This is a genomic window from Sphingomonas parapaucimobilis NBRC 15100, assembly GCF_000787715.1.
Classification (GTDB): Bacteria; Pseudomonadota; Alphaproteobacteria; order Sphingomonadales; family Sphingomonadaceae; genus Sphingomonas; species Sphingomonas parapaucimobilis.
This window is the reverse complement of record NZ_BBPI01000010.1, coordinates 1-57,671: the sequence shown is the minus strand read 5'-3', so window position 1 is coordinate 57,671 and position 57,671 is coordinate 1. Positions and strand designations below refer to the sequence as shown.

49 protein-coding genes (1 of these 49 running past the window's edge) are annotated in these 57,671 nt (G+C 66.1%); 31 read left to right on the top strand and 18 right to left on the bottom strand.

What is annotated here, in order from left to right; all coding sequences use genetic code 11:
• From SP5_RS02290 to SP5_RS02255, 8 genes are all read right to left on the bottom strand, one after another.
• Positions 1-254 carry the 5' end (the start) of a peptidylprolyl isomerase gene (locus tag SP5_RS02290; protein ID WP_042483503.1) on the bottom strand. It extends 388 nt beyond the left edge of the window, so 254 of the gene's 642 nt are visible here — the first part of the coding sequence; it begins with the start codon at positions 252-254; its stop codon lies off the left edge, out of view.
• A 31-nt stretch (positions 255-285) separates the two neighbouring features.
• Complete coding sequence (locus tag SP5_RS02285) at positions 286-558, bottom strand: hypothetical protein (protein WP_042483500.1); 273 nt, start codon at positions 556-558, stop codon at positions 286-288.
• Positions 555-806 carry a hypothetical protein gene (locus SP5_RS02280; RefSeq protein WP_042483496.1) on the bottom strand — a complete coding sequence of 84 codons (252 nt, stop codon included), beginning with the start codon at positions 804-806 and terminating at the stop codon, positions 555-557. The genes SP5_RS02285 and SP5_RS02280 overlap by 4 nt, the downstream gene beginning before the upstream one ends.
• Positions 796-1,413: a hypothetical protein gene (locus SP5_RS02275; protein ID WP_042483493.1), complete on the bottom strand. Its 618-nt coding sequence runs from the start codon at positions 1,411-1,413 to the stop codon at positions 796-798. Before SP5_RS02275 ends, SP5_RS02280 begins: the two co-directional genes overlap by 11 nt.
• A 137-nt stretch (positions 1,414-1,550) precedes the next feature.
• Positions 1,551-3,578, bottom strand: a complete 2,028-nt coding sequence (gene rpoD, locus SP5_RS02270) for an RNA polymerase sigma factor RpoD (protein ID WP_042483490.1) — start codon at positions 3,576-3,578, stop codon at positions 1,551-1,553.
• Positions 3,579-3,720: 142 nt separating this feature from the next.
• On the bottom strand, positions 3,721-5,568 hold the full coding sequence (gene dnaG / locus SP5_RS02265; protein WP_042483488.1) for a DNA primase: 1,848 nt from the start codon (positions 5,566-5,568) through the stop codon (positions 3,721-3,723).
• Positions 5,569-5,716: 148 nt separating this feature from the next.
• Positions 5,717-6,031, bottom strand: coding sequence for an endonuclease domain-containing protein (locus SP5_RS18655; RefSeq protein WP_245613371.1), 315 nt, complete (start codon positions 6,029-6,031; stop codon positions 5,717-5,719).
• Positions 6,032-6,274: 243 nt separating this feature from the next.
• Complete coding sequence (locus SP5_RS02255) at positions 6,275-6,727, bottom strand: GatB/YqeY domain-containing protein (protein ID WP_042483483.1); 453 nt, start codon at positions 6,725-6,727, stop codon at positions 6,275-6,277.
• Positions 6,728-6,867: 140 nt separating this feature from the next.
• On the opposite strand from SP5_RS02255, the gene carA reads away from it, so the two are divergent.
• The 5 genes from carA to SP5_RS02235 all read left to right on the top strand — a co-directional run bounded on the left by carA (position 6,868) and on the right by SP5_RS02235 (position 12,949).
• On the top strand, positions 6,868-8,052 hold the full coding sequence (gene carA / locus SP5_RS02250; protein WP_042483480.1) for a glutamine-hydrolyzing carbamoyl-phosphate synthase small subunit: 1,185 nt from the start codon (positions 6,868-6,870) through the stop codon (positions 8,050-8,052).
• A gap of 71 nt (positions 8,053-8,123) precedes the next feature.
• On the top strand, positions 8,124-8,351 hold the full coding sequence (locus SP5_RS19410) for a hypothetical protein (RefSeq protein ID WP_167334666.1): 228 nt from the start codon (positions 8,124-8,126) through the stop codon (positions 8,349-8,351).
• 51 nt (positions 8,352-8,402) lie between these two features.
• Positions 8,403-11,735, top strand: coding sequence for a carbamoyl-phosphate synthase large subunit (gene carB, locus SP5_RS02245; protein WP_042483477.1), 3,333 nt, complete (start codon positions 8,403-8,405; stop codon positions 11,733-11,735).
• A gap of 94 nt (positions 11,736-11,829) precedes the next feature.
• The gene (greA, locus tag SP5_RS02240) at positions 11,830-12,306 is read left to right on the top strand and encodes a transcription elongation factor GreA (protein ID WP_042483476.1); all 477 of its coding nucleotides are present in this window, start codon (positions 11,830-11,832) and stop codon (positions 12,304-12,306) included.
• Positions 12,307-12,310: 4 nt separating this feature from the next.
• A complete protein-coding gene (locus SP5_RS02235; protein ID WP_042483473.1) occupies positions 12,311-12,949 on the top strand; it encodes a rhomboid family intramembrane serine protease in 639 nt (212 codons plus the stop codon).
• 204 nt (positions 12,950-13,153) lie between these two features.
• Here the strand turns inward: SP5_RS02235 and SP5_RS02230 are convergent, their stop codons facing one another.
• A complete protein-coding gene (locus SP5_RS02230; RefSeq protein WP_042483471.1) occupies positions 13,154-13,369 on the bottom strand; it encodes a DUF4170 domain-containing protein in 216 nt (71 codons plus the stop codon).
• Between the two features lie 141 nt (positions 13,370-13,510).
• Between SP5_RS02230 and SP5_RS02225 the strand changes: the two genes are divergently transcribed.
• The 4 genes from SP5_RS02225 to SP5_RS02210 all read left to right on the top strand — a co-directional run bounded on the left by SP5_RS02225 (position 13,511) and on the right by SP5_RS02210 (position 19,285).
• Positions 13,511-14,761: an NAD(P)/FAD-dependent oxidoreductase gene (locus SP5_RS02225; protein ID WP_052811371.1), complete on the top strand. Its 1,251-nt coding sequence runs from the start codon at positions 13,511-13,513 to the stop codon at positions 14,759-14,761.
• A gap of 75 nt (positions 14,762-14,836) precedes the next feature.
• Positions 14,837-17,077 carry an alpha-galactosidase gene (locus SP5_RS02220; protein ID WP_084220530.1) on the top strand — a complete coding sequence of 747 codons (2,241 nt, stop codon included), beginning with the start codon at positions 14,837-14,839 and terminating at the stop codon, positions 17,075-17,077.
• Between the two features lie 94 nt (positions 17,078-17,171).
• Positions 17,172-17,411 carry a hypothetical protein gene (locus SP5_RS02215; RefSeq protein WP_139330240.1) on the top strand — a complete coding sequence of 80 codons (240 nt, stop codon included), beginning with the start codon at positions 17,172-17,174 and terminating at the stop codon, positions 17,409-17,411.
• 41 nt (positions 17,412-17,452) lie between these two features.
• Complete coding sequence (locus tag SP5_RS02210) at positions 17,453-19,285, top strand: FUSC family protein (protein WP_167334665.1); 1,833 nt, start codon at positions 17,453-17,455, stop codon at positions 19,283-19,285.
• A 13-nt stretch (positions 19,286-19,298) separates the two neighbouring features.
• Here SP5_RS02210 and SP5_RS02205 read toward each other — a convergent pair whose 3' ends face one another.
• A complete protein-coding gene (locus SP5_RS02205) occupies positions 19,299-20,006 on the bottom strand; it encodes a FadR/GntR family transcriptional regulator (protein ID WP_042483465.1) in 708 nt (235 codons plus the stop codon).
• Positions 20,007-20,216: 210 nt separating this feature from the next.
• Between SP5_RS02205 and SP5_RS02200 the strand changes: the two genes are divergently transcribed.
• From SP5_RS02200 to SP5_RS02190, 3 genes are all read left to right on the top strand, one after another.
• The gene (locus tag SP5_RS02200) at positions 20,217-22,184 is read left to right on the top strand and encodes a CocE/NonD family hydrolase (protein WP_042483462.1); all 1,968 of its coding nucleotides are present in this window, start codon (positions 20,217-20,219) and stop codon (positions 22,182-22,184) included.
• Positions 22,185-22,274: 90 nt separating this feature from the next.
• Positions 22,275-23,441, top strand: a complete 1,167-nt coding sequence (locus SP5_RS02195; RefSeq protein WP_167334664.1) for a GAF domain-containing protein — start codon at positions 22,275-22,277, stop codon at positions 23,439-23,441.
• Positions 23,404-23,883: a response regulator gene (locus tag SP5_RS02190; protein WP_052811370.1), complete on the top strand. Its 480-nt coding sequence runs from the start codon at positions 23,404-23,406 to the stop codon at positions 23,881-23,883. Before SP5_RS02195 ends, SP5_RS02190 begins: the two co-directional genes overlap by 38 nt.
• Here the strand turns inward: SP5_RS02190 and SP5_RS02185 are convergent, their stop codons facing one another.
• Positions 23,884-24,327: a MarR family winged helix-turn-helix transcriptional regulator gene (locus tag SP5_RS02185; protein ID WP_042483458.1), complete on the bottom strand. Its 444-nt coding sequence runs from the start codon at positions 24,325-24,327 to the stop codon at positions 23,884-23,886. It abuts the gene before it with no gap.
• A gap of 96 nt (positions 24,328-24,423) precedes the next feature.
• Between SP5_RS02185 and SP5_RS02180 the strand changes: the two genes are divergently transcribed.
• The 3 genes from SP5_RS02180 to SP5_RS02170 are packed head-to-tail and all read left to right on the top strand — an operon-like array spanning position 24,424 to position 28,720.
• Entirely contained in the window at positions 24,424-25,620 is a 1,197-nt protein-coding gene (locus SP5_RS02180) for an HlyD family secretion protein (protein WP_084220529.1), read from the top strand.
• A complete protein-coding gene (locus SP5_RS02175; protein WP_439645594.1) occupies positions 25,617-27,233 on the top strand; it encodes an MDR family MFS transporter in 1,617 nt (538 codons plus the stop codon). The genes SP5_RS02180 and SP5_RS02175 overlap by 4 nt, the downstream gene beginning before the upstream one ends.
• Before the next feature lie 8 nt (positions 27,234-27,241).
• Positions 27,242-28,720, top strand: coding sequence for an efflux transporter outer membrane subunit (locus tag SP5_RS02170; RefSeq protein WP_042483545.1), 1,479 nt, complete (start codon positions 27,242-27,244; stop codon positions 28,718-28,720).
• 136 nt (positions 28,721-28,856) lie between these two features.
• Here SP5_RS02170 and SP5_RS02165 read toward each other — a convergent pair whose 3' ends face one another.
• Both SP5_RS02165 and SP5_RS02160 read right to left on the bottom strand, forming a co-directional pair.
• Complete coding sequence (locus SP5_RS02165; RefSeq protein ID WP_042483452.1) at positions 28,857-29,246, bottom strand: MerR family transcriptional regulator; 390 nt, start codon at positions 29,244-29,246, stop codon at positions 28,857-28,859.
• 3 nt (positions 29,247-29,249) lie between these two features.
• Positions 29,250-30,965 (bottom strand): long-chain-fatty-acid--CoA ligase, encoded by a 1,716-nt coding sequence (locus SP5_RS02160; RefSeq protein WP_042483449.1) that lies wholly within the window; start codon positions 30,963-30,965, stop codon positions 29,250-29,252.
• Positions 30,966-31,096: 131 nt separating this feature from the next.
• Here SP5_RS02160 and SP5_RS02155 point away from each other — a divergent pair, with 131 nt between their 5' ends.
• The 10 genes from SP5_RS02155 (at position 31,097) to SP5_RS02110 (ending at position 43,021) form a co-directional block, all read left to right on the top strand.
• Positions 31,097-32,233, top strand: coding sequence for a thiolase family protein (locus SP5_RS02155; protein ID WP_042483447.1), 1,137 nt, complete (start codon positions 31,097-31,099; stop codon positions 32,231-32,233).
• Positions 32,233-34,560, top strand: a complete 2,328-nt coding sequence (locus tag SP5_RS02150; RefSeq protein ID WP_042483542.1) for a 3-hydroxyacyl-CoA dehydrogenase/enoyl-CoA hydratase family protein — start codon at positions 32,233-32,235, stop codon at positions 34,558-34,560. The genes SP5_RS02155 and SP5_RS02150 overlap by 1 nt, the downstream gene beginning before the upstream one ends.
• Positions 34,561-34,578: 18 nt before the next feature.
• Positions 34,579-36,375, top strand: a complete 1,797-nt coding sequence (locus tag SP5_RS02145) for an acyl-CoA dehydrogenase C-terminal domain-containing protein (protein ID WP_042483444.1) — start codon at positions 34,579-34,581, stop codon at positions 36,373-36,375.
• Positions 36,376-36,537: 162 nt separating this feature from the next.
• Positions 36,538-36,945 carry a DUF2147 domain-containing protein gene (locus tag SP5_RS02140; RefSeq protein WP_042483441.1) on the top strand — a complete coding sequence of 136 codons (408 nt, stop codon included), beginning with the start codon at positions 36,538-36,540 and terminating at the stop codon, positions 36,943-36,945.
• 34 nt (positions 36,946-36,979) lie between these two features.
• A complete protein-coding gene (locus SP5_RS02135; protein WP_174435497.1) occupies positions 36,980-38,308 on the top strand; it encodes an OmpP1/FadL family transporter in 1,329 nt (442 codons plus the stop codon).
• A gap of 14 nt (positions 38,309-38,322) precedes the next feature.
• The gene (locus SP5_RS02130) at positions 38,323-39,072 is read left to right on the top strand and encodes an electron transfer flavoprotein subunit beta/FixA family protein (RefSeq protein WP_042483440.1); all 750 of its coding nucleotides are present in this window, start codon (positions 38,323-38,325) and stop codon (positions 39,070-39,072) included.
• Complete coding sequence (locus SP5_RS02125) at positions 39,069-39,998, top strand: electron transfer flavoprotein subunit alpha/FixB family protein (protein WP_042483437.1); 930 nt, start codon at positions 39,069-39,071, stop codon at positions 39,996-39,998. The genes SP5_RS02130 and SP5_RS02125 overlap by 4 nt, the downstream gene beginning before the upstream one ends.
• Before the next feature lie 291 nt (positions 39,999-40,289).
• Positions 40,290-41,216 carry an IS110 family RNA-guided transposase gene (locus SP5_RS02120; protein WP_084220528.1) on the top strand — a complete coding sequence of 309 codons (927 nt, stop codon included), beginning with the start codon at positions 40,290-40,292 and terminating at the stop codon, positions 41,214-41,216.
• 226 nt (positions 41,217-41,442) lie between these two features.
• Positions 41,443-41,898 carry a hypothetical protein gene (locus SP5_RS02115; protein ID WP_042483435.1) on the top strand — a complete coding sequence of 152 codons (456 nt, stop codon included), beginning with the start codon at positions 41,443-41,445 and terminating at the stop codon, positions 41,896-41,898.
• 73 nt (positions 41,899-41,971) lie between these two features.
• Complete coding sequence (locus SP5_RS02110) at positions 41,972-43,021, top strand: LacI family DNA-binding transcriptional regulator (RefSeq protein WP_042483432.1); 1,050 nt, start codon at positions 41,972-41,974, stop codon at positions 43,019-43,021.
• A gap of 110 nt (positions 43,022-43,131) precedes the next feature.
• On the opposite strand, the gene SP5_RS02105 is transcribed toward SP5_RS02110, so the two are convergent.
• Positions 43,132-44,259 (bottom strand): glycoside hydrolase family 68 protein, encoded by a 1,128-nt coding sequence (locus SP5_RS02105; RefSeq protein WP_042483431.1) that lies wholly within the window; start codon positions 44,257-44,259, stop codon positions 43,132-43,134.
• 31 nt (positions 44,260-44,290) lie between these two features.
• Positions 44,291-45,655, bottom strand: a complete 1,365-nt coding sequence (locus SP5_RS02100) for an MFS transporter (protein WP_245613370.1) — start codon at positions 45,653-45,655, stop codon at positions 44,291-44,293.
• A 177-nt stretch (positions 45,656-45,832) separates the two neighbouring features.
• Here SP5_RS02100 and SP5_RS02095 point away from each other — a divergent pair, with 177 nt between their 5' ends.
• Positions 45,833-46,273 (top strand): hypothetical protein, encoded by a 441-nt coding sequence (locus SP5_RS02095; RefSeq protein WP_042483426.1) that lies wholly within the window; start codon positions 45,833-45,835, stop codon positions 46,271-46,273.
• 8 nt (positions 46,274-46,281) lie between these two features.
• Here SP5_RS02095 and SP5_RS02090 read toward each other — a convergent pair whose 3' ends face one another.
• Entirely contained in the window at positions 46,282-48,552 is a 2,271-nt protein-coding gene (locus SP5_RS02090; protein WP_245613369.1) for a S9 family peptidase, read from the bottom strand.
• Positions 48,553-48,729: 177 nt separating this feature from the next.
• Between SP5_RS02090 and SP5_RS02085 the strand changes: the two genes are divergently transcribed.
• Entirely contained in the window at positions 48,730-50,091 is a 1,362-nt protein-coding gene (locus SP5_RS02085; protein WP_042483423.1) for an FAD/NAD(P)-binding protein, read from the top strand.
• Between the two features lie 131 nt (positions 50,092-50,222).
• On the opposite strand, the gene SP5_RS02080 is transcribed toward SP5_RS02085, so the two are convergent.
• Entirely contained in the window at positions 50,223-51,740 is a 1,518-nt protein-coding gene (locus SP5_RS02080) for a tryptophan halogenase family protein (RefSeq protein ID WP_042483420.1), read from the bottom strand.
• Between the two features lie 229 nt (positions 51,741-51,969).
• On the opposite strand from SP5_RS02080, the gene SP5_RS02075 reads away from it, so the two are divergent.
• Complete coding sequence (locus SP5_RS02075; protein ID WP_042483532.1) at positions 51,970-54,495, top strand: TonB-dependent receptor domain-containing protein; 2,526 nt, start codon at positions 51,970-51,972, stop codon at positions 54,493-54,495.
• A gap of 63 nt (positions 54,496-54,558) precedes the next feature.
• Complete coding sequence (locus SP5_RS02070) at positions 54,559-55,581, top strand: LacI family DNA-binding transcriptional regulator (RefSeq protein ID WP_042483418.1); 1,023 nt, start codon at positions 54,559-54,561, stop codon at positions 55,579-55,581.
• Positions 55,582-55,822: 241 nt separating this feature from the next.
• Here SP5_RS02070 and SP5_RS02065 read toward each other — a convergent pair whose 3' ends face one another.
• The gene (locus tag SP5_RS02065; protein ID WP_042483415.1) at positions 55,823-56,248 is read right to left on the bottom strand and encodes an organic hydroperoxide resistance protein; all 426 of its coding nucleotides are present in this window, start codon (positions 56,246-56,248) and stop codon (positions 55,823-55,825) included.
• A 110-nt stretch (positions 56,249-56,358) separates the two neighbouring features.
• On the opposite strand from SP5_RS02065, the gene SP5_RS02060 reads away from it, so the two are divergent.
• Entirely contained in the window at positions 56,359-56,805 is a 447-nt protein-coding gene (locus SP5_RS02060; RefSeq protein WP_042483414.1) for a MarR family winged helix-turn-helix transcriptional regulator, read from the top strand.
• Entirely contained in the window at positions 56,802-57,584 is a 783-nt protein-coding gene (locus SP5_RS02055; protein ID WP_042483412.1) for a glutathione S-transferase family protein, read from the top strand. The genes SP5_RS02060 and SP5_RS02055 overlap by 4 nt, the downstream gene beginning before the upstream one ends.
• Positions 57,585-57,671: the final 87 nt, after the last annotated feature.

Genomic DNA, 57,671 nt, shown 5'->3' with positions numbered 1-57,671 from the left:
CCCTGTACGAAGCCCTTTCTCGGATCGCGCTTGTCCCGCGCCGCGCGGTAGAAGCTGGTGCCGTCGAACCGGCCGTCATCGACATAGGCAAGGAAGTTCTTCGTGGTGGCAGGCGCCCGGCGTGTGTCGAGCGCCACGACGATCGGCCCCTCCGACGTGTTGAGCTGCACCCGGATGGTGCCGGGGCGGGGGACATTCTGGGTGGCGGGAGCAGCTGCGATCAGCAGGGCGAGAAACGGCAACGCATACTTCATGGCCGTATTCTAGCGGCTGCCACGACCGATGTCATTTACCCGAAGCCATCGCACCCCAGCCGTTCAGTGCAGGCACCAGATCGTCCGCCAAAGCCCTCAGCCGTTCGGCGAGGACGGGAGCGAGCGGCGGATGGTGGCGAACCTCGTCCATGAAGCGTGCGTCATACCCCCGGCCTCGAAATGCGGGTTGCAGCTCCACCAGTGCTTCCCCGCCATAAGGATCGTCACGGAGCATCTCGGTAGAGCTTTGTGCCATGAGGGCGGCGTCGCGCGTGCAAAGCCCCAACTGCTTGCGCAACTTCACGGTCGGATCGATCCTGAAAGGCCGTCCTGCGGCTCGGCGATCGGGTAGAGCGGGGCGGCTGCGGCCTTGGCCTCTGCCGTCCGGCCCAGTTGTTGTTGAAGCGCACAGGCGCGAATCCAGGCGAACTGGCGATCGCTGCCCTTGACCCGAACGTCCCCCGCGAAAAGACCGCCGGGTGCCTGGAAGCGCGCTTCGACCGCATCGATCGCGGCCAGCGCCTTGGCTGGACGGTGCAGGTCAAGCAGCACCGAGATCGAGCTTTGCAAGGTCCTTCCCCAGTGGCGGGATAGCGGCTTCCAGAACGTCCAGCCCCCCTTGGCGGTCGCCACGAACGTTGCTGGCCTTGGCCAACCATTGCGACATCGCCGCCCAATGGATCGACCAAAACGAGTTGCCCAATTGTGGCTCGGCGAGGCGGGCGTCCTCCATCAACCGGGTCGCCTCTGCGACCTGTCCCGCGGCCAACAGCGCATCGGCCAGTTGGAAATTCGGACGAAGACGCGGGCGGACGATCGAGGTGATCGCGCTTTCCGCCTGCTTGGTGCGCCCCTTCGCAAAGACGGCCCTTGCATCCGCGACCCGGGCATCGCGCCGGCCTACCAGCGAGGGACCTGTCCATCTCAGCAGTTGTGGCCAGATGGCGGCGAGGCGACGGTCCGCCAGCACGGCAAGGGCGTCATCGACATGGGCGATATCGACGACGCGTTCGCCTTCGGACGCACGGATCGTCAACGTCGCGTGGGTCGGCGACAGCGGGCGCAATATCACCTCACCGACCACGCCCTGTATGGTTGGCGCTATCGGGGCAGGGCTCTGCACGATCTCCGCCGTCGACAGGAAAACCGCGATGATCATGGCCCATATCCCCCGGTTCAGAGGATGGCCCGATCACTGTTCGCAGCGCAATCCTGCCCGAGGCGTAGCCCTTCAAAAGCAAAGGGGCCACCGATCCTGCGACCGGCGGCCCCTTGGATGATACTTGCGACCCGACCTTACTGGTCGAGGAAGCTGCGCATCTTGCGGCTGCGGCTGGGGTGCTTCAGCTTGCGGAGCGCCTTGGCTTCGATCTGACGGATGCGTTCGCGGGTCACGCTGAACTGCTGGCCGACCTCTTCCAGCGTGTGGTCGGTGTTCATGCCGATGCCGAAGCGCATGCGCAGCACGCGCTCCTCGCGCGGCGTCAGCGAGGCGAGGACGCGGGTGACCGTTTCCTTCAAATTCGCCTGGATCGCCGCATCTACCGGGATGACCGCGTTCTTGTCCTCGATGAAGTCGCCCAGATGGCTGTCTTCCTCGTCGCCGATCGGCGTTTCGAGGGAGATCGGCTCCTTGGCGATCTTCATCACCTTGCGCACCTTCTCCAGCGGCATGGAGAGGCGCTCGGCCATCTCCTCCGGGGTCGGCTCGCGGCCCTGCTCGTGCAGGAACTGGCGGCTGGTGCGGACCAGCTTGTTGATCGTCTCGATCATATGGACCGGGATACGGATGGTCCGCGCCTGGTCGGCGATCGAGCGGGTGATCGCCTGACGAATCCACCAGGTGGCGTAGGTGCTGAACTTGTAGCCGCGGCGATATTCGAACTTATCGACCGCCTTCATCAGGCCGATATTGCCCTCCTGGATGAGGTCCAGGAACTGCAGGCCGCGATTGGTGTATTTCTTGGCGATGGAGATGACGAGGCGCAGATTGGCCTCGACCATTTCCTTCTTGGCGATACGCGCCTCGCGCTCGCCCTTCTGCACCATGTTCACGATGCGGCGGAATTCGGTCAGCGCCATGCCGGTCTGCTGCGAGATGTCGGCGATCTCGCTGCGAATGCGGTCGACGGTCGCGGCTTCGTTGGTGGCGAAGTTGCCCCACTTCTTGTCCACGCCGCGCACCGTGTCGAGCCAGTTCTCGTCCAGCTCGTGACCCAGATAGCGGTCGAGGAAGTCCTTGCGATTGACCTTGTGTCGCTCGGCCAGGCGCAGCATCTGGCCGCCCAGCGCGGTCAGGCGACGGTTATAGGCATAGAGCTGGTCGACCAGGAATTCGATCTTGGCGTTGTGGAACTGGACGCTCTCGACCTCGGCGGTCAGCTCTTCGCGCAGCTTGTGGTACTTGCGCTCCTCGGCCGCCGACAGCTCGCCGCCCAGCGCCATGGATTCCAGGCGCTGCTGCTGGATCTTCGAGAATTTCTTGTAGATCGCGGTGATGTTGGCGAACTTCTCAAGCGCCTGCGGCTTGAGCGTCTCCTCCATCTGGGCGAGGGACAGGGTATTGTCCTCTTCCTCGTCCTCGGCGCGCGGGCCACGGCGCTCGCCGCCCTCGCCATCCTCGTCATCGACCGAGGGCTCCTCGGGCTCTTCCTCTTCCTTGAACTGGGGGCCGGCGTTCTTGGCGCTGATCTCGCCATTGTCGTCCTCGTCCTCCTCGCCCAGATTTTCCGGGCCGGCGTCCTTGGACAGCATGGCGTCGAGATCGAGGATCTCGCGCAACTGCATCGTGCCTTCGTTCAGCGCGGTCGACCAGTCGATGATCGCGTTGAAGGTGATCGGGCTTTCGCACAGCCCCAGGATCATCGTGTCGCGACCCGCCTCGATCCGCTTGGCGATGGCGATTTCGCCCTCGCGCGACAGCAGCTCGACCGCGCCCATCTCGCGCAGGTACATGCGGACCGGATCGTCGGTGCGATCGACGGTTTCCTTCTTCTTGGCCTCGGGCTGCGGACCGCCATCGGCGTCGGCATCCGTGGTTTCGGCGTCGTCGGCCTCTTCCTCGGACTCGCCGTCCTCGCCCTGCTCCTCATTCTCGACGATATTGACGCCCATCTCGTTCAGGGCGGCCATGATATCCTCGAGCTGGTCGGAGGACATCTGGTCCTGCGGCAGCGCTTCGTTCAACTGGTCGTATGTGATGTAGCCGCGCTTCTTGGCGCGCGCGATCAGCTTCTTGATCGACGCCTCGTTCAGGTCGATCAGCGGCGCATCGCCCGTTTCCGTGGTATCGGCCGTGTCCGCCGCCATATTCGCCTTCGCCATCAAATGCCCTCAGGGTTCCGTGCCCGGCCTCTGTCACACCGCTCGCAGGTGATGCAAGCGGGTGAGGGGGCCATGCGTAATTTTCCAGTGTGGACGTGGGTCGCCCAATATGCCCCGGATATGGGGCGGGAGAGGTGCTGTATCAAGCGGCCTCCCCGGCTTGCTTGTCGGCCAACTCATGGGCCGCTTCCAGCCAGCGATAGAGTTCGTCGCGCGATTGCGCGTGCGCGGCATGGCACCGCGTCTGCTCGGCGAAGCGATCCTCGGTCATGTCGGTCTGGAATGCCTGCACCGCGCGTTCGCGGTTCGCGCGCGTCTCGCTTTCCTCCAGCATGACCTCGATGATCTTTTCGAGATCGCGCACGGCGATCGCTGGATCGCTCGCCTTGCTGAAGAAGCTGAACGCCAGGTCGCGGGTATAGTCGCGCGCGTCGATCGGGTGGACGTCGGTGGTCGCCATGATCTGTTCGATCAGGCTTTCAGCCTCGGCCGCGTCTTTCCGCGACAGATGCGGATCGTTGACCGCCGCGTCGAGCAGGTGATGCCGCCAGTCGTTGAGATAGCGGTCGCCCATGTCCAACCGGCTGATCTCGTCCATATAGCGGCACAGGACATGCGGATAGCGCATGAGACCCAGCAGCACCGCGCGCTTCAGGCTGTATTCGACCCCGCGCCCGACATGGCGATTGGCCTCCGCCACCGCCTGATGCACCGCCGCCGCATTGACCCGGCGGATGCCGAAAATGTCGAAATAGCGCGACATCATCGCGCGCTTATATTCGTAGGCCAGATCCTTGTGCGGGATCTGCTGCGCCAGTTCCTCCAGCCGCTGTTTCAGCGCGGCGCGGCCCTCAGGCGTGTCGGTCTGGGCCTGCGCTATCTCCGATTGCCAGAGCAGGTCGCTGAGCGGCGTCGCGCGGGTGAGTACGTCCTCAAAGCCCGCCGCGCCCTTTTCCTGGATCAGGTCGTCGGGGTCCTGGCCCTGCGGCAGGGTGACGAAGGACAGGCTCTTGCCCGGCTGGAGCAGTGGCAGCGCGCGGTGCGCGGCGCGGATCGCGGCCTTCTGCCCCGCCGCATCGCCGTCGAAGCAGAGCGTCGGCACATCGACCATCCGCCAAAGCCGTTCCAGCTGATGCTCGGTCAACGCGGTGCCGAGCGGCGCGACCGCCTCGGCGATCCCGGCCTGGGCGAGGGCGATCACGTCCATATAACCCTCGACCACCAGCACGCGGCCGGACTTGCGCACGGCGGGAGCGGCGCGGTCGAGATTGTAGAGCGTGCGGCCCTTGTCGAAGAGCGGGGTGTCGGGGGAGTTCAGATATTTCGGCTCGCCATCGCCGATGATCCGGCCGCCGAACGCGATCACCCGGCCGCGCGCATCGCGGATCGGGATCATCAACCGGCCGCGGAACCGGTCATACGGGTCCTTGCCATCGACCTTGATGAGCAAGCCGCACTCGATCAGCGCCGGGTCGCCATAGTCCTTGAGCGCCGCCTTCAGCTTGCCGCGACTGTCGGGCGCGAAACCCAGGCCGAAGGCGCGGGCCGTATCGGGCGTCACCCGGCGGCGGGTCAGCAACTCGCGCGCGTCACCGCCCGACAGGCCGCCCAGCTGTTCGGAGAACCATGCGGCGGCATCGGCCATCGCGTCGTGCAGGCCCTTGGCACGCTCCGCTTTCTGCGCGGCACGGCGGTCCTGCTCGGGCATGTCCAGCCCGGCAACCTGCGCCAGTTCCTTGACCGCATCGATGAAGGGCAGGCCACGCTGGTCGGTCATCCAGCGAATGGCATCGCCATGCGCCGAACAGCCGAAGCAGTGGTAAAAACCCTTGTCGTCGTTGACGTAGAAGCTGGGCGTCTTTTCGTTATGGAAAGGGCAGCAGCCCTTATATTCCCGGCCCGCCTTTTGCAGCTTCACCGACTTGCCGATCAGCGCCGACAGACTGGTGCGAGCGCGAAGCTCGTCAAGGAATTGCGGGGTCAGGCTCATGGCGTCCTCGCGATTATAATGGGTAGCGGAAGAGGGGGTTTTTGGCAAGGGGCGGAGGGTGCGAATGGTCCGGGACGGCCCTCCCCTCGGTCCCCTCCCGCCTGCGGGAGGGGACCGAGGGGTGGAGCGCAGCCCTTTCCCCGGAGCGCTACAGGCCCCCCTCCCGCAGGCGGGAGGGGCTGGGGGAGGGCTTTTCCGCAAGCGCGCGCTCGATGGTCGCGACAACGCCTTCCAGATTTTGCAGGACGTCGTTGTTCCAGAAACGGATAACGCGCCAGCCTTGCGCTGCGAGATAGCGGGTTCGGGCTTCGTCGTAAGCGGCACGTTCGTCATGCTGGCCGCCGTCCACCTCGACGATCAGCTTTTCGGAGCGCGCGGCGAAGTCCGCGATGAACGGGCCGACCGGGACCTGCCGGTTGAAACGGACGCCCGCGACTTGGCGTCTTGACAGCGCCCGCCACAGTCGCCGTTCCGCATCGGTCGGGTTGAGGCGCAGTTCCCGGGCCTGTCGCGTCGGTCGGTCTTCGCGGAAGGGCCGGGGACCCTCCCCTCGGTCCCCTCCCGCCTGCGGGAGGGGCTGCGCTTGGGGCGGGGGCAGTCCCCTCCGCCAAATATAACAGGCTCCCCTCCCGCAGGCGGGAGGGGTTGGGGGAGGGGACCACGTTTCCGATCAGAACGATCCACCAGCCCCACTCCCCATCCTGAACTACGCCAACGCCGCCTTCACCAACCCGCTCGCCTTGCTCATATCCAGCACCGCCGCATGCCGCGCCTTCAACTCCGCCATGACGCGGCCCATGTCCTTCATGCCGCTCGCCCCGATCTCAACCTTGATCGCCTCGATCGCGGCCTTGGTCTCGTCCTCGGTCAGCGTTTGCGGCAGGAAGCGTTCGATCACCGTGACCTCGGCCTTCTCCGCGTCGGCCAGTTCCTGGCGGCCACCCTGTTCGTACATGGCGATCGATTCGCGGCGCTGCTTGACCATCTTCTGCAGCACTTCGATCACGACCATGTCGTCATCGGCGGGGGCTTCGCCGGTGCGGAGTTCGATGTCGCGGTTCTTGATGGCGGCCTGGATCAGGCTGATCGCCGCGCGGCTTTCCTTGTCGCCCGCTTTCATGGCGGCCAGCTGCGCGGCCTTGATGTCGTCGCGAATCATGTTTTTTCCGTCTTGTCTGAAAGGCGGGGACGATAGCCGATGGAACCAATTCCGTGAACCGGTTGACGCGAACGCCCGATGGCCCTAGCGGCCGCCACTTAGCGACATTGCAGACATTTTAGCAGGAGTGCCCGCCGATCATGGCCGACGCCAAGCCATTCGCCATGCCCGAAAAGCCTGAAGGCGCCACGGGCGTTCTCGTTCTGGCAAGCGGAGACGTGTTATGGGGGCGCGGTTTCGGCGTCGAGGGTGATGCCGTCGGAGAGGTGTGCTTCCATACCGCGATGACCGGCTATCAGGAGATCATGACCGACCCGTCCTTCGCGGGCCAGATCATCACCTTCACCTTCCCGCATATCGGTAACGTCGGCGCGAACCCCGACGATATCGAGGCGGACGCGCCGCACGCGCTGGGCATGATCGTCCGCGAGGACCCGACCGCCCCGTCCAACTTCCGCGCGATGGAGAATCTCTCCGGGTGGATGGCGCGGCACAACCGGATCGGCCTGGCGGGCATCGACACCCGCGCGCTGACCCGCCGCATCCGCGCAGGCGGCGCGCCGAACGGCGTGATCGCGCATTCGGCTTCGGGCGAGTTCGGCATCGCCGCGCTGCTCGAAAAGGCGAAGGCCTGGCCGGGCTTGGAGGGCATGGACCTCGCCAAGGACGTCTCGACCGAGCTGCATTATGGCTGGGGCGAGACGCGCGAAGGCGGGCTGTGGCGGCTGGGCTTCGGTTATGCCGGTGCCGAGGGCGCTGATCGCCCGCACGTCGTCGCGATCGATTATGGCAGCAAGCACAACATCTTCCGCAACCTTGTTCAGGCTGGGGCGAAGGTGTCGGTGGTGCCCGCCACGGCTTCGTTCGAGGATGTGATGGCGCTGAACCCGGACGGCATCTTCCTGTCCAACGGCCCCGGCGATCCGGCGGCGACGGGCGAATATGCGGTGCCGGTGATCCGCCAGCTGCTCGAGACGGGCAAGCCGCTGTTCGGCATCTGCCTGGGCCACCAGCTGCTGGGTCTGGCGGTCGGTGCCAAGACGTCGAAGATGCACCAGGGGCACCGCGGCGCGAACCACCCGGTCAAGCGCCTGTCCGACGGTCTGGTCGAGATCACCAGCATGAACCACGGCTTCGCGGTCGAGCGCGAGACGCTGCCCGCCAACGCGCGCGAGACGCATGTGTCGCTGTTCGACGGGTCGAATGCGGGTCTGGAATTGACCGACCGCCCGGCCTTCTCGGTCCAGTACCACCCCGAAGCCTCGCCGGGGCCGCAGGACAGCTTCTATCTGTTCGAGCGGTTCGTGGGGTCGCTTCGGAAATGAGGTTTGCGGCTTCCCCCTATGCTCTGATTGCGCTTGCCATGCTGGCTGGATGTGCAGGGCATTCGGGAGGAATGCCGCTTCTTACTCCAAAGGTATTTGCCCGCGCCGCTGCCAAATGTGGTGTCGTTACGACCCATGTTTCCCGCAAGCGGAAGGGCAGGATTCCTTACGCGACCTATAAAATCCTTGGCCCTGCCGGGGAGGTGCGCTCGGATGACGGAAAAAGCCGAGCCTGCCTGACGGACGCACTTCGCGGCTATCGATACGATTATCTGGGTGAGCAGTTTCCCGACACCTAGCACTGTGACGACAGCCCCTATCCTGCATTCCTTTTAAATGGTCATCGCCCAATGCCAAAACGCACCGACATCTCCTCCATCCTCGTCATCGGCGCTGGTCCGATCGTCATCGGTCAGGCGTGCGAGTTCGACTATTCGGGCACGCAGGCGATCAAGGCCCTGAAGGAAGAGGGCTATCGCATCGTCCTGGTCAATTCGAACCCGGCGACGATCATGACCGATCCCGAGCTGGCCGACGCGACCTATGTCGAGCCGATCACGCCCGCGGTCGTCGCCAAGATCATCGAGAAGGAGCGGCCCGACGCGGTCCTGCCGACCATGGGCGGCCAGACCGCGCTGAACACCGCGCTTGCGCTGTTCCATGACGGCACGCTGGAGAAGTTCGGCGTCCAGATGATCGGCGCCGATGCCGAGGCGATCGACAAGGCCGAGGACCGTCAGAAGTTCAAGGTCGCGATGGAGAAGATCGGGCTGGAATCGGCCCGCTCGGCCATCGCGCATTCCGAAAAGGAAGCGCTGGAGGGCCTGGAGAAGGTCGGCCTGCCCGCGATCATCCGCCCCAGCTTCACGCTGGGCGGCACCGGCGGCGGCGTCGCGTATAACCGCGAGGAGTTCATTGCGATCGTCCGCGCCGGGCTCGACGCCTCGCCGACGACCGAGGTGCTGATCGAGGAATCTCTCCTCGGTTGGAAGGAATATGAGATGGAGGTCGTGCGCGATCGCAACGACAATTCCATCATCATCTGCTCGATCGAGAATATCGATCCGATGGGCGTCCATACCGGCGACTCGATCACCGTCGCGCCCGCGCTGACCCTGACCGACAAGGAATATCAGATCATGCGCAACGCCAGCCTGGCGGTGCTGCGTGAGATCGGCGTGGAGACGGGCGGCTCGAACGTGCAGTTCGCGGTCAATCCGAAGGACGGCCGTCTGATCGTCATCGAGATGAACCCGCGCGTGTCGCGCTCCTCGGCGCTGGCGTCGAAGGCGACCGGCTTTCCGATCGCCAAGGTCGCGGCCAAGCTGGCGGTCGGCTATACGCTGGACGAGATCGAGAACGACATCACCGGCGCGACCCCGGCCTCGTTCGAGCCGACCATCGACTATGTCGTCACCAAGATCCCCCGCTTTGCCTTCGAGAAGTTCAAGGGCTCGGAGCCGGTGCTGTCGACCGCGATGAAATCGGTCGGCGAGGTGATGGCGATCGGCCGCAACATCCACGAGTCCATGCAGAAGGCGCTGCGCGGCCTGGAGACGGGGCTGAGCGGCTTCAACAATGTCGAGCATCTGGCGGGCGCCCCGCGCGCCGAGATCGAGGCGGCGCTCGCCAAGGCGACCCCCGACCGGCTGCTGGTCGCCGCCCAGGCCCTTCGTGAAGGCTTCACCGTCGCCGAGGTCCATGCGATCGCCAAGTACGATCCCTGGTTCCTGGAACGGATCGCCGAGATCGTCGCGGCCGAGGCCGAGGTCATGCAGAACGGCCTGCCGCAGGATGCGGCGGGAATGCGTCGCCTGAAGGCAATGGGCTTCTCCGACAAGCGGCTGGCCTGGCTGGCGCTGCAATCGGCGAATTTGCGCGGCATGGATCGCGGCATCGCCCGCGGCTCGGGCCTGATCCACGAAGTCGTCAAGATGATGACCGGCGGCGTGACCGAGCAGGAGGTGCGCGAGCATCGCCAGAAGCTGGGCGTGCGTCCGGTCTTCAAGCGGATCGACACCTGCGCGGCCGAGTTCGACGCCAAGACGCCGTATATGTACTCGACCTACGAAGCCCCGACCTTCGGCGAGCCCGAGGACGAAGCCGTTCCCAGCGACCGCAAGAAGATCGTCATCCTGGGCGGCGGTCCGAACCGGATCGGGCAGGGCATCGAGTTCGACTATTGCTGCTGCCACGCCTGCTTTGCGCTGGCGGATGCGGGCTATGAGACGATCATGGTCAACTGCAACCCGGAAACGGTCAGCACCGACTATGACACCTCGGACCGGCTGTATTTCGAGCCGCTGACCGCCGAGGACGTGCTGGCCATTCTCGACGTCGAGAAGTCGAAGGGCGAGCTGGTCGGCGTGATCGTCCAGTTCGGCGGCCAGACCCCGCTGAACCTCGCCCGTGCGCTGGAGTCGGCCGGTATCCCGATCCTCGGCACCAGCCCCGATGCCATCGACCTGGCCGAGGACCGCGAGCAGTTCGCCGCGCTGGTCGACAAGCTGAAGCTGCACCAGCCCAAGAACGGCATTGCGCGCAGCCGCGAGGAAGCGCTGATCGTCGCCGAGCGCGTCGGCTATCCGGTGCTGATGCGCCCCAGCTTCGTGCTGGGCGGCCGCGCCATGGAGATCGTCGACGGGCCGCAGCAGCTGGAGGATTATATCCAGACGGCGGTGCAGGTGTCGGGCGACGCGCCGGTGCTGATCGACCAGTATCTGCGTGACGCCATCGAGGTGGACGTGGACGCGATCTGCGACGGCGACCAGGTCGTCGTGGCGGGCGTGCTCCAGCATATCGAGGAAGCGGGCGTCCATTCGGGCGACTCCGCCTGCTCGCTGCCGCCCTACAGCCTGTCGGCCGAGATCATCGCCGAGATCGAGCGTCAGACCGAGGCGCTCGCGCGCGGCCTGAACGTGCGCGGCCTGATGAACATCCAGTTCGCGGTGAAGGACGGCACGGTCTACCTCATCGAGGTCAATCCGCGCGCCAGCCGCACCGTGCCCTTCGTCGCCAAGGCGATCGGCACGCCCATCGCCAAGATCGCCGCCCGCGTCATGGCGGGCGAAAAGCTGGCCGACCTGCCCCAGATCGACCGCCACATCGACTATTATGCGGTCAAGGAAGCGGTCTTCCCCTTCGCGCGCTTCCCCGGCGTCGATCCGGTCCTGTCGCCGGAGATGAAGTCGACGGGCGAGGTCATGGGCATCGACCCCGACTTCACCACGGCGTTCGCCAAGTCCCAGCTGGGGGCGGGCACCGTCCTGCCGACCGAGGGCGCGGTGTTCATTAGCGTCAAGGACGGCGACAAGGAACAGGTCGTTCCCGCCGCCCGGATGCTGGCCGAGGCGGGCTTCGCCATCGTCGCCACGGGGGGCACCGCCGATTATCTCGACCGCGCTGGCGTCAAGGTCGAGAAGATCAACAAGGTGGCGCAAGGGCGTCCACATATCGTCGACCGGATCAAGGACGGCGGCATCACCCTGATCTTCAACACGACCGAGGGGTGGCAGAGCCTGAAGGACTCCAAGCCGATCCGCGAAGCCGCGCTTGGCCAGAAGATTCCGTACTTCACCACAGCGCCCGCCAGCGTCGAGGCGGCGAAGGCGATTGCGGCGTCGGCGACCCGTGGTCTTGAAGTACGTCCCCTGCAATCCTACTATTCGCGTTCGCACAACTGATCCCGACATGAGAACATGATGTGCTGGCGGGCTGCCCTCCCGGTTTGAGAGGGCAGCCCGTACCGGGAATGCGTAAGAATTGGGGACTAGGAATATGGCGACCGTCGAAAAGATGCCGATGCTCCAGGAGGGCTATGACAAGCTCACCCAGGACCTGCGGCGTCTGAAAGAAGAGCGGCCGCTGATCGTCGACGCGATCGAGGAAGCACGGGCGCACGGCGACCTGTCCGAAAACGCCGAATATCATGCGGCCAAGGAACGGCAGGGTCAGGTGGAGGCGACGATCGCCGACATCGAGGACAAGCTGAGCCGTGCCCAGATCATCGACCCGAAGGATCTGTCGGGCGACAAGATCGTGTTCGGTGCGACCGTCACGCTGCTCGACGAGGACGACAAGCCGGTCAAGTACCAGATCGTCGGCCAGACCGAGGCGGACGCCAAGACCGGCCGGATCAGCTATAACTCGCCGCTCGGCCGCGCGCTGATCGGGCGCAAGCTGGACGAAGAGGTCGAGGTGACGGTGCCGTCGGGCGACCGTTATTACGTCGTCAGCAAGATCGAGTTCATCTGATCCGATGAATTGGGCAGCGGCACGGGCCACGACGGCCATCGCGGTCGTCACGGCGGCCGTGTCGCTGATCCTTATCCTGACCGGCATGGTGCCGGATGCGGCGGTCGCGGGCGGCTTCATCCCGCTGCGTTTCGAGGGCGCGGTGCTGCCGCCCGATTTCGGCTTTGCGGTGCCGACGCTGCTGACCCCGCTGAGCGCGACGCTGATCCATGGTGGGTTTGCGCATATCGCCTTCAATCTGGTGATGCTGGTCTATTGCGGCGCGCAGACCGAGCGCGCGCTGGGGCCGCGCGGGATTGCAGTCCTGTACGTGGTGGGCGCCTATGCCGCCGCGATGGCGCAATATGTTCCCGATCCCGCGTCGCCCATGCCAATGATCGGCGCCAGCGGTGCGATCTCGGCCATCGTCGGGGCCTATGCGCTGCTGTTCGGGCGGCGGCGTGCGACAAAGGGCATTGCCGGACTGTCGGCAGAGTTCACCCATGTCCTGTGGCTGGCCGCGGGGTGGATCGGCATCCAGCTGCTGCTGGGCTATGCCGGTATGGGGATGGGCGCGATCGCGGTCGCCGCGCATATCGGCGGGTTCATCGCCGGGCTGGTTTTTGCCAAGCCGCTGCTGCTGTGGCGTTATCGCAACGCTTGACGAGAGGGGAATCCCGCCCCGCTCCGCCTCAGGTAAGTTGAAGGCCACGCTCCAGCCTCGCCCGGTATCGGTCGTCTTCCCATCCACTTCGACTTCGCTCAGTGCGAACGGAGTGAGGGACGTGTGGCGGGACTGTAATCCCAACGCCCGTTCAGCCTGAGCGAAGTCGAAGGCTATGCCCCCAACTTCGCCCTAAGCCGCACATCAATCGAGCTTCGGTTCCAGCAGACGGTGCAGATGCACCACCACGAACTTCATCTCGGCATCGTCGACGGTGCGCTGCGCGGCGGCGCGCCAGGCCTTTTCGGCGCTGGCATAGTCGGGGAACACGCCGACCACTTCCAGCCCGGCGGGATCGACGAAATCAAGGGTCTGCGGATCGCTGACGCGGCCGCCGAACACGAGGTGCAGCTTGCTCATGGTGTCTCCTGAGGATTTGCGCTTTCCCCTAGCGGCAACTGCGCCGCGATTGAAGACGCTCTTTCGCGAGGGCAACGCTTTGTCATCGTCATGGGGGATGGTCATTGGCACCGGCCGTCGATCCATCCTAGGGGATAGGCCATGACCGATATGCACAATCCCTCTTACGACATCGTTATCGTCGGCACCGGCCATGCAGGCGCGCAGGCCGCCATCGCGCTGCGCCAGGAAGGGTTCGAGGGCACGATCGCGATGATCGGCGAAGAAGCCTGGCCGCCCTATGAGCGCCCGCCGCTGTCCAAAGAATATCTGGCCGGGGACAAGCCGTTCGAGCGTATCCTGATCCGCCCCGAGCGGTTCTGGGAAGACCGCGCAATCACGCTGCGGCTGGGCGAGCGGGTCGTCGCGGTCGATGCGGGGGCACGGTGCCTGACCACGGCGGCGGGCATCGTGATCGACTATGGTACGCTGATCTGGGCGGCGGGCGGCCATGCCCGGCGGCTGGACTGTGGCGGTCATGACCTGACCGGCGTGCATTCCGTTCGCACCCGTGCCGATGTCGACCGGCTGATCGCCGAACTGCCTGCGGTGCAAGAGGTGGTGGTGATCGGCGGCGGTTATATCGGGCTGGAGGCGGCGGCCGTGCTGAGCAAGTTCGGCAAGGCCGTCACCATCATCGAGGCGCAGGACCGCGTGCTGGCGCGCGTCGCGGGCGCGGCGCTGTCGCGCTTCTACGAGGCGGAACACCGCGCGCATGGTGTGACGGTGCGGCTTAACGAGAGCGTTGCGTGTATCGAGGGCGAGGGGTGCGTCAGCGGCGTCCGACTGGCCGATGGCACGGTGCTGCCTGCGCAGATGGCGATCGTCGGCATCGGCATCATACCCGCCGTCGAACCGTTGATCGCGGCCGGAGCGGCAAGCGGCAATGGCGTCACCGTCGATGCGCAAGGGCGCACCAGCCTGCCCCATATCTATGCGGTCGGTGATTGCGCGGCCCATGCCAACGCCTTTGCCGACGGCGCGGTCATCCGGCTGGAGTCGGTGCAGAATGCGCATGACCAGGCGACGGTAGCGGCGCGCACGATCATGGGGCGCGAGGTCGCCTATCATGCGGTGCCCTGGTTCTGGTCGAACCAGTATGACCTGAAACTGCAGACGGTCGGCCTGTCGACCGGGCATGACCAGGCCATCCTGCGGGGCGACCCGGCCACGCGCAGCTTCTCGGTGGTCTATTTGCGACAGGGGCGGGTGATCGCGCTCGACTGCGTCAACGCGATGCGCGACTTCGTGCAGGGCAAGGCGCTGGTGGCCGATGGCGCCACCGTGCCGGTCGAGGCGCTGGCCGACGCTGGCCGTCCGCTCAAGACACTCTGGCCGCTACCCATCTCTTGAGCTTTCAAAACAAGCGCTTGCATCACAGCCCTACGCTATGTCAGACTTAATGCAAAGGTTTGCAGGAGGGGTTTGATGCGCTGGCGGAACGCGATTCTGGCGGGTGTGGGTCTAGTTGCGCTGGCGGCGCCCGTCTCGGCGAAGGTGACGGCTCCGGCGGGTGCGAAGGTGTTTCGCCTCGATGGCGGCGGGGTCACCTATGCCATGGGGGTGGACGAGAAGGGCTATCTTCAGCCGCTCTACTGGGGATCGGCGCTGGCGGCGGGCGATCCGCTGATCTCGGGCGATCCGGTCAAGACGGGAGACCCGATCGTTCTGAAGGCGCCGGGCGAGTTGTCCGGCTTCGACCCCGCCGGTTCGGTGACGCTTCAGGAATATCCGGGGCAGGGCGAGGGGCTGGTCAGCGAACCGGGCGTCAAGGCGCTGTTCGCCGACGGCAATCGCGATCTGGTCCTCAAATATCGCAGCCACAAGGTGAGCGGCGAGACGCTGACCGTCGAACTGGCCGATATCCGCCGTCCGCTGTTCGTCACGCTGACCTACACGATCGACCCCGCGACCGGCATCGTCGCCCGCTCCGCCAGGGTGCGCAACGGCGATGCCCGGCCGGTGCGCGTCGACCAGCTGGCGGCGGCGGTTCTCTCGCTGCCGGTCGGCGACGATTATCGCCTCCATTACCTGACCGGCCGCCACGCCGCCGAATGGACGCAGAAGACAGCGCCGATCGAGGCCGCCGCCACCGTTCTGGAAAGCCGTCGCGGCTCGACCGGCCATGGCAACAACCCCTGGTTCGCGATCGGCCGCGAAGGGCTGACCAGCGAGGAGCATGGTCCTGTCTGGTACGGCGCGCTCGCCTGGTCGGGGTCGTTCCGCATCAGCGTGGGGTCGGACAATCTGGGCCGGGTGCGGATCGCGGGCGGCTATAACCCCTATGATTTCTCCTGGACGCTGAAGCCGGGCGAGGCGCTGGACACGCCGGTCTTCTATGCAGGCTATTCGGGCGACGGGCTGGGCGGGGCGTCGCGCACCTTCCACCAGTTCGAGGTCGCCCACATCCTGCCGCACGGCACCAAGGCGCGGCTGCGCCCGGTCCTCTATAACAGCTGGGAGGCGACCGCCTTCGATGTGACCGAGGCGGGGCAGATGGCGCTGGCCGAAAAGGCGGCGAAGATCGGCGTAGAGCGTTTCGTGGTCGATGACGGCTGGTTCGGCGCGCGCAACAACGACAAGGCGGGCCTGGGCGACTGGACGGTCAATCCGACCAAATTCCCGAACGGCCTGAAACCCCTGATCGACCGGGTGAAGGGGTTGGGCATGGATTTCGGCCTGTGGGTCGAACCCGAGATGGTCAATGTCGACAGCGACCTCTACCGCGCGCATCCCGACTGGGTGCTGAACTTCCCCGACCGGCCGCGGACCGAGGGGCGCAACCAGCTGGTCCTCAACCTCGCGCGGACCGATGTCCGCGATCATTTGCTTGGCGTGCTCGACAAGCTGGTCAGCGAGAACGACATCGCCTTCCTGAAATGGGACTATAACCGCAACTGGACCGAGGCGGGCTGGCCCGAGCAGCCGGTCGCCGACCAGCAGCGTGTCTATGTGGAATATGTCCGCAACCTCTATTACATCCTCTCCGAGCTGCGGCGGCGCCACCCCAAGCTGGAGATCGAGGCGTGTTCGGGTGGCGGCGGTCGGGTGGACTTGGGGATCATCGGGCTGACCGATGAAGTCTGGCCCTCGGACAATACCGATCCGGCCGACCGGTTGACCATCCAGGACGGCTTCACGCGCGCCTATCCGGTCGCGGTCATGATGGCCTGGGTTACGGACAGCCCGAATTGGGCGAATACGCGCGTGACCAGCCTGGACTATCGTTTCCTGTCATCGATGCAGGGCGGGCTGGGGATCGGCGCGAACCTCGACAAATGGGCGGACGCGGACTTCGCCACCGCGCGCAAATGGGTCGCGGCCTACAAGACCATCGGCGAGACCGTGCAGCGCGGTTCGCTCTACCGGCTGGAATCGCCGACCGGCGACAATGCGACGTCCGCGACGATGTATGTCGGGCAGGACAAGCGCCAGGCGGTGCTGTTCCAGATGCTGCATTCGTCGATGTGGCGCGACAACCCCGCCGCGATCCATGCGCAGGGGCTGGACCCGGCGCGGGTCTATAGCGTGCGGATGCTCGACGGCTCGGCGCGGCCCGCGGGCGTGCCTGCGCAGGCGTCGGGGGCGTACTGGATGAACCGGGGTTTGCGTGCGCCGCTGAAGGGGGATTATGTGGGAACCGCGTTCGTGTTCGAGGCGGTGAACTGATCGGGGGGCGGGAAGAACCATGCGAAGGACGGGTTGGGGCGTGACGGCGTGCGTGCTTCTGGCGAACTGCGCGTCCACACCGAAGGAGACGCCGTTGCTGACCAATCGGGTCCTCGCGCGAGCGGCCGCCAAATGCCATGTGAAATCACTGGGCGTCCATTATTCGCGCACCGGCAAGCTGCCTTATGGCGACTATCTGATCCCTGCGGCGGAGGTCGACGCCGGACCTGATGTGCGTCCCAGCGCCCTGTGCATGCACCGCGCACTCGAAGGGTATCGATGGGACTATCTGGGTCAGGTCGAGCACGACCCGGCTACCCGGTCGGGGCGTTAGGATCGGTCGGCCGTCATGGGGCGCGGGCAGGGGAGAGTCGCGTGACGGAACGGGTCGGTGTCGAGGGGCAATTGGGCGATCGATACGGGATGACCCGGACGATCCGGATGCTCGGGCGTCGGCTGGAGTTGCGGTCGGTCAGCCTGGTTCCCGAGCATCTCAATCGCGCGGAGGGATATCGCGGCGCGGTGGCGGTCGCGCTGCCGCTGATGCTGGCGCTCGCGACGGGGCGGAGCGAATGGAGCTGGGCGGTCTATGCCGCCTTCTGGACCTGCCTGTGCGACGTGCCGGGGCCGGACAGGCTGCGGCGTCGTTTGCTCGGCATCTTCGTGGTCGGCGGCGCGGCGGTAGCGCTGGTCGGGTCCTGGGCGGCCTCGATCGCGCCGCATGGGGGAATGATCGTCGGGCCGTTGCTCGTCTTTCTGGTGACCGTGGCGGCCGGGCGGCTGGCCTTTGGCGGGCTGGTCGGAACATTGCTGGCGGTCGTCGCCGTCGTCGCGGTCGGCTTTCCGCATGACCTTGCCGCCGCGTCCCGGCAGTCGGCGGCATTTCTGGCCGGGGCGGCCTGGAGCTATCTGCTGATCAACGGCCTTTGGCGGATCGATCCCTTCGACCCGCTGCGCCGTGCAACCCGGGCGGTGAGCGCGAGGCTGCTCGACATGGCCGATTATCTGGCGGGTTTGGGCGATCGTCCCCATCGCGATGAACGCTGGCATCGTGACCATGCCGAACATCGCCGCGCGGTGCGCCTGGCGATCGAACGCTTTCGCGAGGTCCTGGTCCGTTTCCCGGGGGAACCGGGCCAAGCGCAGGCCGCCCGGCGCGAGCTGGCGGCGGCGGAGACGATGTTCGGCGCGCTGCTGGCGCTCGATCAGGCATGTATCGATCGCCGGGGTAGCGCCGGGCAGCGTGCCCCCCTGGCCGGGGCCTGCCGTGGCGCGGTGGCGAGTTGGCGCGTGTCGCTGCGCCGACCGTCGCAGGCGACGGCTCCGCTGGAGCAGGCCAGCGCAACGATGCGGCATATCCGGGGCGAACTGACGGAGGATGTGTTCCGCGGCTGCGCGGCCGCATTCGAGGCCGCCCTGACCCGGTTGTGTGCGCGGGGCGGCAAGGGCGATCCGACCGCCACCACGGTGGACGCCGGTGCGGACGTGGCCACGCCGGTGGTCAAGGTCCAGCAGGGCCTGCGTCAGGCGGGCGGGCTGGTCATGGTCTATTACGCCGCCGCCGTTTTCGGTCTCGGCTATCCCTATTGGGCGGCAATGGCGGTGATCGTGGTGCTGCAGGGCGGCGTGCGGGTGACATGGGCGCGCTGTCTGGAGCGCATCGCCGGGAGCCTGCTGGGCGGAAGCCTGGCGATGGCGTTGCCGCTGCTGGGCGGCGGCCCGGTGGTGCCCGCGCTGGTCGCGGTGGTGCTGACGGCGCTGACCATGGCATTGCGCTCGGTCAACTATACCATCTTCGTGATCTTCCTCACGATGCTGTTCGTGCTGGTGACGGACATGCTCCATCCGGGGGTCGGGATCGCCTCGGCCCGTGTGATCGACAATGTCGTGGGCAGCATCGCCGCGCTCTTGGCGGTCTTTGCCTTCCGTCCCGATTTCGGGCCGCCCCTGCCGCGCCGGATCGCGGACGGGATCGGTGCCAACCGGCTTTACGGTCAGGCGGTCGAAAGCGGCCAGACACTCGCCGCGATCGAGGCCGCGCGCCGCGCCGCCGGGCGCGCCAGCGTCGAGGCGGAGATCGCGGCGCATGATCTGGGCGGCTGGCTGCACCGGCTGAGCCACCGCCGATCCGATCTGGCGGCGTTGCAGGACATGCGGAACCTGGCGGGCCGCGCCGCGATGGCATGGCACGCGAAGCTGGGGATGTAAGGGAAGGGGGAGATCACCGCGCCAATGCGCGTTCGGTATCCTCGCGGGCCTGTTCGACCAGCACGATGGTCGCCGCGCGGGCGGCGGCGGCGTCGGCCTCCGCGATGGCGGCGAACAGGTGGCGGTGCTCCGGCATGGAGTCGCGGGGAAGTTTGGCGCTGCGGTGCTTGTAGAGCGTGGTCCAGCGGACCGCCGCGCCGATGCTGCCCGACAGGCTGATCAGCAGCTCGTTGCCCGTCGCCTCCAGGATGATGTTGTGGAACTGCTGGTCGGCGGCGCGCCCCTGTTCGGTATGCAGGCCATGTTCGCCCATCGCCTCCAGTGCCGCGCCCATCCGCGAGAGCTGGCGGGTGTCGCGCTTGACGGCGGCCAGCTCGGCGGCGGCGGGTTCGACGATCAGGCGCAGCTGGAACAGGCTGGTGACGAACCCGGCGGGCGGCTCGCCCTCGAACATCCAGGCCAGCAGTTCGGGGTCGAGCAGATTCCATTCCAGCCGCTCGCGCACCCGCGTGCCCGCCTTGGGTTTGCTGACCACCAGTCCCTTGGCCGACAGCATCCGCAGCGCCTCGCGCACCACGGAGCGGGACATGCCGCGCTGTTCGGCGATCTCGACCTCGCCGGGCAGGGTCGATCCCGTGGGGATGCGGCCGGTCACGATGGCGACACCGATGTCCCGCGCCAAGGCACTATGGGCGGGGCCGCGCCGCTTCAGGATCGTCACTCGGTAGGGTCCTCCCCGGATCGCGGGGCCATACCCCGTTGTTGTCTGACCATATTATGGGGCGATGCGTCGAAAGGGAAGCGCAAGGCGTCACATGTCGCCCGGTTGCACTCCATATGATACCATGTATCATAAATGGCGCCAGTTGCTCCCGACCCCATGTCGCGGCACGATGGGGCATCCACCGATCCAAGAGGGGGTCCGTTTTCCATGCGTTTTCGCTCGTTTATGCTCGCCGCCAGCGCGCTTGCCGTCCTGACGCCCGCCACCGCGCAACAGGCACCCGCGCCCGGCCCGTCGCCCGTCAAGGTCGTCACCGACTCCACGGTCAGCGACATCCCCGCCCGCTTCACGCCGCCGACCAATGTCGCGGAGCGCGATTACGACAAGCGCGAGATCATGATCCCGATGCGCGACGGGACGAAGCTCTACACCGTCATCGTCGTGCCCAAGGGCGCGGTGAACGCCCCGATCGTCCTGACCCGCACGCCCTATAATGCGGCGGGCCGGGCCAAGCGGTCGGACAGCACGAAGATGATCGAGGCGCTGCCGCTGGCCGACGAGGCGTTCGTCAAGGCGGGCTATATCCGCGTCTATCAGGATATCCGTGGGAAGTACGGCTCGGAGGGCGACTATGTCGTGACGCGCCCCGTCATCGGCCCGCTGAACGCGACGAAGGTCGATCACGTTACCGATGCCTATGACACGATCGACTGGCTGGTGAACAAGGCGAACCTGCCCGAATCCAATGGCCGCGTCGGCATGATCGGGTCGTCCTATGAGGGCTTTACCGTCGTCATGGCGCTGCTGAACCCGCACCCCGCGTTGAAGGTCGCCGCGCCCGAAAGCCCGATGATCGACGGCTGGATGGGCGATGACTGGTTCCATTACGGCGCGTTCCGCCTTGCCAATATCGGCTGGATCGGGTCGCAGACCGGCTACAAGGGCGAGGGCAAGGCCCCGCCCAGCGGCGGTTACGACGATTACGAGAATTTCCGCTACGGCTCGGCGAACGACTGGGCGAAGAAGTCCGGCTATGACCAGCTGCCCATGTGGCAGCGCGTGGTGCGGCACCCGGCCTATGACTTCTATTGGCAGGGCCAGGCGCTGGACAAGCTGCTGGCGGCCAACCCTTCCAACGTGCCGACCATCTGGGAACAGGGCTTGTGGGACCAGGAGGATATGTACGGCGCCATCACCGCGTGGGAAGCGCTGAAGGCCAAGGGCAAGCTGGGCAACAATTTCCTGGTGATGGGGCCGTGGCGGCACAGCCAGATCAACCGGACCGGCACCAGCCTGGGGCCGTTCCAGTGGAATGGCGATACCGCGAAGCAGTTCCGCGAGGACATGGTCCTGCCGCTGTTCAACCAGTATCTGAAAGACGGTCCGGCGGCGAATCTGCCCAGCGCCGCCATCTACAACACCGGCGAGAATCATTGGGACAAGCTGACCCAATGGCCGCTGGCCTGCCAGAGCGGGTGCGCCGCGCCGCTGACCCCGCTCTATCTGGCGGATGACAAGGGGCTGAGCTTCGACAAGCCGGGGGCGGGGGCGGACGCCTATGTCTCCGATCCGGCCAATCCGGTGCCGCATCTGTCGCGTCCTGTGAACTTCGGTGACGGCCGCTGGGGCGACTGGCTGGTCAGCGACCAGCGGCATGTCGATGGCCGCACCGATGTCGTGACCTATGCCACCCCGGTCCTGACCAAGGCGGTGCGGGTGTCCGGCGCGCCGATCGCCGACCTGTTCGCGCGCACCACCGGCACGGACGGCGATTTCGTGGTGAAGATCATCGATGTCTTCCCGCAGGAAAATGCGATCGATGAAAAGATGGGCGGCTATGAACTGCCGATCAGCCTCGACATCTTCCGGGGACGCTATCGCAACAGCTTCTCCAATCCCACGGCCATCCCGGCGGGCAAGGTGCAGGAATACAAGTTCCGCCTGCCGACCGTGAACCATGTGTTCCAGCCGGGGCACCGGATCATGGTCCAGGTCCAGTCCAGCCTGTTCCCGCTGTACGATCGCAATCCGCAGACCTTCGTGCCCAATATCTTCACGGCCAAGGCGGGCGACTACAAGAAGGCGACGATCACGCTGGAGCGCGGGGGCGCCAATGCCAGCCGCGTCTGGCTGCCGGTCGTGCCGCTCGACCAGTCGGCGGTGGCGGCGCGCTGACCCGTGCGGGCGGGATGGCGTCCCGCCCCATGATGGATTTGTCCGAAACAATCCTTGGAGCCACGGGCCGGTAGCGTTACTCTGCCGCCCGTGGCTCTCCCACCACCTTCATTCCCGCCTTTGCCGCTGTCCGGCGAAGCGACCGGGACGGCTGTCGCCGACCCTGCCGATGCACAGCGCTATCTGTCGCTCGTGGCGGCGGCGACCGACCGGCTGATGGCGGCGGACGATCCGGCTGCCATGATCGACTCGCTGTTCGCGCTGATCCGCGACGAATTGCAACTCGACGTCTTTTTCCATTTCCGCCGCGATGGTGAAGCCGTCCGGCTGGAGACCGCGGGCGGCCTGACCCGGGCCGAGCGGCAGGCGGCGGCCGGTCTGGACATCGGCCCGTCCGCCTGCGGGCAGGCGATGCGCGAGCGGCGTACGCTGCACCTGACCGATATCCAGACCAGCGGGGAGGAACGGACGGCGTTCGTCCGGTCGCTGGGCGTGAAGGTCTATCTGTGTATGCCGCTGTTGCACGGGGACGAGCTGCTGGGGACGCTCGGTTTCGGGCGGCGGGCGGCGCGGCCGTTCGACGAGGAGGAACGGCGGCTGTTGCTGCTGCTCTGCCACTATGCCGCGCTGGCGCAACATCGCTTGCGGATCGAGGAGGCGCTGCGGCGCGGGCTCGACACCCAGGCGCAGTTGCTCGCCGAGTTGAACCACCGGGTCCGCAACGCGCTACAGGTGGCGATCGGCCTGGTCACCCATGAGGGGCGCGAGGCCCCCGATACGGGCACGCGCCGCGCACTGATGCGGGCGGCCGAGCGATTGCAGGTGCTGGCCAGCGCACATCGGCCGCTTTACGCCACCGCCGATTCCGGGCTGGTCGACCTGCCTGCGCTCTTCGGCGACGTGATCGCGCAGCTGCGCGGCGATACGGGGCATGGGCCGATCACGGTCGACAGCCCGGTCGCGGTGCCGATCGAGCGCGCCGTGGCGGCCGCGCTGCTGCTCGACGCGCTGATGGCGCAAGGGGCAGGGGTACCGCGCATCGGTTTCACGGTGAACGGGACGCCGGGGAACGAAATGCTCCGTATCGCGTTCGAGGCGATCGGATGGGGACGTATCGCCGATGTGGTCGACCGGGATCGACTGGTGGTGAGGCTTTGCCATCAGTTGCGCGCGACATTGACGAACGAGGATGATGGGTGCCTGATCTTGGTCATGCCGCATGACGGCGGCGCATATGGGGTTCGCCCCGCATCCTGATGAACTGGTCGATGACGACCGCGATAACGAGACCCCGCTGAACCTCCTCATCATCGAGGATGAGGCGCTGGTCGCGATGCTGGTCGAGGACGCACTGACGCTGCACGGCCACCGCGTCATCGGCATTGCCGATACCGTCGCCGCCGCCATGGCGCTGGTCGATCGGGAGCGGCCCGACCTTGTGCTTTGCGATGTCAAGCTGGCCGACGGAGACAGCGGGTTGACGGCCGCCCAACTGCTCGCCGAGCGCGGCATTCCCTGTATCTTCCTGAGCGGCAACTGCCCGGAGCGCGGCGGCCATCCGCTGGTCATCGGCTGTATCGCCAAGCCGTTTCGCGCGGGTAGCCTGGGCGCCGCCGTCCGTGCCGCGCATGTGGTGGCGCAGGGCGGACGGCCCAGCGACCCGCCGGCTGCGCTGCGTTTCTATGGCGAGCGGATCTGATCAGCGGATCTGATCACCGGGCGACCCTTCGATCGCCTGTTCCATCTTGTCGAGGATTCGCGCGAACTGCTCGATCTCCTCATCGCTCAGCAAGCCGAAGGCCTGGGCGATCAGCGTTCGGCGCAGTGGCTCGGTCTGGCGCAGGACCTGCCGCCCGTGATCGGTGATATCGAGCCGCTTCGCCCGCCGGTCGTCCGGGTCGGGGACGCGCACGACGAGGGAGTCGCGCTCCATCGTGTCGATCGCCTGGGTTACCGTGCGGGGGGCCAGATCGAACCAGTCGGCCACATCGGCGGCGCGAACCGGCGCATTGTTGGCAATGAAGTGGAGCATCTTGGTCCGTGCCAGCGAAGCGCCCTGCGCCGCCATCTGGCGGTCGAGCAGCCGGTGGAAACGCAGATAGATGCGGCTGTAGCGGAGCGCCAGGGTTTCATGATCGAACATAATATGAGGTAGCTCAATAAATGGTCTTGCCTTATTGTGCAAGTGCGAGCAAATGCACCATCCAGTTCTTTTGATTCCATCGACAGGGAGGCCGGTGTGGCCGACGCAAACCAAGTGAATGAGGGGCAGGACGCAGAGCGCGACGACGCGGACGCGACCGAGGACAAGACCCCCGTATCGCCCGCCAAGAAGCGACGCATCCGCATCATCCTGCTGGTCGTGGCGGCGGTCGCCGTCATCGGCGGCGTATTCTGGTATGCGAACTACAAGAGCGTCGGCCAGTATATGCAGACGACCAACGATGCCTTCATCCAGGCGGATGCGGTCACGGTCGCGCCCAAGGTTTCCGGCTATGTCGACAAGGTGTTCGTGGCGGAGAACCAGAACGTCCAGGCGGGGCAGCCGCTGCTCCAGATCGACACCCGCGACTATCAGGCGCAGACCGCACAGATCCAGGCGCAGATCGGTGTCGCGCGCGCCAATGCCGAGGGGGTGCAGGCGCAGATCAAGGAACAGCAGGCGGCGATCGACCGCGCGGAGGCCGATCTGCGCGCCGCGCAGAGCGACGCCGTCTTCGCCCAGGCCGAGGTCGTCCGCTACACCCCGCTTGCCGCATCCGGCGCGGAGAGCCGCGAGCGCCTGTCGCAGCTTCAGAACCAGGCGCGTCAGGCCAATGCCAAGGTCGCCGCGGCGTCCGCCGCGCTGGCTGCGTCGCGTCGCCGTATCGGCACGCTCGACGCGCAGGTGCAGCAGGCCCGTTCGCAGGGGCAGGCCGCCAAGGCGCAGCTTGATGCCGCCGAGGTCAATCTGGGCTCGACCACGATCCGCGCCTCGATCGGCGGTCGTGTCGGCAACAAGACGGTGCGTGTCGGCCAGTTTCTGCAGGCAGGCACCCGGACCATGTCGATCGTGCCGGTCAACCAGCTGTATATCAATGCGAACTTCAAGGAAACGCAGCTGGGCCTGATGCGCCCCGGCCAGCCGGTGAAGATCGATGTCGATGCACTGCCGGGGGTCGAGATCAAGGGGCATGTCGAGAGCGTGGCACCGGGCACCGGCGCGCAATTCTCGCTGCTGCCGCCGCAGAACGCGACCGGCAACTTCACCAAGATCGTGCAGCGCGTGCCCGTCCGCATCGCGGTCGACGCCGATGCACAGACCCGCGCGCTGATGGTGCCGGGCATGTCGGTGGAGGTGACCGTCGACACCCGCTCGGCCAAGGGTGCGCTGAAGCACATCGCCGAGCAGCAGGACCAGCATAACGAGGCGCGGCAGGGGGCGCAGGGCCGGTGAGCGCCGCCGCCGCCCCCGCTCGGGGCAATAAGGCCGGAGCGGCTGCCCGTTCTGGTGATGCGCCGGCGCACGCCGGCCGGGGGGGCGGCGCACCCGCAAAGGCCGACCTGACCGCCTGGCTCGCCGTCGCGGCGGGCAGCATCGGCGCGCTGATGGCGACGCTCGACATCTCGATCGTCAACTCCGCGCTGCCGACCATCCAGGGCGAGATCGGCGCGAGCGGGACCGAGGGGACGTGGATCGCGACGTCCTATTTGGTCGCCGAGATCATCATCATTCCGCTCTCCGCCTGGCTGGAGCGGTTGCTGGGCCTGCGTACCTTCCTGCTGATCGCGTCGATCCTGTTCACCGCCTTTTCGGTCGTGTGCGGCCTGTCGACCAACCTGACGATGATGATCATCGGACGCGCAGGGCAGGGCATCACCGGCGGCGCACTGATCCCGACCGCATTGACCATCATCGCCACCCGATTGCCGCGCGAGCAGCAGCCGATCGGCACGGCGTTCTTCGGCGTCACCGCCATTCTGGGTCCCGTGATGGGGCCGCTGATCGGCGGCTGGCTGACCGAGAATGTCAGCTGGCACTATGCCTTCTTCCTGAACATCCCCGTCGGCGCGATGCTCGTCACGCTGCTGCTCGTCGGCCTGCCGCACCAGAAGCCGCACCTGTCCGAGCTGGCCAAGGCCGACTGGCTGGGCATTGCGGGCCTCGCGCTGGGTCTGGGCGGGCTGACCGTCGTGCTCGAGGAAGGGCAGCGCGAGCAGTGGTTCGAGTCGCGCGAGATCATCGAGCTGACCATCCTGTCGATCTTCGGCTTCGGCCTGTTGTTCGCGGGCCAGTTCGTCGCGTCGCGCCCGGTCATTCGCCTGAAGCTGCTGCTCGACCGCCAGTTCGGCAGCGTGGTCATCATGGGCATCGTGCTGGGCATGGTGCTCTACGGCACCTCCTATGTGATCCCGCAGTTCCTAGCCTCCATTGCAGGATATAACGCCTTCCAGGCGGGCAAGGTCGTGCTGTTGAGCGGTATCCCCAGCCTGCTGATGATGCCGTTCACCCCGATCCTCATCAAGAAGGTCGATATCCGCATCGCGGTCGGCCTGGGGCTGGGCATCATGGCGCTGAGCGCCGGGATCGACACGGTGCTGACCGCCGACTCCACCGGCGGCTCGTTCACCGACAGCCAGTTGCTGCGCGGGGTCGGCACGATCCTGGGCATGTTGTTCCTGAACCAGGCGGCGATCTCGTCGGTGCCGCCGTCGCAGGCGGGCGATGCGGCCGGGCTGTTCAGCGCGGCGCGCAACCTGGGCGGCTCCTTCGCGCTGGCGGGCATCGCCACCGTGCAGGACCAGCGCAGCTTCCTGCACGAGCGTCGACTGGAGGAGTCGCTTTCGGCCAATTCGGGATCGACCCAGGGCTGGATCGACTCGCTGACCCAGCAATTCGGCAGCAGCGACGCGGCGCTGCGCATGATCGGCAATACGGTCAAGCAGCAGGCGCTGGTCATGACCTATAACGACCTGTTCTTCATCCTGTGCGTCGGCATCATCATGGTGATGCCGCTTGTCCTGTTCCTCCGCCCGCTGCCCAAGGGTGGCCCGGTGGCGATGCATTGAGAACCATGATGCGCAAGCAGTTTTCCCTCATCCCGCTCCTCCTGCTGGGGGCCTGCACCGTCGGGCCGAACTATGCCGGGCCGCCCAAGGCCATCGGCTCGGCGGCGACCCCGCCCGCCGGGTTCGTGCGCGCCGACAATACGCTGGCGACGACCACGCCCGCGGTGGCCGACTGGTGGACGACGCTGAACGATCCCATGCTGACCTGGCTGGAGGAGCGGGCACTCGAGTCCAATCCCAACGTCGCGGTGGCGCAGGCGCGGTTGAAGCAGGCGCGGTCGGCGCTGCGGCTGGAGCGCGCCAACCAGGCCCCCAACGCCAATGCCAGCGCGACCTATCTTCACGCCAATCTGCCCGAACTCAACCTCGGCAGCGGTAACGCCGAGCAGGGTGGCGCCAATGGCGGCGCGTCCGGTGGTTCGGCAAGCGGGTCGGGCGGCGGCACCAATGTCGACTTCTTCAACCTGGGCTTCGACGCCAGCTGGGAGATCGACCTGTTCGGCGGCCGTCGCCGCACCGTCGAGGCGGCGCGCGCCAGCGCCGAGGCGGCGGAGGCCAATGTCGCCGACGCGCAGGTGTCGCTCAGCGCCGATGTGGCGCAGGCCTATGTCGGGCTTCGCGATGCGCAGCAGCGGCTGATCCTGGCGCGCGAGGCGTCGAAGATGCAGCGCGACACGCTCAACCTGACGCTCCAGCGGTTCAACAACGGCACCGCCTCGCAACTGGAAGTCGAGCGGCTGCGCAACCAGGTGGAAAGCACCGATGCGCAGATCCTGCCGCTATCGTCGTCGGTCGAGACCTATCTCAACGCGCTCGCCATCCTGATCGGCGAGGCACCGGGCACGCTCGACCAGCGCCTGAGCCAGGCGGGGCAGGTGCCGCTCCCGCCCGCGCAGGTCGCGGTGGGCGATCCGACCGCGCTGCTCCAGCGTCGCCCCGACATCCGCGCCGCCGAGCGCAACCTGGCGGCGCAGACCGCCAGGATCGGCGTGGCCGAGGCGGCGAAGTTTCCGCGCCTGAACCTGATGGGGATCATCGGCATCGGCGGCACCTCGCTCGACTCGCTGACCGATCTCGACAATGTGGTGACGCTGGGCGCACCGATGCTCCAGTGGAACGTGCTGAACTTCGGTCGCGCCAATGCGCGGGTCGGACAGGCCGAGGGCGCGCGCGACGAGGCGGAGGCGCGGTATCGCGGTGCCGTCCTGTCGGCGCTGCGCGATGCCGAGGACTCGCTGTCGCGCTTCCGCGCGCGGCGGAACACGGTGGCGACGCTGGCGCGGGCGAAGGCTTCGGCGGATCGCTCGGCAGTGTTGATGCAACAGCGCTATCGTGCTGGGGCCGCGACGTTGATCGATACGCTCGATGCCGAGCGCCAGCGGGTCGCGGCGCAGCAGTCGCTGTCGCAGGCGGTAGCGGGCCTGACCAATGATTATGTGGCGCTGCAAAAGGCGCTCGGCTTGGGCTGGCGAGCGCCGCAGTCGTAAGGCTGGCACGTCTTCCTCCCCTGTAAGGGGAGGGGGACCAGCGAAGCTGGTGGAGGGGTGTCCCCGCTGATGGTGACACCCCTCCGTCAGTCCTGCGGACTGCCACCTCCCCTTGCAGGGGAGGAATAAGAAGCGGTTACACCCCCGCCTTCGCGATCCGTTCGCGCGCTTCGCGTTCGATCGTCTCCAACTCGTCGACCGTCTGGACCAGCGCGGTCATCTGCTGGCGCAGTTCGTCGACCCGCTCGCGACAGCGTTCGGCCAGCACGCGCATCTGTTCGACATGCTGCGGATCGGCGTCGTACAGCCGCAGGAACTCCTCGATCTCGCGCAGCGAGAAGCCCAGCCGCTTGCCGCGCAGGATCAACTGCATCCGCCCCGTCTCGCGCCTGGAATAGACGCGCGCGGTGCCGACCCGGCGCGGCTCGATCAGGCCGCGATCTTCATAGAAACGCAGCGTCCGCGTCGTCACCCCCAAGCTGTTCGCGACATCCTGAATGCCGCGCAGCTCCTCTTCATCCCCCACCGTCTATTCCCCCACGGGCCGCACCGCCGCAGCGGCGGCCTTGGCCAATTCTTCCTCAACCAGTTCCTTTTTCGACAACTTGCCGATCAGGGTCTTGGGCAGGCTTTCGCGGATTTCGACCTCGCGGGGAAGTTCGATCTTGCTGACCTTGTCCTGTAAAAAGGCACGCAATTCCTCGGGCGTGGCGTGGTGATCGGCGGCGAGTTTCACGAAGGCCTTGGGCGACTGGCCGCGATAGGCGTCGGGGATGCCGATGACGACCGCCTCGGCGACCGCCGGATGTTCGTACAGCGCTTCCTCGATCATGCGCGGATAGACGTTATAGCCGCCGCACAGGATCACGTCCTTGATCCGGTCGACGATGAACAGATAGCCGTCCTCGTCCAGATAGCCGACATCGCCGGTGCGCAGCGCGCCATGGATGAAGACCTGCTCGCTCTCGCTCGGCTTGTTCCAATAGCCGGACATGACCTGCGGGCCGCGCGCGCAGATTTCGCCGACCTCGCCCGGCGGCATCAGCCGGTCGGGATTGTCGCGGTCGCGGATTTCGATGACCGTGCCGGGGAAGGGCAGGCCCGCCGAGCCGCCCTTGTTCTCGCCGATGATCGGGTTGCAGGTGATGATCGGCGACGCCTCGGACAGGCCGTATCCCTCGACCAGCTTGCCGCCGGTCGTGGTTTCGAAGGCGATACGCACCTCGGCGGGGAGCGGCGCGCCGCCCGAGATGCAGGCCTTGATCGCCGACAGGTCGACCTTGCGCGCTTCCGCGACGCCCGCGATCGCGTTGTAGATAGTGGGGACGGCGGGGAAATAGGTCGGCTTGCTGCGCGCGATGGTCTTCAGCACCTGGTCCAGCTCGAACCGGGGAAGCAGGATCATCTCCGCCCCGACCCGGATCGCGAAGCTGAGCACGGTCGTCAGCGCGAAGACATGGAAGAGGGGAAGTACGCCCAATATGCGCTCTTCGCCGATCATCTCTTCGCCGCCGGTATGGATGACCATCGCATCGGCATTGGCGACCAGATTGGCGTGGGACAGCATCGCCGCCTTGGGGCTGCCCGTCGTTCCCCCGGTATATTGCAGCACCGCCACATCGTCGGGCTTCGCCGACACCGGGGCCAAGGTGCCGCCGCGCTTCATCATCTGCGCGAAGGTCAGGTGACGGGGCGAGGGGCCGGGGGCGGCGATCATCGACCGCTTGAGCAGGCGATAGGCTAGGCCCTTCACGGTCGGCAGCGCACCCGCGACCGGGCAGGATATGACGTGGCGCAGGCCCAGTTTCTCGGCGACATGGGAGACGCGGCCGTAAATGTCGGGAATGTCGCAGGTCGCGATGATCTCCGCGCCCGAATCCTCCAGCAGATGGCACAGCTCGCGCTCGACATAGAGCGGGTTGACGTTGACGACGATGCCCCCGGCCTTGAGCGTCGCAAAGTACAGGACCGGATAATAGATGATGTTGGGCAGGCAGAGCGCGACACGGCATCCCGGCTTCACCCCCAGCGCCTGTAGCCCGGCGGCGGCCTTGTCGACCATCGCGCCCAACTCGTCATAGCGGGTGATTCGCCCCATGAAGTCGATCGCGGGGCGAGAGCCATGGCGCCGTACCGTGGTCTCGAACATATCTGTCAGCAGTCGCGGCTCGAAGACCAGAGGGCGTCCCGTCGCCTGACCCGGTACACCGCCTGTCGTGGTTTCCCCGATGGCTCCTGCCGTCATCGCGTCGCTCTCCTATATCTTTTTTCGACCATACCCGGTTGTCGATTGCGGTCGAGTTGCTTATTGTGTTGACGTATAGGGTAGGTAACGCACCTTAACGTTAGGCCGCAAGCCCATAAAGAGAGGATTGGATGACCAACATCGTGATCGCAGGCTATGCCCGCTCTCCCTTCACCCAGGCTGGCAAGGGCGCGCTCGCACGGGTTCGTCCCGACGATCTGACCGCGCAGGTGATTCGCGGCCTGATCGAACGCACCGGCGTCGATGCGTCGCAGATCGAGGACATCATCCTGGGCTGCGCCTTTCCCGAGGGCGAGCAGGGCATGAACGTCGCGCGGCTGATCGGCCTGCTGGCGGACCTGCCTTTGTCGGTCGGCGGCATGACGGTGAACCGCTTCTGCGGATCGTCCATGTCGGCGATCCATATCGCCATGGGGCAGATCCAGATCGGTGCAGGCGAGGCGTTCATCTGCGCGGGCATCGAGTCGATGAGCCGGGTGCCGATGGGCGGCTATAACCCGCTGCCCAATCCCGAACTCGCCGCCGCCCGGCCGGGCGCGTACATGGGCATGGGCCAGACCGCCGAGAACGTCGCGGAAAAATACCAGATCACCCGCGCCGAGCAGGAAAAGTTCGCGGTCGCCAGCCAGAAGAAGGCCGCCGAGGCGCGCTCCGCCGGTCGTCTGGCCGATGAGATCGTGCCGATCCGCACCAAGGCGGGCGACGTGACCGAGGACGGGCTGATCCGCCCCGACACCACCGAAGAGGTTCTGTCCGGCTTGAAGCCAGCCTTCAACAAGGATGGCACCGTGACCGCAGGCACCGCCTCGCCGCTGACCGATGGCGCGGCCGCTGTGCTGGTTACGTCGGAGGAGTTCGCCAAGAATCATGGTCTGACGATTCTCGCCCGCATCAAGTCGGTCGCCATTTCGGGCTGCGAGCCGGAGACGATGGGTCTCGGCCCGATCGCCTCGTCCAAGAAGGCGCTCTCGCGCGCGGGCATCGCGTCGAGCGACCTCGATGTCGTCGAGATCAACGAAGCCTTTGCCAGCCAGGCGATCGCCTGCATCCGCGACCTGGGGCTGAAGGAAGACACCATCAACAAGGATGGCGGCGCGATCGCGATCGGCCATCCACTGGGCGCGACCGGCGCGCGCATCGTCGGCAAGGCGGCGGCTTTGCTGGCGCGTGACGGCGGCCACTATGCGCTGGCGACCCAGTGCATCGGCGGCGGGCAGGGCATCGCCACGGTATTGGAGCGTGCATGATGGCTGACACGATCAACAAGGTTTGCGTGATCGGCGCAGGGGTGATGGGCGCGGGCATTGCGGCGCAGGTCGCCAATGCCGGTATGCCTGTCCTGCTGCTCGACATCGTGCCCAAGGACGGCACCGACCGCGATGCCGTCGCCAAGGGTGCCGTCGCCAGGATGCTCAAGACCGAGCCCGCGCCCTTCATGTCGCCCGCCGCCGCCAAGCTGGTGGAAACCGGCAATATCGAGGATCATCTGGCCCGCGTCGCCGAATGCGACTGGATCGTCGAGGCGGTGGTCGAGCGGCTGGATATCAAGCAGGCGCTCTATGCCAAGCTGGAGGAACTGAAGCGCCCCGGCACGGCGGTGTCGTCCAACACCTCGACCATCCCGCTCGGCCATCTGGTCGAGGGGCGGTCGGAGCAGTTCCGCCGCGACTTCCTGATCACCCATTTCTTCAATCCGCCGCGCTACATGCGGCTGATCGAAATCGTGACCTCGGAGCACACCGATGCCGGTGTCGCGGCCAAGGTCGAGCAGTTCGTCGATCACCGCATGGGCAAGCGGATCGTCCGCGCCAAGGACACGCCGGGCTTCATCGCCAACCGCATCGGCACCTATTGGCTGGCGGTCGCGATCAACGCAGCGATGGACCAGGGCCTGACCGTCGAGGAGGCCGACCAGATCGGCGGCCGTCCGATGGGCGTGCCCAAGACCGGCATTTTCGGGCTGATCGATCTGGTCGGCATCGACCTGATGCCGCTGCTCGCCAAGTCGCTGTCTTCGACCCTGCCGGAAGGGGACGCCTATTTCGACACGATCCGCCCGCTGCCGCTGGTCGACAAGATGATCGCGGACGGGTTCACGGGCCGCAAGGGCAAGGGCGGCTTCTACCGCCTCGACCGCAAGCCCGACGGCACCAAGGCCAAGCAGGCGATCGACCTCCAGACCGGCGAATATCGCGCGGAGAAGAAGCCCGACCGGCTTCCGGCGCGCGCCGAGAAGGACCTGGCCGCGCTGGTCGCGACGCCGGGCAAGGTCGGCGACTATGCCTGGGCGGTGCTGGGGCCGGTCCTGTCCTATGCCGCCGGGCTGGTCGGCGAGGCGGCGGACGATGTGGTCGCGATCGATGACGCGATGAAGCTCGGCTATAACTGGAAGTTCGGCCCGTTCGAGCTGATCGACCGCATGGGGCCGGGCAAGCTGGCCGAGCGGCTGCGCGCCGAGGGCAAGCCGGTCCCCGCGCTGCTGGAAACGGCGGGCGACCGTACCTTCTACCGCGTGGTCGATGGCAAGCGGCAGTATCTGACGCTGGGCGGCGACTATGCCGATGTGGTCCGCGCCAAGGGTGTCGTCCTGCTCGAAGACATCAAGCTGCGCTCCGAACCGCTGCTTAAGAATGGCTCAGCCGCCGCCTGGGATGTTGGCGACGGCGTGGTGGCGTTCGAGTTCACCGGCAAGATGAACGCGCTCGACGAGCAGGTCTTGTCGCTCCTCCAAAAGACCATCGCGCTGGTGAAGAGCCAGTACAAGGCGCTGGTCATCTATAACGAGGGCAGCAACTTCTCGGCCGGAGCCAATCTGGGCCTCGCCATGTTTGCGGTGAACATCGCGGCCTGGGGTGAGGTCGACAAGCTGGTCGTCGCGGGGCAGCAGGCGTACAAGGCGTTGAAATACGCGCCTTTCCCGGTAGTAGCAGCCCCTGCCGGCATGGCGCTGGGCGGCGGGTGCGAGATCCTGCTCCATGCCGATGCGATCCAGGCCCATGCCGAGAGCTATATCGGGCTGGTCGAGACCGGCGTCGGTCTGGTGCCGGGCTGGGGCGGCAATGGCGAGCTGATCGACCGTCTCGCCAAGTCGCCCAAAAGCCCCAAGGGGCCGATGCCCGCCGTCATGAAGGCGTTCGAGACCATCTCGACCGCGCAGGTGTCGCGCTCGGCGGCGCTGGCCAAGGAGATGGGCTATCTCCGCAAAGACGACGGCATCACCATGAACCGCGACCGGCTGCTGGCCGATGCCAAGCAGAAGGCGCTATCGTTGGTCGAGGGTTATCAGGCGCCCGAAAAGCCGGTCTTCCGCCTGCCGGGTGCGGCCGGACGTGTCGCCTTCAACGGCGCAGTCGCGGACTTCGCCAAGAAGGGCGTCGCCACGCCGTACGACGTTGTGGTCGCGGGCCGTCTGGCGAATATCGTCACCGGCGGCGAGGCCGACATCATCGACGAGGTGAGCGAGGATCAGCTGCTCAAGCTGGAACGCGCCGCCTTCATGGAAAGCGTCAAGGACGCGCGGACCCAGGCGCGGGTCGAGCATATGCTCGAAACCGGCAAGCCGCTGCGCAATTGATCGGGAGAGGATAATCCCATGCAAGTCTATAACGCACCGCTGCGCGACATGCGTTTCGTCCTCCACGAGCTGTTCAAGGAGGACGAGTTCGGCCCCGTCGCGGGGCAGGACGAATTCGGTCCCGAACTGTACGACGCCATCCTCGAAGAGGCGGCGCGCGTCACGCAGGAGGTCCTGCTGCCGCTCAACGCCACCGGCGATATCGAAGGGTGCAAGCTGGAAAACGGCGTCGTCCGCACCCCCGCCGGGTTCAAGGAAGCCTATAGCCAGTTCTGCGAAGGCGGCTGGGCCGCGCTGGCCTCGCCGGTCGAATATGGCGGGCAGGGGCTCCCTGAGGCCGTCAACAAGCTGGTCGAGGAGATGATCTGCGCGACGAACCTGTCGTTCAGCCTCTATCCCGGCCTGACCCATGGTGCCACCACCGCGCTGATGGGCCATGGCTCGGAAGACCTGAAGAGCTTCTATCTGCCCAAGATGATTTCGGGCGAATGGTCGGGGACGATGTGCCTCACCGAGGCGCATTGCGGCACCGATCTGGGGCTGCTGCGCACCCGTGCCGAACCGCAGGAGGATGGGTCGTACCGTTTGACCGGCGGCAAGATCTTCATCTCGGCGGGCGACCATGACCTGACCGATAACGTCATCCACCTCGTTCTCGCGCGGACGCCCGATGCGCCCAAGGGGGTGAAGGGGATCAGCCTGTTCCTGGTGCCGAAATATCTGCCCAAGGATGACGGCTCGGTCGGCCCGGCCAACGGCGTCAGCGTCGCGGCGATCGAGCATAAGATGGGCCTGAAGGCGTCGGCCACCTGCCAGCTGGAATTCAACGACTCCAAGGGCTGGGTCGTGGGCGAGCTGAACAAGGGTCTGGCCGCGATGTTCACCATGATGAATACCGAGCGTGTCTCGGTCGGCATCCAGGGTCTGGGCATCAACGAGGTCGCGTACCAGTCGGCGGTCGCTTACGCCAAGGACCGCTTGCAAGGCCGCGCGCTGGGCGGAGCGGCGCGTCCCGATCTGCCCGCCGATCCGATCATCGTCCACCCGGACGTGCGCCGGATGCTGATGACCATGCGCGCCTATGCGGAAGGGTGCCGTGCCCTGGGCCAATGGGCGGCGCGCGGGCTGGATGCGGAGGCGAACGCGATCGATCCCGCCGACAAGTCGCGCGCGGCGGATTTCGTCGCGCTGATGACCCCGGTCGTGAAGGCGCTGTTCACCGACCTCGCCTTCGACGCGGCGAACATGGCGGTGCAGGTCCATGGCGGCCATGGCTATATCCGCGACCACGGCATCGAGCAGTTCGTCCGCGACGCCCGCATCGCCCAGATCTACGAGGGCACCAACGGCGTCCAGGCGCTCGACCTCGTCGGCCGCAAGATGCCCGCGCATATGGGCCGCTATATGCGCCCCTTCTTCCATGCCGTGTCCGAGCAGGTCGAGGCGCTCGTGAAGCATGACGACAAGGCGATCACAGGCTGGGCTGCGGGTATGCAGCAGGCGTTCGGTGCGTTGCAGCTCAGCACCGGCATGATCGCGCAAAAGGGCATGAAGGACCCCGAGGAAGCGGGTGCCGCGGCGACCGACTATCTGCGCCTGCTCGGCCTGGTCGGCATCGGGCATTGCTTCCTGAAGTCGGCGCGGATCGCCACCGAACGGCTCGCCGAAGGCACCGACGAGGCGGGCTTCTACAAGGCCAAGCTCGCCACCGCCGGGTTCTTCTTCGACCGTATCCTGCCCCAGGCGACGGCTGCGTTCCTGGCGATCAAGTCGGGCAAGCGCTCGACCATGGCGCTGGAGCTGGAAGCATTTTGAAACGAAGCGATGCCGGTTACGCTTGATTGCGGTCAACCGGCATCGTAGGCATAACGTGTTGTTATCCTATGCGTCATGTGATGAACGTATAGGGTAATTCGGGGGCGACCGGTCAGAACCGGCGCTCCGGCCCGTATGACGGGCATGGAGAGGAGAAGAGGCATGTTGTTGACCCTGACGGCCATGGCCCTTGCAGCGGCCGGTGTGAATGCGGACTCGGTGGTCGGCCGCTGGCAGACCCAGACGCGCGGCGGTATCGTCGAGATCCAGAAGTGCGGCAATTCGGTGTGCGGTCGCATCCTGTCCTCGGAAAAGCTGCGCACCAATCCCGCGCTGACCGACCAGGCCAACCGCGATCCCAAGCTGCGTAATCGACCGCTCAAGAACCTGCTGATCCTGCAGGGCTTTTCGCAGGATGGCGCGGCCTGGGGCGGCGGCACCATCTACAATGCCGAGGATGGCAAGACCTATAGCGCCAAGCTGACGCCCGAGGGGCCGGACACGCTGAAGGTGCGCGGCTGTGTCTTCGTGCCGCTCTGCAAGACGCAGACCTGGACCCGCATCCGCTGATCCTTGCCCAATCACATAGAATTTCCCGGGGAGTATGCTCATGAACAAGTCCCTCAAGGCGCCGCTTCTGGTCTCCGCCATCCTGTCCTCGTCCTTCGCCTTTGCGGGCGCGGCGCATGGCCAGGCCTTTTACCTTCAGGAACAGTCGACCCGTGGCCAGGGTCGCGCCTTTTCGGGTGAGGGTGCCGATACCGGCGCGTCCTCGCTCTGGTGGAACCCGGCGGCGATTGCGGGCATGGAGCGCGGCGAGGCCGTGATCGGCGCATCGGCGATCATCCCCAAGGGCGATGTGGTCGACAATGGTACGCTGATCCGTCGTCCGACCCTGCCCGGTGGCCCCGTACAGACCTTCCAGCCGGTCGGCGGCGACCGGGTGTCGAGCGACCCGATCAATCGCGGCGTCGTGCCGTCGGGCGCGGTCGCCATTCCGCTGAACGACCGGGTCGCGGTCGGCCTGGCGGTTACTTCGCCCTATAGCTTCACCACGGAGTATAATACGACCAGCTGGGCTCGCTACAGCGCGCTCAAGACCGAACTGCGCACGATCGACATCCAGCCTTCGATCGGCATCGCGGTCCTCGACTGGCTGCGCGTCGGTGGTGCGGTGAACGTCGAATATACGAAGGCCGAACTGGGCAATGCACTGCCCAACGTGCTGGCGACGCTGCCGGACGGGTATCAGCGGCTGAAGGGCGATGGCTGGGATCTCGGGTGGAGCGCAGGTGTCCAGCTGCACAATGACTGGGCGACGGTCGGCATCAGCTACAAGTCGCGGATCAAGCATAATCTGAAGGGCAGCCTGGAAGTCGGCGGCCTGCTCGGCCCGCTCGCCACGCAGAACCGGACGATCGATGGTGCGACCGCGACCTTCTACACGCCCGCGCAGATCATCGTCGCGGGCCGTTTCCGGGCGACCGACAAGCTGACGCTGAACGCGCAGGCGGTGCGCTTTACCTGGGCCGATTTCGACGCGATCCGCCTGGGCGCGCCGATCAACACCGCCATCCCGGAAAATTACAAGAACAGCTTCTCGCTGGCGGGTGGCTTCGACTATGCGGCCACGGATCGCCTGACCGTGCGCGCAGGCGTGCAGCGCGGTATCACGCCGACCCAGAACGGCAATCGCGACGCGCGCGTGCCCGACGCGAACCGTTGGAACTACTCGATCGGCGGCTCGTACAAGGTAACCCCGCGCCTGACGCTGGACGCGGCAGGCAGCTATATCGATTTCGCCAATGCGCCCATCGACCGTCGCACCGCCGCCTATAACGGAACGATCCTGGCGACACCGATCCTGACCAATGGTCAGGTGCAGAATGCCAAGGCGTTCGTGGCGTCGATCGGCGGCCGCTTCAGCTTCTGATTGAGAGAGTGGACATGAAGATCGTTGTGCCCGTGAAACGGGTGTTGGATTATAACGTGAAGCCGCGCGTGAAGGCGGACGGGACGGGCGTCGATCTGGCGAACGTGAAGATGTCGATGAACCCGTTCGACGAGATCGCGGTGGAAGAGGCGATCCGGCTGAAGGAGAAGGGGGCGGCGACCGAGGTCGTCGTCGTCTCGATCGGCGAGCCGAAGGCGGCGGACACGCTGCGCACCGCGCTCGCCATGGGCGCGGACCGGGCCATCCTCATCACCTCGGACCAGCCAGTCGAACCGCTGGGCGTCGCCAAGCTGCTCGCCAAGGTGGTCGAGGAGGAACAGCCGGGCCTGGTCATCCTGGGCAAGCAGGCGATCGACGGCGACAACAACCAGACCGGGCAGATGCTGGCGGGCCTGCTCGGCTGGGCGCAAGGCACCTTCGCGTCCAAGGTCGAGATCGACGGGCAGAGCGCCAACGTCACCCGCGAGGTCGATGGCGGGCTGGAGACGGTGGCGCTGACATTGCCTGCCATCGTCTCCACAGACCTGCGCCTCAACGAGCCGCGCTATGCGTCGCTGCCCAACATCATGAAGGCCAAGTCCAAGCCGATGGCGACCAAGACCGCCGGGGACTACGGCGTCGACGTCGCGCCCCGCCTGACGATCACCCATGTCGCCGAGCCGGGCAAGCGCCAGGCGGGCGTCAAGGTCGGCTCGGTCGACGAACTGGTCGAGAAACTCAAAGCACTGGGAGTGGCCAAGTGAAGACGCTGGTTTGGGTCGAGCATGACGGCGGGTCCGTCAAGGATGCCACGCTGGCGACCGTCAAGGCGGCGTCGAAGCTGGGCGAGGTGCATCTGATCGTCGCCGGGCAGGGCGTGGACGGCGTGGCGCAGGCGGCGGCGAAGATCGCTGGCGTGGGCAAGGTCCATGTCGCCGACGATGCGGCCTATGCGAATGCACTGGCCGAGAATGTCGCGCCGCTGATCGCCGAGTTGATGGGCCATCATGACGCCTTCCTCGCGCCGTCCACGACGACCGGCAAAAACATCGCGCCGCGCGTCGCCGCGCTGATCGACGTGATGCAGATCAGCGACATCCTGTCGGTCGAAGGACCAGACAGCTTCACCCGGCCGATCTATGCGGGCAACGCTATCGCGACGGTGAAGACCAGCGACACGAAACTCGTCCTGACCGTGCGCACCACCGCCTTCGAGAAGGCGGCGGCCGAGGGCGGCGCGGGCAGCATCGAGGCGGTAGCCTCCACCGGCGATGCGGCCAAGTCCCGCTTCGTCGGCGCGGAAAAGGCCGAGAATGCCCGCCCCGAGCTGACCAGCGCCAAGATCATCGTCTCGGGCGGTCGCGCGCTGGGCTCGGAGGAGCAGTTCCATGCGCTTATCGACCCGCTGGCCGACAAGCTGGGCGCCGCCGTCGGTGCGTCCCGTGCGGCGGTCGATGCGGGCTATGCCCCCAACGACTATCAGGTCGGGCAGACCGGCAAGATCGTGGCACCCGAAGTCTATGTCGCGGTCGGTATCTCGGGCGCGATCCAGCATCTGGCGGGGATGAAGGACTCCAAGGTCATCGTCGCGATCAACAAGGACGAGGACGCGCCGATCTTCCAGGTCGCCGATATCGGCCTGGTAGGTGACCTGTTCACCGTCGTGCCGGAGCTGACGAGCAAGGTCTGACGGAGGGGGCCTGCCGTTTGGAGCGTGATGAAAGGCTTGATCCACCCCTCCCCTTCAGCGGAGGGACCGGGGGTGGGACGCTTCCGCAAGCGCAAAACCCGCGGTGAGGCCCTACCCCAATCCCTCCCCATGTCTGATGGGATGGTGGTATGAAGGTGTTGCGGAAGGGAGCCCGTCCCCCCCGAGGGTCTGGAGCCCGATAGGGAGCAAGGGTCCCTTCCGCGTTGGTCACAACCCTGAACAGTTGCTTGGGACTGTGGATCCCGCACGACATGGACAGGAGCCTATACCATGCCACAAGCCGTCATCGGCTGCGACCTTTCGCGTGCTCTCATCGACATTTGCGAACTGCCATCGGGTCGGACCGGGCAGATCGCCAATACACCGGATGCCATCGCCGTCTGGCTCGACACGCTCGACCACGACATCCGCCCTGTCTTCGAGGCAACAAGCGGCTGTGACGGTGGCCTGATCGCGGCGCTGGCGACACGCGGCCACCCCTTCTCGCGCGTCAATCCGCGTCAGGCGCGCGAGTTCGCCAGAGCCACCGGCACGCTGGCCAAGACCGACCGCGTCGATGCCCGCGTGCTCGCGCAGATGGGCGCAGCGCTCGACCTGCCCGCTACCATCCCGCTCAGCCCGGCCCGTTCGCGCCTGGCCGATTTCCTGCGACGTCGCAGGCAGTTGGTCGACATGCGCAAAGCCGAAAAGCTGCATCGCCACAGTGCAGGCCAACCCGAAATCGCCCAGGCCATCGAAGCCATGATCACGCTGCTTGGCCAGCAGATCGCCGAACTCGATCGACAGATCGCAGGCTTCATCGCCCAGGATCAGGCCCTGTCCGAACAGGCGCACCTGCTGAACGCCGTCCCCGGCATCGGACCCACCGTCCTGGCCACCTTGCTCGGCGAACTTCCCGAACTCGGCACGCTCTGCCGTCGCAAGATCGCTTCGCTCGCAGGCCTCGCACCCCACGCCCGCGAAAGTGGAACATGGCGCGGCGCCAGACGCATATGGGGTGGACGGCGCAAGGTCCGCGAAGCCCTCTACATCGCCGCCCTCAATGCCTCACGGCGTATTCCCGTCCTCACCGCCATGCGCGACAGGATGCGCGCCAAGGGTAAGGCGCCAAAGACCATACTCATCGCCGTTGCGCGACAACTCCTCGTCATCCTCAACGCCATGATCCGTAAACGTCAGCCGCTACAGCTCGGGTGAGCATCACAGTTGCCCCTTCAGCGGAGGGACCGGGGGTGGGACGCTTCCGCAAGCGCAAAACCCGCGGTGAGGCCCTACCCCAATCCCTCCCCTGAAGGGGAGGGGCCTGGCGCGGATCAATCCGATGTCCTTCGATATCGTGGCATTCCCATCCCAAACAAATTGCAATTTTAAATCTGGGTTAAGATTTCTGGCATAGCATTCACGCGCTGTCGTGGAGTGCCGTATGAAACCAGCCGAACCGCTCGCGCTGAACCATAGCTGGCCCCTGTTCGAGCGTGGCCTGCGTTTCGACCTGGGGCAACCGGACGCCCCCGATCCGGCTTTGAACGAGGCGGACGATGCCTGGCTCGCCGCGCATGGCGTGGGCCGCTGGTCCTGCGACCTGCCGTCTGGAAGACTATCCTGGTCGACGGGTGTCTATGGCCTCTTCGACTGGCAGCGTCATCGTCCCCTGGACCGGCTTGGTATCCTGCCCCTTTATCGATCCGAATCCCTGTCGGCGGTCGAGCGGCTGCGCGCATACGCGATCCGCCACCGGCGCGGCTTTACGATCGATGCGCAGGTCCTGGCCCCGGGCGGCTCCCGCTGGATGCGGATCATCGGCGCACCACAATGTCAGGGCAAGCGCGTGGTAGCGCTATATGGCCTGAAAATGGACGTCAGTGCCGAATATCGCTGATCTATGTGAGGAAAAGCCTGCAAATTCCGTTGCCTGCTTGTTAGCGCCATGAAGCTTTGGCTACCATTCGCATATGACAGACAATATCATGGGAGGGGGCGGTCGCCGCGTGCGGACGATCGCGGATCTGGCGGAAATGGCGGGCGTCTCGCCCGGCACCGTTTCGCGCGCGCTGGCGGGCAAGTCGCTGGTCAATGCCGAGACACGGACGCGGATTCAGGCACTCGCCGATTTGCATGGCTTTCGTCCCAACCAGATGGCCAGCCGCCTGCGCACGCGTCGCACCGGGGTGATCGGCATCGTCGTTCCGCTGGGCCATGACCGGCGCCAGCATTTGTCCGACCCGTTCTTCATGACCATGCTGGGCCATCTGGCCGATGCATTGACGGAAAATGGCTATGACGTGATGCTGTCGCGCGTGATCCCGGATGCGCCCGACTGGCTGGACCGCGTGGTCGATAGCGGCATGGTCGACGGTGTCCTGCTGATCGGCCAGTCGAACCAGTATGACGCGATCGAGCGGGTCGCCAGCCGCTATCGCCCGCTGGTCGCCTGGGGCGTCACCCTGCCGGATCAGATCCATGCGGCGGTCGGCACCGACAATGCCAGGGGCGGCTATCTGGCGGGCCGGCGGCTGATCGAACGGGGGTCCCGCCGCATCGCCTTTCTGGGCGATATCAGCGCGCCTGAAATCCGCCAGCGCCATGACGGCCTGGCGCGCGCCATGGTCGAGGCCGGGCTGGAGGGCGATCCGGTCCAGCTGGCCACCCATCTCGCCTCCGATGTGATGGAGCAGGAAATCGCCGCACATATCGACACCTTGCTGGAGCAGGGCGGGGGGCGTGTCGCGATCGACGGGATCGTCGCGGCGTCGGACATGATCGCGATGACCACCGTGCGGGTGCTTGCCGACCGTGCGATCGCGGTGCCCGAGACCTTGCCCGTCATCGGTTATGACGACCTGCCGCTCGCCGCCCAGGCGGTGCCGCGCATCACCACCGTTCGCCAGGACATTGCGGCAGGCGCCAAGGCGATGGTCGACGCGCTGTTCGCCCGGATCGGCGGGGACGAGGCGGGATCGGTCGTGCTCGACCCCGAGCTGGTCCTGCGCGAAACGGCCTGAGGTCATTCCTCCCTGCGCAAGAGGAGGGGGTGACGCTGGTTGCAAGAGCACAAACCCTCGCAACTGTTGACACCCCTCCGTCAGGTCCCCGCTGGCCGGGGAGGAATAGTTCAGGCGATCGTCACCCGGTCGCCATCGAAAGCCAGCTTGAACCAGGGGGCGGCCGTTCCGCCGAACCGTTCCCGGCGCAAGGACGCGTCAGCGCTCGCATCGCGGCCTTGCATGCCCCAATAGTCCACGAAGCTGGTGACATCGCCTTCGCCGGTGACCCACCAGCAATAGGCTTGCGTCGGCTCTTCCACCGGATTGCCCGCGACCAGCCCGGTGCCGTTGACCGGCCGCCACGGCCCCGCAAAGCTGTCGGCGACCATGGCATACAGCCCTGTCGGCGCGCCGAGACCGGGGGCGAAGCGCTTCCCCTGGGTCGACCAGAAGCAGTAATAATGGCCATCGCGGACGATGATGTGCGGTCGTTCCAATTCGCTGTTGACGCCCAGCGACTCGATCAGCGGCGGCTGGATCGTCCAGCGGTCGCCTTCACGCCTGGCGACGCCGACCACGCCGTCGATATCCTGCTTCACCCAGCCCGCCGAGCCGACAAACAGCAGATACTCCGCGCCGTCCGCCGGATCGCGGAAATAGCCGGGATCACGAAAGCCCTTGATGCCGCCATTTTCCGGCTCGGCCTGATTGGCGACGATGTAATGATGGCCGTCCGCCGCGACGCTTTCGACCGGCTCGCTCCAGTCTTCGGTGCGCGCGTCCTCGCCCTGGATGAGGAAGCGCCCTTGCGTCTCGAACAGCCGCTGCTCGAAGGTGCGGGGCTGGCCGCGCCGCCCGGAGGCGGTGAAATACATGGTCAGCGTCGTATCGTCCTCGCCCAGCACCGCCGAGCCCGACCATTCGCGGCTGCCCGGCGTAAAGCCATCGGCAAAGGTCACGCCGTGATCGCGCCATCCATCCGCGCCATAGCTGGTCAGCCGGATGCGCGCTTCGTCGTGACGCAGCTCGGGATCGGACAGGCGCGGCGTCGCGAGGAAGAACCACCAGCTCCGCCCGCCGAGAAAGGCAGTGCGGCCATCGGCATAGGCGATCTGCCACATATCCCAGAAATCATGGTCGGGCAGGATCGGCACGATATCGGCGGCGGTGAACACCGGCAGGCGCGCGTCGGTCTGCGCAGCGATCCCGGCCAGCGCGTCGGCCGACCAGTGGGCAGGGGCGGGGGTTTCGGTCATGATACCTCAGGGAGAAATCGGAAAAGGGGGATCAGGCTTGCGGGGCGGCACCGAGCGGCAGCCCCTGGGCATTGCGGGCGCGCACGGTGTAGACGGAGACGGCGGCCAGCAGCATCAGCACGCCGCAAAGCGTCAGCACGTTGCGCGGATCGCCGCCCAGCCAGCCTTGATAGAAGAGTGGCAGCGTCACACCGAAGATCAGCATCGGAATGACGATCATCATGTTGAAGATGCCCATATAGACGCCGGTGCGCTCGGGCGGGATCGAGCCTGCGAGGATGACATAGGGGTTGCCCATCATGCTCGCCCAGCCCAGGCCGATGCCGATCGCGGGCAGGAACAGCATCGCCTTGCTGGTCATGTGCGGCATCACCATCATGCCGATGCCGGTGATGACCAGACAGGCGGCGTGGAGCGGCGCAGCCCCGATCCGTTTGGCGAGCGGCACCATCGCGAACGCTGCCACGAAGGCGACGCCGTTATAGAAGGCGGCCACCTCGCCATTGGTCAGCACTGCGGCATGGAAGCCCGACGAGGTTGCGTCGGCAGTGCCATAGACCGACCGGCCGATCGCGTAGATGACGTAGTTCCAATAGGCCATCATGGCGTACCACTGGAACAGGCTCATCAGCGCCAGCTTGCGCATCGGCAATGGCATGTCGCGGATCGCGTCGCCGATCTCCTTCAGCGTGGCGCCGATGCCCTTGGGCGCAGCGGCGATGCGCGCGCGCTCCTCGGGTGCCAGCGGCAGCTCGGGCACCCGCTTGATCGACCAGACGATGGTGACGAAGGACAGGACCGCGCCGATCATGAAGACCACGCGCGCGGTGTAGGGGATGTGGTGCCCGTCCACCCAATCCGGGTTCATTCCCGCCCAGACCAGGATCGAGGGCGTGAGGAAGGCCAGCATCTGCGCCAGCCCGGTAAAGGCGCTCTGCGTCAGGAAGCCGATATTATGCTGCGCCCCGTCGAGCCGGTCGGAGACATAGGCGCGGTACGGCTCCATGGTGATGTTATTGCCCGCGTCGAGGATCCACAGCAGCGATACCGCCATCAGCAACGACGAACTGAGCGGCATGAAGAACAGCCCCAGCGCACACAGCACCGCCCCGATCAGGAAATAGGGCGTCCGCCGTCCCCAGCGGCTGTCCGTCCGGTCGCTCATCGCGCCGATCAGCGGCTGGATCAGCAGGCCGGTCATCGGCCCGGCCATCTGCAACAACGGGATCTGCGCCTCGGACGCGCCGAGATAGCTGTAGATCGGCGCCATATTCCCCTGTTGCAGCCCGAAGCTGAATTGCAGGCCCAGGAAGCCGAGATTCATCTCCAGGATGCGGGTCAGCGAGAGGCGGGGCTTGGCCGAGGCCATCGTACCAACAGGAGTGGAGGGGGTCATGCGGGTCCTCTCGCACGCGGGGGGTAGGTCCGTATCTAGCGCCGGTTTAGCCGCGTTGGGACCATCATGGCGTGATCGAAGACGGATTGCAACAAACGATTGCATAAGCGGCGCGAGGATAGCTTGTCCTAAGTTGGAAACGGTGGAATCATGTTCCAGCGAAGGGAACGAGCCGCCATGTTCTTCATGATTCTCGGCATGATGATGCAGGCCGCTCAGCCGGGCAGCGGGGCGCTATGCGATGTGGGACGGGCCGTGCTTGTCGATCTGCCGTCCACGAGTGCAAAGAATGAATATGTCGAGACAGCCCCTGAACGCAGCGGCTTGATGAAGCTTTGCCCCCAATTGCGGCACGGCCTGCCCGATGGTTATGCCGCCGCGAACGACGATGCCCGCGCCCGCGCCAGCCAGCACTATCCGACGTCGGCGCCGCCACCGCCTTGGGCGGGTATCTATACGGTCGACGCGCCGGTCATGGCGGCGGATGGCCAATCGGCAACCGTGGCGATCAGTTGGGAGTGCAGCGGCCCCTGCGGCAGTGATACGGTCAGCCGCTACATCCGCGCGACCGGTGGCTGGCGGCGGGAAGGCAAACCCCGGGTCCTGCGGATGTACTGATCCCCCGCTCACCGCCCGCCGGGCGGAAGGTTCGTCTCCAGATAGCGGGTCATCAGCGAATAGAGGTGGATGCTGGTATTCTCGCCCTCATAGATGCCGTGGCTGCGGTCCGGGTAGGCCATCATCGTGAACGGCTTGTTGAAGTGGATCAGCCGGTCCACCAGCCGGTCTTGATTCTGGTAATGGACGTTATCGTCCAGCGTGCCGTGGATCAGCAGCAGATTGCCCTTCAGCCGGTCGGCAAAGGTGATCGGCGAGCCGTTCTTATAGCCTTCCGCATTGTCCCGCGGCAGGCCCATGTAACGCTCCTGATAGATGGTGTCGTAGAGCTTCATGTCGGTCGGCCCCGCCACCGCGATGCCGGTCTTGTAGAGGTCCGGATAGCGGAACAGCGCATTCTGGGTCATCGCGCCGCCGCCGCTCCAGCCCCAGATGCCGATTCGGGCCGGGTCGATATAGGGGCGCGTGCTCAGCATCTTGCGCACGCCTGCCGCATAATCGGCGGAGGCGAGGATGCCGACCTGGCGATAGATGATCTTGCGCCAGTCATGGCCGCGCGGGGTGGCGGTGCCGCGTGGATCGAGGCTGGCGACCAGATAGCCCTTCTGCGCCAGCATCCGGTGCCACAGCCCCTGCGCCCCCGCCCAGCGGTCCGCGACCGTCTGGCCCCAGGGTTCGCCATAGACGAAATACAGGATCGGATAGCGCTTGGCCGGGTCAAAGTGCGGCGGCTTGATGAGCCAGCCGTCGAGCTGCGTGCCGCCGCCGATATCGACGCGGAAGAACTCGGTGGCGGGCAGGCCGGTGTCCTTTACGACCTTGGCGAGCGGCGCATTGGCGGCGAGTGTCCGCAACGGCTGCTGCCGGGTCATGTCGAGCATGTCCGTGACCGGCGGCGCGTCGAAGCGCGAGACGGTGTGCAGCGCCCAATGCTCGCCCGGCGCTATGTCGTAGCTGTGCGTGCCCGGCTGGCCCGCCGGGGTCAGTCGCTCGACCTTCGGCGTGCCCGACAGGGTGGTGCGATAGAGATAACGCTGCGTCGGATTGTCGGGCGAGGCGATGAACCAGGCATAGCCCGCCTTCTCGTCAACGTTCAGCAGCTCGACCACATCGAACTTGCCCGGCGTGCGCAGGGTCGCGCGGCCACTCGCGCGGTCGATGGTGTAGAGGTGACGCCATCCGTCCCGCTCGGACAGCCAGGTAAAGCTGCGCCCGCCGTTCAGCCATTCGGGGGCGGGATTGGCCTCGACCCAGGCGGCATCCTTTTCGACCATGATCGGCTTGACCGCGCCGGTCGCCGGATTGCCGAGCAGGACGTTGTACGTGTTCTGGAGCCGGTTGGACTGCTGGATGAACAGCGCGTCGGAGCCGCCCGCCCAGCTGATCTGCGGCACGTAATTCTGGCGCGGATCGCCCGTCAGCTTGAACCAGCGGGTCGCGCCATCGGCGACATCGATCACGCCGGTCGTCACCGCCGAATTGGTCGTCCCCGCCTTGGGATATTGCAGCGGGATCACTTGCGAATATTGGCCGCCGGTGTTCTTGATCATGTCGAAGGTGCCGACGCCCTTCGTATCGAAGCGCAGGAAGGCGATGCGCTGGGAATCCGGGCTCCACTCGAAGGCGCGATGGACGCCGAACTCTTCTTCATAGACCCAGTCGGCCAGGCCGTTGACGACATAATCGTCGCCGTCTCTGGTCAGCGCGGTCGCCGCGCCGCCCCCGATCGGCTCGACATAAATATTGTTGCCCCGGACATAGGCGATGTGGCGGCTGTCCGGCGAGACCGTCGCGTAGAGCAGGGTCGAGGGCGCGGCGTCGCCGCCGATCTTGTGCAGCCGCTTGGCGGTGGTGTCGTACAGCCAGTAATCCGACAGCGCATTGGTTCGGCGGAAGCGCTTGCCATTGGTCTGGATCAGCAGCCAGCGATTGTCGGGCGACCATTCATAGCTGTCGATCCCAAGCGGCGCGCTCGCCCCAGGCGGGACCAGATCGGCGGCGGCGACCACGACCTGTCGCTGTCCGTCGGCGATCGCATAGCGGACGATGTCCTGTCCGCCGCTGGGCGCGTTCTCCAGCGCGAGGTAGCTTTCGCCGTCCTTGCCCCAGCGGCTGGCGCGAACGGACTCGGTGCGCACCGCTCCCGGGCCGAAAATCCCCTCGACCGACAAGGCACCGGAAGGCGCGGCGGGCAGCGTCGGGGCCGAGGCATCGGACGGCGGCGGCATGGGCACCGGCGTCTGGGCCATGAGCGGGGCCGCCAGAGCGACCCACGACAATGAAACCGAAAGTCCGTAATTCCGCCAGCACGACCGCATCGACCCACCCAATCCTCGATCTGAAGCATGGAAGCCTTAACGGCAGCTCGCAAAATCGTATACTGAAATCTGCGTGAAGATCGGCCGTGATGGGATTAGGGCGTCGGCGGTGGCGATCACGAAGGGACGGGTCGGTTGATGGATGCAGGAATCGAGCATGTCGCGATTATCGGCGGCGGCTTTGCGGGCACGTTGCTGGCCATCAATCTGGTGCGCCATGGCGGCCCGCGCGCGACGCTGATCGAGCGACGGGCCAATCAGCTGGCGCGGGGCGTCGCCTATAGCGCGGCGCATGCCGAGCATCTGCTGAACGTGCGGGCGGGCAATATGAGCGCGCTGCGCGACGATCCCGATCATTTCGTCCGCTGGCTGGTCGCGCGTGGGGCGGGGGATGCGAAGACCTTCGTGCCGCGCCGCGTTTATGGCGACTATCTGCGCGACCTCTTGATGGAGACGATCGCGGCCGACCCGGCGCGGCTGACGCTGGCGAGCGGCGAGGTGGTGGCGCTGGAGCGGGAAGGGCATGGCTATCGCCTCGACATGGCGGAGGGCGCCGGGGTGACGGCGGATGCGGTGGTGCTGGCGCTGGGCAATCTGCCGCCGCACACACCGCCGGGGATCGATCCCGGCGCGCTGGCGGACGGATGCTATCGCGAGGATCCCTGGGCGGGCGATATCGCCGAAGGGCTGGGCGAAGACGACCGGGTGCTGCTGGTCGGTAGCGGGCTGACCGCGATCGATGCGGCCTTGCTGCTGGATGCCAGTGGCTTTGGCGGGCGAACCATCGCCATCTCGCGCCGGGGCCTGGCCCCGCGCCGCCATGCCGAGACGCCGCCGGTCATCCCTCTACGCGAACGGCCCGCCGCCAGCCTGTCGGCGCTGGTCCGGCATGTTCGCGGTGCGGCCCTGGAGCAGGGATGGCGCGGCGCGGTGGATGCGCTTCGTCCGGTGACGCAGATGATGTGGGGCGCGGCGGATGGCGCGACCCGGGCGCGGTTCCTGCGGCATGTGCGGACCTATTGGGATGTTCACCGCCACCGCCTCGCGCCATCGGTCGCCGATCGGGTGGAGGCGCTGGTCGAGGTGGGGCGGCTGTCGATCGCGGGCGGAAAGCTGGTGCGGGTGGAACCGGACGGGCAGGGGGCCGTCGTCCATTGGCGGCCGCGCGGGAGCGATACCGTCGAGCCCTTGCGGGTCGCGCGGATCGTCAACTGCACCGGGCCGCAGGGCGACCTTCTTCGTTCGCGCGAGCCGCTGATCCGGCAGTTGATCGGCGAGGGGATGATCCGCCCGGACGCGCTGCGCATCGGGCTGGAGGTCGATGCGCAGAGCCATGTCGTGGCCGCGGATGGCGGAGTGGCCGAGCGACTCTATTGCATCGGTCCGATGACGCGCGGCGGATTGTGGGAAGTCGTCGCGGTGCCGGACCTGCGGCAGCAGAACTGGGAACTGGCACGGCGGCTGGCGCACGCACAATGGGTCGGCGGCGAGGGGCTCTGACCATTCCTCCCCGGAACGGGGAGGGGGACCGCCGCGAAGCGGTGGTGGAGGGGGTGGGCCTCAAGGGAGGCCCTTGCCGAAGCTCCCCTCCGTCAGCGCTTTGCGCTGCCACCTTCCCGTGCCGGGGAGGATCAGGCAGTCGCCCCGATCTTCTTCAGCCAATCCGCATGGCTCGGCATAGACTCCGCCATCTGCCCGATCGCGCTGGCCAGCTTGCCCACGAACCCCCGGCTCTGCGCCGGATCGGCATAGGCCAGTAGCGGGTCCAGCCCCTCGGGCATGTTGAACTGCCCGAGATGTACCGCCGCCCAGCTGGCCGGGCCGAACAGGTCCATGTCGCGCGCGACCAGCCGCCCGCTTTCGCGAAAATGCGCGATCTTCATCGCCAGCGTATCGGGGATCGGCATGCCTGCGCATTCGCGCCATAGCGGTGCGTCCGTTCGCTCGGTCAGCTTATAGTGCAGGATCAGGAAGTCGCGGATCCGCTCATATTCGGTGATCGCGACACGATTATATTCCTCGATCCCGGCGGCGGCGAAGGCCCGCGTGGGGAAATAGGCGAGCAGCTTGGCGATGCCCGCCTGGATCAGGTGGATGCTGGTCGACTCCAGCGGCTCCATGAAGCCGCTCGACAGGCCGATGGCGACGACGTTGCGGTTCCACATCAGCTTGCGCCGCCCGGTGGTGAAGCGAAGGAAACGCGGATCGCCCAGCGCTTTGCCGTCCAGATTGGCCATCAGCGTCGCGGCGGCCTGATCGTCCGAGATATGGCGGCTGCAATAGACATAGCCATTGCCGGTGCGATGCTGGAGCGGGATGCGCCATTGCCATCCGGCCTCCCGTGCGGTCGAGCGGGTATAGGGCGTCAGCCCGTCGCCGCCGGTTTCGCACGGGGCCGCCACCGCACGGTCGCAGGGCAGCCAGTGCGTCCAGTCCTCATAGCCGGTGCCCAGCGCCTCTTCGATCAAGAGCCCGCGAAAACCCGAACAGTCGACGAACAGATCGCCTGCCAGTACCCGGCCATCGTCCAGCGTGACCGAGGCGACATGGCCGCGCGCGCCCTCCAGCGCGTGGCCCGAGATCTTCCCTTCGACCCGCACGACGCCGCGCGCCTCGGCATAGCGGCGCAGGAACCGCGCATAGAGCCCGGCATCGAAGTGATAGGCATAGTCGAAGGTCGAGGCGACGCTGCGCGGATCGGCCATGGGTTGGGCGAACCGTCCGCGCTGGCCCGCGCCCCAAGCCATGGACAGGTCGTCAAAGGCGATGCCGCTATCCGGCCCGCCCGCCGCCAGCCAATGCTGATGCACCGCGACCAGATCGAAGGATTTGCCGTGCGTGCCGAAGGGGTGGAAATAGCGATGCCCCTTGCGTCCCCAGTCGACAAATTCGATTCCCAGCTTGAAGCTGCCCCTGGTCTCGCGCAGGAACTCGGCTTCGTCGATGCCCAGCGTCTGGTTGAACAGGCGGATCGGCGGGATGGTCGCTTCGCCGACGCCGACCGTGCCGATGGCGTCCGACTCGACCAGCGTGATCGACAGGCCACGCGGCATCGCATGGGCCAGCGCGGCGGCGGTCATCCAGCCCGCCGTACCGCCGCCGACGATCACGACCAACCGGATTGCTTCGGCGGACCTGTCGTTCATCATGCCATCCTCTCCATCATCCCGCACGCTGACGGTGTCGCCCCCTGTCACGCCATATCATGCAAAGGTTTGCGATCCCACCCGGTCTTCCGCGCGCTAGCTTCTGTGATTTTCGGATCACACTCAGCAGAAATTCTATGCAAAGGTTTGCATAATGCCGTTGCAAACGATTGCTAATGTGATACCCAGAATGCACGACATCCCGGACACCGGGGCGAATCAGGAGAGGGATATGACGACGAGCGTTCTGCGGTCCTGCGGATCGATGGCGGCCTTGGCAGTGGCGCTGGTCAGCGCACCGGCCTTTGCACAGACGGCGCAGGCTCCGACCCCGGCGACCCAGGAAGGAGCCACCCCCGACGCCAGTGCCTCCAGCGAAGACATCGTCGTCACCGCGACCAGCGGCGAGCGGTCGCGCTTCCGCAGCTCGATCTCTGTGTCGCAGGTCAGCCAGGAGGCGATCCAGAACTTCACCCCCCGTTCGACCGCCGAAATCCTGCGCAACATCCCCGGCCTTCAGCCCAGCGATACGGCAGGTCCGGGCGGCAACGCCAATATCGGCGTGCGCGGCATACCGGTGTCGACCGGCGGCTCGGAATATGTCTCGCTGCAGGAAGACGGCCTGCCCGACGTCTTGTTCGGCGACATCAATTTCGGCAACAACGACTATTGGCTGCGCTTCGACCAGAATATCAAGACGGTCGAGGCGGTGCGCGGCGGTTCGGCTTCGACCTTCGCCAGCCAGGCACCGGGCGCGGTCATCAACTTCATCAGCAAGACCGGCGAGACCAAGGGCGGCCAGATCGCCTACTCTAACGGCCTTGGCTTCCGCGAGCACCGCGTCGATTTCGACTATGGCGGCCCGATCGACGACACGACGCGCTTCCATGTCGGTGGCTATGCGCGCAACGGCGGCGGCTATACCAACGAGAATTTCAACATCCTGCGCGGCTATCAGATCAAGGCGAACATCACCAAGGATCTGCCCGACAATCGCGGCTTCATCCGCCTGTATTTCAAGCGGTTGGACGAACAGGCCCCTACCAACACCACCACGCCGACGCTGGCCACGCTGGACGGCGACCGGGTGACGGGCTTCACGCCGCTGCCCAATTTCGACGGGCGGTCGGGGTCGGCGTACACGATCTACAACCGCAACTTCCAGTATCTGGACTATGACAATGGCGGCGTGAAGACGGCCGAGGTGCAGGGCATCCACCCGCGCGTCACCGGTATCAGCGGCCAGGTGCATTACGACATCACCGACAATATCTCGCTGGACGACACGATCCGTTACCAGTGGATCAGCGGCAACTTCACGACCCAGTTCATCAACGTCCAGACGCGCACCGGCACCGGCGGCCTGATCGGTTCGACGGTGAATGGCCAGACGGTCGGCTCGATCCGCTATGCGGCGGGGCCGAATACCGGGCAGCTGTTCACGGGCGCCTATGTGAACAACAACCCGAACATCAACGTGTTCATGAAGAACATGGACAATTTCGCCAACAACCTCACCCTGAACGGCAAGTTCGATGTCGGACCGGGCAAGGCGCGGCTGACCGCCGGTCTGTTCGTGATGCGGCAGAACATCGTCCAGGACTGGCATGTCAACCGCCAGTATAGCGAGCTGAACGGGAATAACGCCGCGCCGCTCGACCTGTTCTCGACCACGGGCACGCAGCTGACCGCCGCGGGCCAGGCGGGGTTCAACGACAATTGGGGCAGCTGCTGCGCGCGCCGTGTCGACCTGACCTATACCGATGTCGCGCCCTTCCTGCAGGCGGGTTACGAGGTCGGCGGGCTGAACCTCGACGCCTCGATCCGCTATGACAGCGTGCATGGCGAAGGCACGGCCCAGGGCGGCGTCGCCGGTCCGACGACCCGCGTGACCGACGCGCTGGGCTCGGCGCTGATCCCCTCGCTGGTGCTCAGCCCGAACGTGGAGAAGATCAACTATACCGATGGCTATGTCAGCTGGTCGGTCGGTGCGCTCTATGCGTTTGACAGCAAGACCAGCGTTTTCGCCCGCGCCAGCCGCGGCGGCCGCTTCAACGCCGACCGTCGTGTCCTGTCGGGCAATTTCAACGCGGACGGCTCGCTGAATGCGCAGGGGCAGGCGACCTCGGTCAACTTCCTCAACCAGCAGGAAATCGGCCTGAAGCAGCGCGGTGGCCTGTTCGGCGCATCCTACTCGGTCGAAGTCACGGGCTTCCACTCGACCCTGACCGAGAACAATTACGACTTCACCCGGATCAACAATCCGGCGCCGAACAACAATCCGAACATCTCGAACGGCTATCGCTCCTACGGTATCGAGTTCACCAGCCGCGTGACGTACGGCGACTTCCACCTGGCGGTCGACGCGACCTATGCGAATTCGAAGATCACCAGCAGCGCCACGCCGCAGCTGGTCGGTAAGAAGCCCGGCGGTCTGCCCGACTTCCTGTTCGTGGTGTCGCCGTCTTATGATGCGGGTCCGATCGCGTTCGGCGTGAGCATGAACGGCCAGACCAGCACCAAGTCGGACGATTTCAACCTCTATACGATCAAGGGCTCGACCTTCTTCAACGGCTTCATCACCGTGCGGCCGATGGACAAGCTGGAGCTGGGCCTGAACGCGAACAACATCTTCGACAAGCTCGGCTTCCGTGGCGGCGGCGGCATCTTCCCCGTCCTGTCCTCGACGCAAGGGGTGTTCAACAACACCGCGCTCTATGGGCGCACGGTGACGGCCTCGGTCCGCTACCGCTTCTGATCCACTCCCCTTGGGGCGGGTGCCACTTGGCATCCGCCCCGTTTTTCGTTCAGGAGGACGGCCATGACCCAATCGGCTCCGCCCGCCCGAACACTGAAGGACATTGCCCGGCTGGCGGGCGTGTCGCCCGGCACCGTCAGCCGCGCGCTGGCAGGCAAGAGCGTGGTCAATGCCGAGACGCGGGCGAGGATCGAGGCGCTGGCCGCCGAGCATAATTTCCAGATCAACCAGATGGCCCGCCGCCTGCGCGCACAGCGGACCGGCGTGATCGGCGTCGCCATCCCGCTGGGCCATGAGCGGCGGCAGCGGCTGTCCGATCCCTTCTTCATGTCGCTGCTCGGCCATCTGGCCGACGAACTGGCGTCGCGCGACCATGACGTGATGCTGTCGCGGATCATCCCCGACGATGACGATTGGCTATCGCGGATCACCCGATCGGGCATGGTCGATGGCGTGCTGCTGATCGGCCAGTCGGACCAGCTGCCGGTGATCGAGGCGGTGGCCGAAACCTATCTGCCGCTCGTCGTCTGGGGCAGCACCATGCCCGGCCAGCACCACTGCGCGGTGGGCGTCGACAACCGGCTGGGCGGGCGGATGGCGGGCGAGCACCTGATCGCCACCCGCCGCCGTCGCATCGCCTTCATGGGCGAAGTCCGCACGCTGGAACTGGCGCAGCGCCATGCGGGGCTTTGCGAGGCGATGGCCGATGCCGGACTGCCTCCGCCCCAACAACTGGACGTGGCGCTCGCGCCCGAGCTGATGCCCGACCAGATCGCGGGCAATCTGGCGCGGTTGCAGGCCGAAGGGCAGGGGATCGACGGCATCGTCGCGGCGTCCGACATGATCGCGCTCGCGACGATGGCGGCGCTGGTCGCCGCAGGCCAGTCGGTGCCGGGCGATGTCGCGGTCACGGGCTTTGACGACCTGCCGCTGGCCGAGCGCGCCATTCCCCGACTGACCACGATCCGGCAAGATCTGGAGGCGGGGGCCAGGGCGATGGTCGAGGCGTTGTTTACACGGCTGGACGGAACCGCCGCGCCGGGGCTGGAAATGCCGCCACGCCTGATCGTGCGCGATTCCGCTTAGGAGCAGAGAACTTCGATTTTTGCGTATTGCTTCCCTCGCCCCTCACAGAGGGAAGAGAGTTGCGCAGACTTGGTCTTTGCGTGAGCAAAGGCTTAGTCGGAGCTGGGTGAGGGGTGGCGCGCAGAGCGCGCGCGAGCCAAAGGCTCGCTCAACCCCTCACCCAAGCTGCGCTAGCCAGCCAAGCTGGCAAGCTTCGCTAACCCTCTCCCCTATCCAGGGGAGAGCGAAGAAACAAAGGGTGTCAGGCCAGCGTCAGGCCGACATCCACATTACCGCGCGTGGCGTTCGAGTAGGGGCAGATCTGATGCGCGGCCTCGACCAGCTTCTCGGCCTCGGCGCGATCGATGCCGGGCAGGTCGACGGTCAGGTCGGCGGTGATGCCGAACCCGCCCGCTGCACGCGGACCGATGCCGACCTTGGCCGACACGGCGACGGCATCGGGAATCTTCACCTTCAGCTGCTGGCCCGCCACCTTCAGCGCGCCGATGAAGCAGGCCGAATAGCCCGCCGCGAACAGCTGTTCCGGGTTGGTGCCGTCGCCCCCGGCGCCGCCCAGTTCCTTCGGCGTCGACAGCTTGACGTCGAGCGTGCCGTCCGGGGTGGCGGCATGGCCGTCACGACCGCCGGTGGCCCGCGCCTGGGTCTGATACTTCACGTCGATCGTCATGATGATGTCTCCGATACTATTTATCGCGATAAATATATGGGGTGATGGAACGGACTTGTCCAGCGGTTCTTTTATCGTGATATGCATTTCGCTCTAAAGGGAGATGGCGAATGTCGGCCCCATGGCCGCTCGACGAACAGCTGTGCTTCGCAGTCTATGCCGCCAACATGGCGATCCAGCGCAGCTACAAGCCGATGCTCGACCAGCTCGGCCTGACCTATCCGCAATATCTGGCGCTGCATGTCCTGTGGGAGGAGGACGGGCGCACGATCGGTGCGATCGCGCAACGCCTGTCGCTGGAGTCCAGCACGGTCACGCCGCTGGTCAAGCGGCTGGAGGCCGCCGGGCTTCTGGTGCGCGAACGCGATCCGCACGACGAGCGGCAGGTGCGCGTCAGCCTGACCCCCGCCGGGCGCGAGATGCGCGACCGGTGCGGCTGCCTGGGCGAGGAACTGATCGCCCGGTCGGGGATGGAGGTCGATGACCTCAAGGCGCTGAAGGCCGAGGTTCACGCGCTGCGCCAGGCACTCGAACGGCGCGAGGGCGCGGCGGCGTGATCCTCTATGATCATCCGCTGTCCTCCTATGGGCAGAAGGTGAAGATCGCGCTCCGCGAAAAGGGCATCGCCTTTACATGCGTGCTGCCCGACGATTTCGGCACGGGGCGGCAGGATACCGAATTTGCCGCCGCCAATCCCCGGACTGAAGTCCCGGTGCTGATCGTCGAGGACGGACAGGCGATCTTCGATTCGACGATCATCCTCGACTATCTCGACGAACGCTGGCCGGACTCGCCGCTGATGCCCCGCGATCCGCTTGTGCGCGCCCGCCAGCGCGAGGTCGAGGAGATTGCTGACGGCCCTTATGAGGCGGTAAACTGGGGCTATGGCGAAATCCTGTGGTTCCGCCGCGCCGAGGGTGCGCTGGCGGATGACATGTGCCATGTCGCGGCGACGGATACGCGGGTGGTTCAGGCGTGGCTGACGAAGCGATTGGGCGATGCGCCCTGGTTCGGCGGTGAGACGTTCGGGCGGGCCGATGCGGCGGTCGCGCCGATGGTCAACCGTTCGGTGCATTACGGGCTGGCGCCAGTGGCGGGATCGGCGCTGGCACTGTGGCATGAGCGGGTTTCGGCCCGGCCCGCGGTGGCCGAGACCTTTGCTGAGTTCGATGCGGCGGCGGCGCATATGGCGCAGGCCGCCGACCATTATCGCAGCGGCGGACGACGACGCGAATATCGCGACCACCGGCTGGAATGGATGATCCGCTCGGGCGGGGTGCCGGTGGTGCTGGACGGGTTGCGCGAGGATACGATCCGGTTTTCGTGGCCGGGTTGAGGTTCGGGGCTTGGCCTTCGACTTCGCTCAGGCTGAACGGCAATCAGTACCAAGCTCCAACGCCCCCAAACCCCGTTTAGAGTCGAA

Excerpts from the sequence above, each read along its gene's own strand:
- SP5_RS02080 (WP_042483420.1), bottom strand. The coding sequence starts at position 51,740 with ATGATGAACGACAGGTCCGCCGAAGCAATCCGGTTGGTCGTGATCGTC.
- SP5_RS02095 (WP_042483426.1), top strand. The coding sequence starts at position 45,833 with ATGTTCTTCATGATTCTCGGCATGATGATGCAGGCCGCTCAGCCGGGC.
- carB (WP_042483477.1), top strand. The coding sequence starts at position 8,403 with ATGCCAAAACGCACCGACATCTCCTCCATCCTCGTCATCGGCGCTGGT.
- SP5_RS02200 (WP_042483462.1), top strand. The coding sequence starts at position 20,217 with ATGCGTTTTCGCTCGTTTATGCTCGCCGCCAGCGCGCTTGCCGTCCTG.
- rpoD (WP_042483490.1), bottom strand. The coding sequence starts at position 3,578 with ATGGCGAAGGCGAATATGGCGGCGGACACGGCCGATACCACGGAAACG.
- SP5_RS02085 (WP_042483423.1), top strand. The coding sequence starts at position 48,730 with ATGGATGCAGGAATCGAGCATGTCGCGATTATCGGCGGCGGCTTTGCG.
- SP5_RS02065 (WP_042483415.1), bottom strand. The coding sequence starts at position 56,248 with ATGACGATCGACGTGAAGTATCAGACCCAGGCGCGGGCCACCGGCGGT.
- SP5_RS02170 (WP_042483545.1), top strand. The coding sequence starts at position 27,242 with ATGCGCAAGCAGTTTTCCCTCATCCCGCTCCTCCTGCTGGGGGCCTGC.
- SP5_RS02155 (WP_042483447.1), top strand. The coding sequence starts at position 31,097 with ATGACCAACATCGTGATCGCAGGCTATGCCCGCTCTCCCTTCACCCAG.
- SP5_RS02255 (WP_042483483.1), bottom strand. The coding sequence starts at position 6,727 with ATGATTCGCGACGACATCAAGGCCGCGCAGCTGGCCGCCATGAAAGCG.
- SP5_RS02145 (WP_042483444.1), top strand. The coding sequence starts at position 34,579 with ATGCAAGTCTATAACGCACCGCTGCGCGACATGCGTTTCGTCCTCCAC.
- SP5_RS02100 (WP_245613370.1), bottom strand. The coding sequence starts at position 45,655 with ATGACCCCCTCCACTCCTGTTGGTACGATGGCCTCGGCCAAGCCCCGC.
- SP5_RS02185 (WP_042483458.1), bottom strand. The coding sequence starts at position 24,327 with ATGTTCGATCATGAAACCCTGGCGCTCCGCTACAGCCGCATCTATCTG.
- SP5_RS02060 (WP_042483414.1), top strand. The coding sequence starts at position 56,359 with ATGTCGGCCCCATGGCCGCTCGACGAACAGCTGTGCTTCGCAGTCTAT.
- SP5_RS02120 (WP_084220528.1), top strand. The coding sequence starts at position 40,290 with ATGCCACAAGCCGTCATCGGCTGCGACCTTTCGCGTGCTCTCATCGAC.
- SP5_RS02220 (WP_084220530.1), top strand. The coding sequence starts at position 14,837 with ATGCGCTGGCGGAACGCGATTCTGGCGGGTGTGGGTCTAGTTGCGCTG.
- greA (WP_042483476.1), top strand. The coding sequence starts at position 11,830 with ATGGCGACCGTCGAAAAGATGCCGATGCTCCAGGAGGGCTATGACAAG.
- SP5_RS02160 (WP_042483449.1), bottom strand. The coding sequence starts at position 30,965 with ATGACGGCAGGAGCCATCGGGGAAACCACGACAGGCGGTGTACCGGGT.
- SP5_RS02110 (WP_042483432.1), top strand. The coding sequence starts at position 41,972 with ATGACAGACAATATCATGGGAGGGGGCGGTCGCCGCGTGCGGACGATC.
- SP5_RS02135 (WP_174435497.1), top strand. The coding sequence starts at position 36,980 with ATGCTCATGAACAAGTCCCTCAAGGCGCCGCTTCTGGTCTCCGCCATC.
- SP5_RS02235 (WP_042483473.1), top strand. The coding sequence starts at position 12,311 with ATGAATTGGGCAGCGGCACGGGCCACGACGGCCATCGCGGTCGTCACG.
- SP5_RS02075 (WP_042483532.1), top strand. The coding sequence starts at position 51,970 with ATGACGACGAGCGTTCTGCGGTCCTGCGGATCGATGGCGGCCTTGGCA.
- SP5_RS02275 (WP_042483493.1), bottom strand. The coding sequence starts at position 1,413 with ATGATCATCGCGGTTTTCCTGTCGACGGCGGAGATCGTGCAGAGCCCT.
- SP5_RS02225 (WP_052811371.1), top strand. The coding sequence starts at position 13,511 with ATGACCGATATGCACAATCCCTCTTACGACATCGTTATCGTCGGCACC.
- SP5_RS02150 (WP_042483542.1), top strand. The coding sequence starts at position 32,233 with ATGGCTGACACGATCAACAAGGTTTGCGTGATCGGCGCAGGGGTGATG.
- SP5_RS02140 (WP_042483441.1), top strand. The coding sequence starts at position 36,538 with ATGTTGTTGACCCTGACGGCCATGGCCCTTGCAGCGGCCGGTGTGAAT.
- SP5_RS02130 (WP_042483440.1), top strand. The coding sequence starts at position 38,323 with ATGAAGATCGTTGTGCCCGTGAAACGGGTGTTGGATTATAACGTGAAG.
- SP5_RS02230 (WP_042483471.1), bottom strand. The coding sequence starts at position 13,369 with ATGAGCAAGCTGCACCTCGTGTTCGGCGGCCGCGTCAGCGATCCGCAG.
- SP5_RS02115 (WP_042483435.1), top strand. The coding sequence starts at position 41,443 with ATGAAACCAGCCGAACCGCTCGCGCTGAACCATAGCTGGCCCCTGTTC.
- dnaG (WP_042483488.1), bottom strand. The coding sequence starts at position 5,568 with ATGAGCCTGACCCCGCAATTCCTTGACGAGCTTCGCGCTCGCACCAGT.
- SP5_RS02070 (WP_042483418.1), top strand. The coding sequence starts at position 54,559 with ATGACCCAATCGGCTCCGCCCGCCCGAACACTGAAGGACATTGCCCGG.
- SP5_RS02190 (WP_052811370.1), top strand. The coding sequence starts at position 23,404 with ATGACGGCGGCGCATATGGGGTTCGCCCCGCATCCTGATGAACTGGTC.
- carA (WP_042483480.1), top strand. The coding sequence starts at position 6,868 with ATGGCCGACGCCAAGCCATTCGCCATGCCCGAAAAGCCTGAAGGCGCC.
- SP5_RS02105 (WP_042483431.1), bottom strand. The coding sequence starts at position 44,259 with ATGACCGAAACCCCCGCCCCTGCCCACTGGTCGGCCGACGCGCTGGCC.
- SP5_RS19410 (WP_167334666.1), top strand. The coding sequence starts at position 8,124 with ATGCCGCTTCTTACTCCAAAGGTATTTGCCCGCGCCGCTGCCAAATGT.